General features: G+C 35.0%; 45 protein-coding genes and 4 pseudogenes (2 of these 49 running past the window's edge). 29 read left to right on the top strand and 20 right to left on the bottom strand.

The genetic code is table 11. From position 1 onward, the window contains the following. Together ABWU69_RS03510 and ABWU69_RS03505 are read left to right on the top strand one after the other, a co-directional pair. A protein-coding gene (locus tag ABWU69_RS03510) for an alanine:cation symporter family protein (protein ID WP_265035577.1) crosses the window boundary here: on the top strand, positions 1–887 show its 3' portion. The gene continues 448 nt to the left of window position 1, outside the view; 887 of the gene's 1,335 nt are visible here — the last part of the coding sequence; its start codon lies off the left edge, out of view; the stop codon is at positions 885–887. 119 nt (positions 888–1,006) lie between these two features. Continuing rightward, positions 1,007–4,336: a hypothetical protein gene (locus ABWU69_RS03505; protein ID WP_353285397.1), complete on the top strand. Its 3,330-nt coding sequence runs from the start codon at positions 1,007–1,009 to the stop codon at positions 4,334–4,336. Here ABWU69_RS03505 and ABWU69_RS03500 read toward each other — a convergent pair. The 4 genes from ABWU69_RS03500 to ABWU69_RS03485 all read right to left on the bottom strand — a co-directional run bounded on the left by ABWU69_RS03500 (position 4,328) and on the right by ABWU69_RS03485 (position 9,773). Further along, positions 4,328–4,924, bottom strand: coding sequence for a Maf family nucleotide pyrophosphatase (locus tag ABWU69_RS03500; protein WP_265035573.1), 597 nt, complete (start codon positions 4,922–4,924; stop codon positions 4,328–4,330). The genes ABWU69_RS03505 and ABWU69_RS03500 overlap by 9 nt on opposite strands. Next, a complete protein-coding gene (gene infA, locus ABWU69_RS03495; protein ID WP_164224845.1) occupies positions 4,902–5,165 on the bottom strand; it encodes a translation initiation factor IF-1 in 264 nt (87 codons plus the stop codon). Before infA ends, ABWU69_RS03500 begins: the two co-directional genes overlap by 23 nt. Before the next feature lie 163 nt (positions 5,166–5,328). Then, positions 5,329–8,244 carry a hypothetical protein gene (locus ABWU69_RS03490; RefSeq protein WP_265035571.1) on the bottom strand — a complete coding sequence of 972 codons (2,916 nt, stop codon included), beginning with the start codon at positions 8,242–8,244 and terminating at the stop codon, positions 5,329–5,331. A 251-nt stretch (positions 8,245–8,495) separates the two neighbouring features. Continuing rightward, positions 8,496–9,773, bottom strand: coding sequence for an adenylosuccinate synthase (locus ABWU69_RS03485; protein ID WP_353285422.1), 1,278 nt, complete (start codon positions 9,771–9,773; stop codon positions 8,496–8,498). Between the two features lie 180 nt (positions 9,774–9,953). On the opposite strand from ABWU69_RS03485, the gene ABWU69_RS03480 reads away from it, so the two are divergent. Next, entirely contained in the window at positions 9,954–11,600 is a 1,647-nt protein-coding gene (locus ABWU69_RS03480; RefSeq protein WP_353285396.1) for a hypothetical protein, read from the top strand. A gap of 306 nt (positions 11,601–11,906) precedes the next feature. Here ABWU69_RS03480 and ccmC read toward each other — a convergent pair whose 3' ends face one another. After that, entirely contained in the window at positions 11,907–12,617 is a 711-nt protein-coding gene (gene ccmC, locus ABWU69_RS03475; RefSeq protein WP_265025583.1) for a heme ABC transporter permease CcmC, read from the bottom strand. A 135-nt stretch (positions 12,618–12,752) separates the two neighbouring features. Here ccmC and ABWU69_RS03470 point away from each other — a divergent pair, with 135 nt between their 5' ends. The 3 genes from ABWU69_RS03470 to ABWU69_RS03460 all read left to right on the top strand — a co-directional run bounded on the left by ABWU69_RS03470 (position 12,753) and on the right by ABWU69_RS03460 (position 14,133). Beyond that, positions 12,753–13,571, top strand: coding sequence for a pyruvate, water dikinase regulatory protein (locus tag ABWU69_RS03470; protein ID WP_265025584.1), 819 nt, complete (start codon positions 12,753–12,755; stop codon positions 13,569–13,571). A gap of 69 nt (positions 13,572–13,640) precedes the next feature. Next, a complete protein-coding gene (gene ykgO / locus ABWU69_RS03465; protein ID WP_250296744.1) occupies positions 13,641–13,769 on the top strand; it encodes a type B 50S ribosomal protein L36 in 129 nt (42 codons plus the stop codon). A 157-nt stretch (positions 13,770–13,926) separates the two neighbouring features. After that, positions 13,927–14,133 (top strand): hypothetical protein, encoded by a 207-nt coding sequence (locus tag ABWU69_RS03460; RefSeq protein WP_353285395.1) that lies wholly within the window; start codon positions 13,927–13,929, stop codon positions 14,131–14,133. Positions 14,134–14,251: 118 nt separating this feature from the next. On the opposite strand, the gene ABWU69_RS03455 is transcribed toward ABWU69_RS03460, so the two are convergent. Then, complete coding sequence (locus ABWU69_RS03455) at positions 14,252–15,157, bottom strand: Rpn family recombination-promoting nuclease/putative transposase (protein WP_265035564.1); 906 nt, start codon at positions 15,155–15,157, stop codon at positions 14,252–14,254. Positions 15,158–15,374: 217 nt separating this feature from the next. Next, positions 15,375–16,304 (bottom strand): AEC family transporter, encoded by a 930-nt coding sequence (locus ABWU69_RS03450; RefSeq protein ID WP_353285394.1) that lies wholly within the window; start codon positions 16,302–16,304, stop codon positions 15,375–15,377. A gap of 332 nt (positions 16,305–16,636) precedes the next feature. Here ABWU69_RS03450 and ABWU69_RS03445 point away from each other — a divergent pair, with 332 nt between their 5' ends. Further along, the gene (locus tag ABWU69_RS03445; RefSeq protein ID WP_265035561.1) at positions 16,637–17,836 is read left to right on the top strand and encodes a multidrug effflux MFS transporter; all 1,200 of its coding nucleotides are present in this window, start codon (positions 16,637–16,639) and stop codon (positions 17,834–17,836) included. On the opposite strand, the pseudogene ABWU69_RS03440 reads toward ABWU69_RS03445, so the two are convergent. Both ABWU69_RS03440 and ABWU69_RS03435 read right to left on the bottom strand, forming a co-directional pair. Further along, positions 17,833–18,387, bottom strand: a pseudogene (locus tag ABWU69_RS03440) (integrase core domain-containing protein); the annotation flags it as partial. The gene ABWU69_RS03445 and the pseudogene ABWU69_RS03440 sit on opposite strands and share 4 nt — an antisense overlap. A gap of 22 nt (positions 18,388–18,409) precedes the next feature. Next, positions 18,410–19,196: pseudogene (locus ABWU69_RS03435) on the bottom strand (IS5 family transposase). A gap of 417 nt (positions 19,197–19,613) precedes the next feature. Between ABWU69_RS03435 and ABWU69_RS03430 the strand changes: the two are divergent. From ABWU69_RS03430 to guaA, 5 genes are all read left to right on the top strand, one after another. Continuing rightward, complete coding sequence (locus tag ABWU69_RS03430; protein ID WP_265035560.1) at positions 19,614–20,480, top strand: ankyrin repeat domain-containing protein; 867 nt, start codon at positions 19,614–19,616, stop codon at positions 20,478–20,480. A 116-nt stretch (positions 20,481–20,596) separates the two neighbouring features. Further along, positions 20,597–21,829, top strand: coding sequence for a hypothetical protein (locus tag ABWU69_RS03425; RefSeq protein WP_353285393.1), 1,233 nt, complete (start codon positions 20,597–20,599; stop codon positions 21,827–21,829). A gap of 211 nt (positions 21,830–22,040) precedes the next feature. Next, positions 22,041–22,967: a ribose-phosphate diphosphokinase gene (locus ABWU69_RS03420; protein WP_265035558.1), complete on the top strand. Its 927-nt coding sequence runs from the start codon at positions 22,041–22,043 to the stop codon at positions 22,965–22,967. Next, on the top strand, positions 22,957–23,310 hold the full coding sequence (gatC, locus tag ABWU69_RS03415) for an Asp-tRNA(Asn)/Glu-tRNA(Gln) amidotransferase subunit GatC (protein ID WP_265025593.1): 354 nt from the start codon (positions 22,957–22,959) through the stop codon (positions 23,308–23,310). Before ABWU69_RS03420 ends, gatC begins: the two co-directional genes overlap by 11 nt. Before the next feature lie 255 nt (positions 23,311–23,565). Beyond that, positions 23,566–25,128, top strand: coding sequence for a glutamine-hydrolyzing GMP synthase (gene guaA, locus ABWU69_RS03410; protein WP_353285392.1), 1,563 nt, complete (start codon positions 23,566–23,568; stop codon positions 25,126–25,128). A 257-nt stretch (positions 25,129–25,385) separates the two neighbouring features. Here guaA and ABWU69_RS03405 read toward each other — a convergent pair whose 3' ends face one another. Then, positions 25,386–26,111: a TerC family protein gene (locus ABWU69_RS03405; RefSeq protein WP_265025597.1), complete on the bottom strand. Its 726-nt coding sequence runs from the start codon at positions 26,109–26,111 to the stop codon at positions 25,386–25,388. 245 nt (positions 26,112–26,356) lie between these two features. On the opposite strand from ABWU69_RS03405, the gene ABWU69_RS03400 reads away from it, so the two are divergent. The 9 genes and pseudogenes from ABWU69_RS03400 (at position 26,357) to ABWU69_RS03360 (ending at position 37,114) form a co-directional block, all read left to right on the top strand. Beyond that, positions 26,357–27,514, top strand: coding sequence for a Fic family protein (locus tag ABWU69_RS03400; RefSeq protein WP_265025598.1), 1,158 nt, complete (start codon positions 26,357–26,359; stop codon positions 27,512–27,514). A 185-nt stretch (positions 27,515–27,699) separates the two neighbouring features. Then, positions 27,700–28,527, top strand: coding sequence for an ankyrin repeat domain-containing protein (locus tag ABWU69_RS03395; RefSeq protein WP_265035553.1), 828 nt, complete (start codon positions 27,700–27,702; stop codon positions 28,525–28,527). Between the two features lie 233 nt (positions 28,528–28,760). Next, complete coding sequence (locus ABWU69_RS03390; RefSeq protein WP_265035551.1) at positions 28,761–28,913, top strand: hypothetical protein; 153 nt, start codon at positions 28,761–28,763, stop codon at positions 28,911–28,913. A gap of 465 nt (positions 28,914–29,378) precedes the next feature. Next, on the top strand, positions 29,379–31,889 hold the full coding sequence (gene mutS / locus ABWU69_RS03385; protein ID WP_265035547.1) for a DNA mismatch repair protein MutS: 2,511 nt from the start codon (positions 29,379–29,381) through the stop codon (positions 31,887–31,889). Between the two features lie 363 nt (positions 31,890–32,252). Then, positions 32,253–32,381, top strand: coding sequence for a hypothetical protein (locus ABWU69_RS03380; RefSeq protein ID WP_353284966.1), 129 nt, complete (start codon positions 32,253–32,255; stop codon positions 32,379–32,381). Between the two features lie 120 nt (positions 32,382–32,501). Then, positions 32,502–33,752, top strand: a complete 1,251-nt coding sequence (gene ltrA, locus ABWU69_RS03375; RefSeq protein WP_353284965.1) for a group II intron reverse transcriptase/maturase — start codon at positions 32,502–32,504, stop codon at positions 33,750–33,752. Between the two features lie 557 nt (positions 33,753–34,309). Next, positions 34,310–36,103 carry a reverse transcriptase/maturase family protein gene (locus ABWU69_RS03370; protein WP_265034303.1) on the top strand — a complete coding sequence of 598 codons (1,794 nt, stop codon included), beginning with the start codon at positions 34,310–34,312 and terminating at the stop codon, positions 36,101–36,103. Positions 36,104–36,271: 168 nt separating this feature from the next. Then, positions 36,272–36,466, top strand: a pseudogene (locus tag ABWU69_RS03365) (PD-(D/E)XK nuclease family transposase); the annotation flags it as partial. Between the two features lie 402 nt (positions 36,467–36,868). Then, a complete protein-coding gene (locus ABWU69_RS03360; RefSeq protein ID WP_353285391.1) occupies positions 36,869–37,114 on the top strand; it encodes a hypothetical protein in 246 nt (81 codons plus the stop codon). Here ABWU69_RS03360 and ABWU69_RS03355 read toward each other — a convergent pair. Next, positions 37,074–37,895 (bottom strand): annotated as a pseudogene (locus tag ABWU69_RS03355) (IS982 family transposase). The gene ABWU69_RS03360 and the pseudogene ABWU69_RS03355 overlap by 41 nt on opposite strands. Positions 37,896–38,102: 207 nt before the next feature. On the opposite strand from ABWU69_RS03355, the gene ABWU69_RS03350 reads away from it, so the two are divergent. Continuing rightward, a complete protein-coding gene (locus ABWU69_RS03350; RefSeq protein ID WP_353285390.1) occupies positions 38,103–40,358 on the top strand; it encodes a hypothetical protein in 2,256 nt (751 codons plus the stop codon). 270 nt (positions 40,359–40,628) lie between these two features. On the opposite strand, the gene ABWU69_RS03345 is transcribed toward ABWU69_RS03350, so the two are convergent. From ABWU69_RS03345 to prfA, 3 genes are all read right to left on the bottom strand, one after another. Further along, a complete protein-coding gene (locus ABWU69_RS03345) occupies positions 40,629–40,850 on the bottom strand; it encodes a hypothetical protein (RefSeq protein WP_265035521.1) in 222 nt (73 codons plus the stop codon). A gap of 734 nt (positions 40,851–41,584) precedes the next feature. Continuing rightward, complete coding sequence (locus tag ABWU69_RS03340) at positions 41,585–42,358, bottom strand: hypothetical protein (RefSeq protein ID WP_265035523.1); 774 nt, start codon at positions 42,356–42,358, stop codon at positions 41,585–41,587. Between the two features lie 200 nt (positions 42,359–42,558). Next, positions 42,559–43,638, bottom strand: a complete 1,080-nt coding sequence (prfA, locus tag ABWU69_RS03335) for a peptide chain release factor 1 (RefSeq protein WP_265025604.1) — start codon at positions 43,636–43,638, stop codon at positions 42,559–42,561. 98 nt (positions 43,639–43,736) lie between these two features. On the opposite strand from prfA, the gene yihA reads away from it, so the two are divergent. From yihA to ABWU69_RS03315, 4 genes are all read left to right on the top strand, one after another. Then, entirely contained in the window at positions 43,737–44,330 is a 594-nt protein-coding gene (gene yihA / locus ABWU69_RS03330) for a ribosome biogenesis GTP-binding protein YihA/YsxC (RefSeq protein ID WP_265035525.1), read from the top strand. Between the two features lie 4 nt (positions 44,331–44,334). After that, complete coding sequence (argB, locus tag ABWU69_RS03325) at positions 44,335–45,246, top strand: acetylglutamate kinase (RefSeq protein WP_320157475.1); 912 nt, start codon at positions 44,335–44,337, stop codon at positions 45,244–45,246. Positions 45,247–45,975: 729 nt separating this feature from the next. Continuing rightward, positions 45,976–46,437 carry a dUTP diphosphatase gene (dut, locus tag ABWU69_RS03320; protein ID WP_353285389.1) on the top strand — a complete coding sequence of 154 codons (462 nt, stop codon included), beginning with the start codon at positions 45,976–45,978 and terminating at the stop codon, positions 46,435–46,437. Positions 46,438–46,515: 78 nt separating this feature from the next. Next, positions 46,516–47,172, top strand: coding sequence for a hypothetical protein (locus tag ABWU69_RS03315; protein ID WP_353285388.1), 657 nt, complete (start codon positions 46,516–46,518; stop codon positions 47,170–47,172). 105 nt (positions 47,173–47,277) lie between these two features. Here ABWU69_RS03315 and nusB read toward each other — a convergent pair whose 3' ends face one another. From nusB to yidC, 3 genes are read right to left on the bottom strand one after another with little or no spacing between them, the layout of a single operon-like run. Beyond that, the gene (nusB, locus tag ABWU69_RS03310; protein WP_265040023.1) at positions 47,278–47,760 is read right to left on the bottom strand and encodes a transcription antitermination factor NusB; all 483 of its coding nucleotides are present in this window, start codon (positions 47,758–47,760) and stop codon (positions 47,278–47,280) included. Further along, positions 47,760–48,188 carry a 6,7-dimethyl-8-ribityllumazine synthase gene (locus ABWU69_RS03305; protein ID WP_265035539.1) on the bottom strand — a complete coding sequence of 143 codons (429 nt, stop codon included), beginning with the start codon at positions 48,186–48,188 and terminating at the stop codon, positions 47,760–47,762. The genes nusB and ABWU69_RS03305 overlap by 1 nt, the downstream gene beginning before the upstream one ends. Beyond that, positions 48,166–49,875: a membrane protein insertase YidC gene (gene yidC / locus ABWU69_RS03300; protein WP_265035541.1), complete on the bottom strand. Its 1,710-nt coding sequence runs from the start codon at positions 49,873–49,875 to the stop codon at positions 48,166–48,168. Before yidC ends, ABWU69_RS03305 begins: the two co-directional genes overlap by 23 nt. Before the next feature lie 134 nt (positions 49,876–50,009). Between yidC and ABWU69_RS03295 the strand changes: the two genes are divergently transcribed. Beyond that, positions 50,010–50,525, top strand: a complete 516-nt coding sequence (locus tag ABWU69_RS03295; protein WP_265035543.1) for a TIGR02281 family clan AA aspartic protease — start codon at positions 50,010–50,012, stop codon at positions 50,523–50,525. A 6-nt stretch (positions 50,526–50,531) separates the two neighbouring features. Here the strand turns inward: ABWU69_RS03295 and secF are convergent, their stop codons facing one another. From secF to ABWU69_RS03280, 3 genes are all read right to left on the bottom strand, one after another. Beyond that, positions 50,532–51,407: a protein translocase subunit SecF gene (gene secF, locus ABWU69_RS03290; protein WP_353285387.1), complete on the bottom strand. Its 876-nt coding sequence runs from the start codon at positions 51,405–51,407 to the stop codon at positions 50,532–50,534. A 208-nt stretch (positions 51,408–51,615) separates the two neighbouring features. Further along, positions 51,616–53,655 (bottom strand): hypothetical protein, encoded by a 2,040-nt coding sequence (locus tag ABWU69_RS03285; RefSeq protein WP_353285386.1) that lies wholly within the window; start codon positions 53,653–53,655, stop codon positions 51,616–51,618. 174 nt (positions 53,656–53,829) lie between these two features. Next, positions 53,830–55,875 carry a heme lyase CcmF/NrfE family subunit gene (locus ABWU69_RS03280; protein WP_265035512.1) on the bottom strand — a complete coding sequence of 682 codons (2,046 nt, stop codon included), beginning with the start codon at positions 55,873–55,875 and terminating at the stop codon, positions 53,830–53,832. Between the two features lie 311 nt (positions 55,876–56,186). Here ABWU69_RS03280 and ABWU69_RS03275 point away from each other — a divergent pair, with 311 nt between their 5' ends. Together ABWU69_RS03275 and ABWU69_RS03270 are read left to right on the top strand one after the other, a co-directional pair. After that, positions 56,187–57,428 carry a hypothetical protein gene (locus ABWU69_RS03275; RefSeq protein ID WP_265035510.1) on the top strand — a complete coding sequence of 414 codons (1,242 nt, stop codon included), beginning with the start codon at positions 56,187–56,189 and terminating at the stop codon, positions 57,426–57,428. Between the two features lie 114 nt (positions 57,429–57,542). After that, positions 57,543–57,671, top strand: the start of a protein-coding gene (locus ABWU69_RS03270) for a dihydroorotase (protein ID WP_265035508.1). The gene runs 1,197 nt beyond the window's last position; 129 of the gene's 1,326 nt are visible here — the first part of the coding sequence; the start codon lies at positions 57,543–57,545; the stop codon falls past the right edge of the window.

Raw genomic sequence — 57,671 nt, 5'->3', positions numbered from 1 at the left:
GTAACCTTGTTCAGGTAAATTCTCTATCAATACCACTTAACATGATAGATGTGCCTGCAGTTGTTGGTGGCATTGTAATGGCCATAATATTTTTTGTTGTTGCAGCTCTCAGCTTAAAAAAAATTAAAATTTTTATATCGGCTATGATACCGATAATGACGGTAAGTTACCTCATACTTTGCGGTATCATATTATTTAAGTTTAGTGAAAATATCCTTCCTTCTCTAAAATTAATAACAAGCAGTTTTTTTACAACTAGTAGCTTTAATTCTGGTTTATCTCTAGGTTTGATTTTAGAAATGTTGACTATTATTCAAGTCGGAACTTTGCGAGGTATTTTTGCAACAGATATAGGGCTTGGCCTCGAAGGAATCGTGCACTCTTCAATTGTTCCTAAGAAAAATAACAATAAATTTATTATTGAACAGAGCCTAATCACAATAATATCGCCTTTTATAGTTGCATTCATAGTGTTTATTACAACAATGGTACTGCTTGTCACAGATTCTTGGGTCACTGATTTAGAGAGTACTAACATGTGCATATTTGCTTTTAGAAAAGCTATGAATTGGCCCTATATTGACTATTTAATTATGGCCATAATGTTTTGTTTTGCTTTCACTACTATTTTTACTTGGTTTTTTTGCTCAAAACAGACAATACGTTATGTGTCTATGGATAATAAATACACTAAAATCTGGATTGTAATTTTTACCATGATCATTCCGCTTGGTGCGATAGGTAAAGTCCGGTTGCTATGGGATGTCGCTGATATCTCGATTGCTGCTTTGTTGTTTATCAACATACTTGCTATACTCAAGCTAACTTCTAAAGATCCAGAAGTATTCACTATGAGCAACAGATATTTAAAATTAGGCGCCAACTAAAAGTTGCCATCTGAGTAACAACACAACCTTCCTTAATAAAAATTCAACCAATGCTCGTGATAATTATATTAGCTAGTATTAGCTAGAACTAAAGGCAGAGGGTTATTAGTGAGGGGTATATGAGCACTAACGATACACAACAAGAACACATTTATAATGAGCGCATTCAAGAATTTTTTCCTTTATTTGATAAAAAGGACGACCCAATTTATAATGCTAGAGTTGATTTTAACACAGTAAAGTTTTTAACAGAACGCGCCGATTGGGATTGGAACGAAGATAAAGACAAAAATAAAGCATGTGGAGTTATTCTTCAGGAATGCGACAAGACAGCTAGACAAGAGCTTGAAGATAAAGCTAAAGAAGAGTTGAATAAATATATTACTAGTGCTAATAACATTAATGATGATGTTGAAGATAAAAAAGTTTCAATATATGGTAATCATGCAAGTATTACACTGGAGGATAACAAGAAAGAGTTCAAAATCAGCGAATTTTTAAACAGTGATTTTTGTCAGAAGAATGGAATCTCGGGATTTTCAACGTTGCATAGTGATGGAAAGAGCGGAATGCATGGTTTTGTTGCCGAGGAAGGAGGGAAAAAAATAAGACATTATGTCGTAACCGATGGTTCATATGAGATGACGCTAAATTGGTATGTGAATGGGGAAAAGTGTACTATCAAAATCAATATTGATAAAGATGGTATAGAACTTATTGAAGGTAATGGCGTTACTGAAGATCAGCTAAAAGCAAATAAAGACGTAAAAATAGGTGGTTTATTCTTGCATGAAATAGAATTCAGGGAAAAGGGACAAGGAAAAGCGAATGAGATGCAAACGTCATTTGAAAGTACTATAAGAAATGACGATATCGTAAAAGACAAAGCTACCCACATGAATCGAGGAGTTGGGTCTCAGACCCCTCCGCTGCCACCACTTAGAACTAGTTCACTACCACCTGAAAAAGATGTTTTCAATAAGCAAAGGAGGAATACCTCTGCCAAGCCTGTAAGCCAAGATGGTGGGCAAAGAGATAAACAGAATAATCCAACACCTAATAATCAGCAAAAAGGTGCAACCACTGTATCACGGTCTGATAGTGGAAACGATTTAGGCTACGGAAGTCAAGGGAAAAATCCTCAGAACAAAAAAACTCCTCCACAAGTACCAACTAGAACTAATTCACTCAAAAAAGATGTTTTCGATGAGCAAGGGAGTGGAAGCCAAAAACCAGATGGCTTGCGCGGAAATGAGCAAACACCTAATAATCAGCAAAAAGGTGCAACCACTGTATTACGGTCTGATAGTGGAAACGATTTAGGCTACGGAAGTCAAGGGAAAAATCCTCAGAACAAAAAAACTCCTCCACAAGTACCAACTAGAACTAATTCACTCAAAAAAGATGTTTTCGATGAGCAAGGGAGTGGAAGCCAAAAACCAGATGACTTGCGCGGAAATGAGCAAACACCTAATAATCAGCAAAAAGGTGCAACCACTGTATCACGGTCTGATAGTAGAGATAACTATGATTTTCCATCTTCTGATCCTTCAGATAGTTCTACTTTCACCAAGTCTGTAAGCCACAATCAAGATAATAGGCAAGAAGATGAACGGTATGACAATCCTACATTTGGACATGCTGTACCTGGAAGCCGAAAACCAGATAGAAGTGAGCAAACACCTAATGATCAGCAAAAAGGTGCAACTTCTGATCCTTCAGATAGTTCTACTTTCACCAAGTCTGTAAGCCACAATCAAGATAATAGGCAAGAAGATGGACGTTATGACAATCCTACATTTGGACATGCTGTACCTGGAAGCCAAAAACCAGATAGAAGTGAGCAAACACCTAATGATCAGCAACAACCTGAAATCCCGCAACAAGAAGGAAATAGCAAAAGCGATCTATTACAAGAGATCAGGAATTTCAAGAAAAACAACTTACGGCACACTGATGTTGATGATAGAGAAGCATCAATTGCAGGAAGTAGAAAAAATAACCCATCACCGTTAGAGACATTAAAGGACAGAATTCCTTATTCACCTTCTCCAGATCCAGATATATATAACAGTGATAACCAAAGTGCTAGTGGTGCTGAGTGGAAAGAAAGTGAACAGTCATTTTCTGTTCCAAAACCCAATAGCAAAAGTGAATCGGGCTCTTCATCTCAAATTCATGCTCAACCTCAAGTAGATCCTGAGCAGCCAAAGAGGAGCTTAGAGAACATTGAACAAAGTGATCAAACTCCGCCTGAAAATCTTCTTAAAGAAATTAGAGATAGATCACAGCAAGATAATAGAGGATTAAGGCAAGTTGATCCTACTGATAAACTGTCACAAGATAAAGAAGATGGGTTGCAAAAAGACAATTTAGCAGATGTAAAAACAGTGGAAGGTCCAACTGTTAGTGTCTCTGCTTCAACATCAAATAGTATAAGTGATTCAGGCTATATATCTCCAACTAATAATGATAGTAAATCTCAAACAGATTTAAAACAGGTAGGAAGGAAATTAGAAGAACATATTAATCTAACTCTATTTGAAGAACTTAAAAATACATTAGGTCAAGAAAATCTCGGGTTAAAACCGGCTGATCAGAGTCAGATTAGTGAAGAAACTAAAAAACGCTTGAGAGAAGATGGATTGCTAAAAGACAGTTCAACAGATGTAAAAACAAATGATTCGGGCTATTCATCTCCAACTCATGCCAATCATGAACAATCTCAAGTAAATCCTGGACAGTTAAAAGCGAGCCTAATGAATGTTGAACAAAGAGATGATACTCTACTTACGGAATTTACCAGTAAGTTGGATAAAGAAACTCAGAAGTTTCCACTAAAACCAGTGGATCAAAGAGGAATTAGTGAAGAAACTAAAAAACGCTTGAGAGAAGATGGATTGCTAAAAGACAGTTCAACAGATGTAAAAACAAATGATTCGGGCTATTCATCTCCAATTCATGCCAATCATGAACAATCTCAAGTAAATCCTGAACAGTTAAAAGCGAGCCTAATGAATGTTGAACAAAAAGATGACACTCTACTTACGGAATTTACCAGTAAGTTGGATAAAGAAACTCAGAAGTTCCCACTAAAACCAGTGGATCAAAGAGGAATTAGTGAACAAACTAAAGAACATTTATTGGCAGCCGGGTTGCTAAAAGATAGTTCAACAGATGTAAAAACAGTGGCAGAACGAGAAAATGCTGACACTAGTCCAACCGTAGATAAAAATAGCGAACTATATAAATTGCTAGAAAAAGATAAGATACAACTGGAAGTTGGAGTAATAAAAGAAGAAAGAGAAGATACTTTAACAGAACACACTGATAGTTGTGATCGCGATAGAATCGCATTAGGTAACAGAAATAAAAGACCACTGGATTGGACTAAACGTATTGCTGAGTCACAAAAAGAAAAAGATACCAATAAAGGTATTTCAATATAAATTGAGGTTAAAATAATTGCTTAGCAAACAATAGGTTTCATGCAACGGTAACCCTATAACAGAAGAGTAGGAGCCGCGTAAGAACAATACGAACATTCCAGCTAGGCCTTGTATATTGCATCCCCCTGCCCTATTTTTCCACTCTTCTGATGCTAAATAATACTTAATTTCTTGTTCACTGAGACGTTTAAATTTCACTATTGTAACCACAGTCCTGATATGTTGTTTAGATTGATCGGGAGTTAATAAACATACACTGGTGTATACTCTATGCCTTCTTCCTGATAACAAGCGGATACATTTTTCTGCTTGTTCAACGTTTTCAGCTTTAAGCAATATCCTTCTACCACAAGCAACAACTGTATCAACACCAAGCACAAAGTAATTTGGATTTGAGCTTTGTATTTTCTCCGCTTTACTTTTTGCCATACGGATTGAGTAATCCTTCGGAAGTTCCTTTTTTAAAGGGGCTTCATCTATGTCTGCTGGCAAAATTAAACCTGGCTCAATATTTATTTGTTTTAGTAAAGCTATACGCCTTTTCGATGATGAAGCAAGAATAAGACTATTTAGAGATCGTTCTGTCACTTGTACCTTTAAGCCTTCTAATGATCCGACCTTTTTTCGCATTCCTATCGTAAATGCTCATCTCAACTAACACCCTATCCCCTATAATGATGCGTATTTTACTTCTTCTCACTTTCCCTGATACATGACAGATAATCTCATGTTCATTGTCCAGTTTCACTCTAAATTCTGCTGCAGGTAGTAAAGCAGTTACTGCCCCTTCCACTTCAAAAATTGTTTTCGATTTCTCGTCTTTTATCATATGTTATATTATAATTTAATAATCTTTTTCAGTCTACTATAGATTTTAAATTATTATCAACACAAAAGACTTTTTGCACTCCACTTAAGTATTTCTCTTGCAACTCAACCCCAACCATCTTCACAATAATGCTTTCGAACCTGCATTTTTCACTTTCTCCAACCTAACCGAGAAAAGGCGAGCTACCTACGTTTCTACTCTCTGCCACCTTCTCAATAGAACTTGTAGTTATGTTGGAAGATAAATCATTATCACAATTTTCCTCATCGCTACCATATCCGCCATCAATGCTTAAAGATCTGAGTGATCTTCTCTCCCCTTCTAGTGGAACATAAGACTCATTATCAAGGCTTAAAGATCTGGATAACTCTATCTTCTTTCGTGGAGCATTGTCAGGCTCACTAGAAATGTCTCCTGTTAGAGTATAAAATTGATCGTTGAGGCTCCTTTGTCCATCAGCACGAATTTTTTCTTCCAGTCCATTAAGCATTTCTACAACTTTATCATCCCATTCATTCTCACGCTCTAGCTCGCTTCTTAACTCTTCAACTCTCCATGCTAGGTTGCATATCTCTTGTTTAGAAGATTCCTGTTGTGCTTTATACTCATCTTCCAACTCTTGCATTTGACGTTTTAAATTGCTTATAAACCGCTCCTTTTCCTTCATTATGTGTGCTGCTTGGTCTATCTCTTTTTCAAATTCTTTTAATTTGTCTTCTAATTCCTTCTTTTCTGTATTAACACCTTTCAGCTTGTCCTCTAGCTTTCTTTTTTCTTCATATACACTTTTAAGTTTTTGTGCCTTCTCCTCCAGGTTTTCTTTGAGCTGCGTTAACTCCTTGCGCATTGCATCTATTTCTGCCTTTGATCCTCGCTCCTTTTTTTCAAGTTTATCTTTTAAATCACTAGTCTGTTTTTTTAATGCTTCAATTCTTTGCTCAGCTTCTGCAAGTTTCTGATTCACTCTTTTCTTTTCTGTTTGAGCACTTTCTAGCTCATTGCTTAATGCTTGGTTTACCTCTTTCAAGCATGATAATTCTTTTTGCAGATCTAATACTTGTTTTGAAAACCGTTCTTTATCTTCCTCTATATCCTTATTAGAGCGTTCTAACTGATCAAACTTGTCCTCTAAATCAGACTTTCCTTCCTGCACATGATATAGTTCTTCTTGCGATTTCTTTAATTTACTTTTTAACTCCTCCTTTTTTGCATTAGCAACTTCCAGCTCTTGCCTTAGCTTTCCTTTTTCTTCACATACACTTTCAAGTTCTTGTGCTTTCCCTTGTAGCTCTGCTAACGCACTTGCTAACTTTTTATCTTTTTGTGCCAGTTCAGTTTGCAATTCTGTGTTTTTTTGCTCTTGCTCAATTTCTACAGGTCTCTGATCCGATACATAATGCTCATCACCAAGTCCACTATCAACGCTTGAAAATCTGCGTAATTTTTTCTTCTCTGGTGTAACATTAACGTTATCTTCATCTTCAGTGAGTTTAAGTATAAGCATTGTATCTCCTGGAAATTCCTCGTACTCGTTTTCTGGAATGTCGAATTCTGGTCTCTCTTCTCCAAGTTTATCTTGTAAATCGCTATTCTGCCTCTCTTTTACAATTGTTTGATTATCTTCTGCTTGGGTTGTTTCTAGTTTCTCCTGTAGTTGCTGATTTTCTTGTGTTAATTCATGGTGCTTTTTATTTATCACTTGCAACTCTGCTTCTTCTTGCTTCAATTCAACGTTTTCTTCGGACAGCATCTGATTATTTAAAATCAATTCATCCATTTGTTGTGAAGCAACTTCTGGTTGAGTTTCAGTGTGCTGTAAATTGACTTCTGTTTGAATTAATGCATTGCTATTAATAGAAGGAGGAGGAGGAAGGCTATTGTCAGCATCAACTTTAGGATCTAATTTCTCCTCTGGTTCTTTGTCTTGATAGGCCACTATAGATTCATTTTGAAAATTATTATTAGCAGTAGGTACAACATCAGCAGCCTCACCCTTTTTTAGTGATTTTATTACAGCATTATGTAAGGAGAGACCTTGAATATATAATTCATCGTTTTGCTTTATCAATTCTCGGATCTCCTCCGATAGCACAAAATCTTTACCATTAAATTTTAATACTTCAGTTATGCCACCACTACTCACATTCATAATCATGGTACAAATTGAAACATTCCCGAACTCATCCTTTACAGGCCAAGTGCTTGTCATTTCATAACATGCGCCTTCTTCAAATTTATAATGTCTTTCCTTACCTTCTCGATGAGCGCATATTTCACGTTTTTTATTGCAATAGATATTCAGTTCTTTCTCTTGCTGCAAAATGTCACTAATCTTTGTTGGCTCACTTCTATTGTAATTAATAAGATTGATATTCAAAACTCTATGAGCGTTATCAGTTTCTGTGTAATAAGCTCGAAGCTCTACGCCTTTTCCCTCAAAATATTTACTTGCAGCTTTTTTTCCCTGCTCTGCCAACTCTATGCATTTATCTATATCTTCCTTAAAGCTCTTATTAGCAGACTCTGTTACTGCTTTATCTATGTACGTTTTTTTAAAATCTCTATCATTTATTAGGTCATAAAAACTCCACTTATCCCCAAAAGCCCTCTGCACGTAAGTGAAATTCTTTTTTTCCTTTAGTTTTCCTAAGAACCACACCTTTTCTTTCAGATTTTTCAGTTGAAAGCTTACCCTTGCCTTTACACTAGAGTTTTTGGCAGGAATACTAACTTCTTCTAATTCTTTAAGTAATTTATTATTTTTTATAATTGAGGAGCAAAACTTTACAATAGCAGAATTTGCAAACGAAGGATCTTTTTTTATACCTTCATCAATAATTTCTTTAAAACGTGCAAATTGAGGTAGAACATAAAAATTGATTATTTCTTTTTCTGATCTTGTTTTATTAGCATAAGAGATATCACCTAATTGTGAATATAACTCTTTTAATGTATAGTAGATAAGCGTGGAGTAATAAACCTCCCTATTCAGTAAAGTTGGTCCAATACACTTTTCAAGTTGATTACTTGTTTTTCCTGCCTCTGCTGTTTTTTCTTTCTTAGCCAAACTTCCAGTCATAATACGCCTCCTTAACTATATTTATATTATACCAATTAACATATATTAAAAAAAATCAAACTGTATAATCTCGTTCTACACTAACTTTTATGATTACTTAATTGTGTAAAAATAACTGCAAGTGTTAACCTTGAGCTTTTATCTTTCATTATACACTGCTCACTATACGTTTACACTACTACCTTGCATAATAGACTATTCGAAGTTACGCAAGTATTTTTTTTTATTGGATAAAAGTTAACAAGACGTTTTCAGAAATCTTTAAGCTCAATAACATCCTCTCTTTTTGGACTAGTTGAAATTAGATGAATTGGTACACCTATTAATTTTTCTAACTTGTCTATATATTTTATTAAATTGATAGGCAATGCTTCAATCGACCTTTTACCTTGAGTATTTTCTTTCCAGCCAGGAAACTCTTCATATATTGGCTCTAATTCCTCCTGTATTGAATGCGATGCGGGTAAATAATCATACATTTTCCCGCTATACTTGTAACCAGTGCATATTTTAATTGTATCAAAAGAATCAAGCACATCTAATTTGGTTAATACAATGCTTGAAACTCCAGAAAGTTGCACAGCCTGGCGCACTAAAACTGCGTCAAACCATCCGCAGCGCCTTCTTCTATTGCTCACTGTTCCAAGCTCCTTGCCTATAGTAAATAAGCTATCTCCAATCTCGTTCTTTTGCTCAGTAGGGAATGGACCATTGCCCACTCTTGTTATATAAGCTTTTACCACACCAATAATGTAAGCATTGGAGGCTAATCCTGAGCCTGTTATTGCTTGCGACGCTACAGTATTACTTGAAGTAACAAAAGGGTAAGTTCCGTGGTCGATATCTAAAAATGTGCCTTGGGCGCCTTCAAATATTATTTTCTTACCTTCTTTCACAAAGTCATTTAATATCCTCCACACAGGTTTTTTATATGAAAGAATTTTTTTTGAAATCCCTTGAATTTCTTTTAATATTTCTTCTTTTTTAACCACCTGGTAGTTAAGGCCTTTTCTGATAGCATTGTGGTAATTCAGAAGAGTATCCACTCTTTTATTGAGCTCATCTGCGTTTTCTAAATCACAAAGGCGTATAGCTCTCCTTCCAACTTTATCTTCATAACATGGCCCTATTCCTTTGTTTGTTGTACCAATTTTGCGATTTCCGTTTAAATCTTCAAATAGCTTTTCCTTGTCCTTATGTACGCTAAGTATTAATGGACAGCTTTCAGATACTATCAAATTATTGGGATTGATATCCATCCCTTTAACTTTCAATAACTCTATTTCTGAGATTAGAGCATGTGAATCAAGAGCAACACCGTTTCCTATGATAGATATTTTGCCCGTTCTCAAAACAGCAGAGGGCAGTAAATTTAATTTATAAACCTCATCATCTACTACTATAGTGTGCCCTGCATTATTTCCTCCCTGAAATCTCACAACTACATCTGCATTCTCAGAAAGATAATCTACTATTTTACCCTTGCCTTCGTCACCCCATTGCAGACCAACAATTACAATATTATTCATCATTATTTTCTAGATTAATACATAAATGTTAATATAGTACGCTACAAATGAAAAGAGAAATCTACGCCTTTCCTGCACCTCTTAAATAAAGAAATATACTGTCGATTTTCTTAATATATTACCAAATTATTCATCATTATATGATACAACTTACAGCATATTTACAGTAAGGTGTTATTTATGAAAGAGGCAAAGGGGAAAAATAATAAGAGTCCAGTAGTTAGATTAAAGGCCACAGCTAAAGAGTTCAATTTTAGTAAATTAAGAGCAGATCAAGATAATAAATTAGCGAATTCTGGTGAAACAATGTTCTTAGATTTTCAAAGGATGAATTTTATTATTAACGGAAAAGAAATAGATAAAAATCTTATTATTGCATTTAAGGAAGGAGCTAAGCACCGCAAAAGCGAACTTTTTAATAGTGATGATATATATAATGACGAAATATTTAACAAAAAAGGAACAAGAGAAATAGATACGGATCATGGCAAAGCATTTGTTGCTTCAGTACTTGAAGATATTGAGAAAGAGCTTGTAAGTGATACATTGGATGAGCTATACTGCAAAGATCCCAAAACTGCCAATCATCAAAAAACCGATTCATATAAGAAAGAATTTGAAGAATTTTACAATGCTGGCCACGGGTATATCCATCTATTACCTACAGAGAGAGATGAAAACAAGGATTACCGTTCCTTTGCAAAAGAAGTTTTCAAAAAAATGTTTAGATACGCTGGAGCAGAAGTTCCAAGTGATGCTATTTTAGAAGAGCTAGTCACCAATTGTAATCAAGCAGGGTATGAGGCTGCTCCATTTATACAAACCCAACTTGCACTTGGACAGTCGTTCATAGTAGAAAATCCTAAAAAAGTAATAAACATTGATTGTGCTAACCAAAATAATGTGAGAATTAGATCTGATATGAGGCTACCAATACTCTCTGTTGAAAATCAAGTTATGCATGGCGATAAGATATGTAATCTGCCCAGTTCATTGGAATTTACAATTGAATCTCACAATGGTGAAGACTTTGTAACATACAGAGATGGTAAATTGTCACTTACTATTCCTAAAGAGTTAAAAAATTATAAAGATAATGGCAAGAGCTTGTTTGACATTATTAAAGAATATTTTCAGAAATTCTGTGCAAAATTAGGATTTAAACCTGAGACAAAAATACAAATAGAGCATGGCTTCGGTGCTCAAAGTAACTATTTAGATGGTACAATATCAACCACAGGATCAGATGCAAATGAAGAGTTTATCAATCTTTTAAGCGAAAATCTCAGAGAGAGGTTCTTGGGGTTAGGACTTGCTCTAGAAGATGTTAATGATCTTGTTGAAGTCAGAGTATCTACAGTTATGGATCTATTGAGTGATTATGCTAAATTGGAAGATAATAAAGAAAACAGAGAGTTATTAATAAGTGAAGTAGCAGATAATTTAGGGCTTTCCTTTCAAGGTAAAATAACATCAGAAGTATTGAAAGAGTTTGATGATGAAATGTTAATGCATACAGAAGGTATAGATAATAACATAGGTCAACATATAATGGAATTAGGCTCTTTACCTTCTTTGATAAGAGGCCATATTAATCATAATCAAGTGCAGTCTGTTGTAAATACTTTTATTAAGTTAATTATTGAAGGGAAAAGCGAAGTATACAAAGAAAAAAATGCAATTAATGCAATTTATCAGAAGGTAGATAAGGCAATTGTTGAGCAAGAAAAAAGAGCAACCAACAAACAAGATATAGAAAATGATAAATGGACAGATAAAATAAAAAAACAGAGATTATCTGTGGAATCACATGAACACTTACATTAAAGATACTAGTAGGCTCTTTAAATATTTTAGAGTTCATGGTTACAACGGTTGCTATTTTACAGTGCACCTCATCGTAAAAACTACGTGCCGTTGCATCATATGTTTCAAGAACGTTGGTAAAATGTTCAAGTTGATCTCGATTCAATACCTGATCTATTCTAGTTAGTTGGTCATTGCTGCTTTTAAAATTAGTTAGATCACATAACATAGCACGTTCTTCAGTTTCAGCAGGCAAGTATTTAAAGTGACCAAAGATATTTTGCCTAATTTTCTCTAGCATATTTACCTGTATACTTACAAAGCTACCTAATACCGCATACTGATTTCTCTCTTTATTTTGTACGAATTAATCAAATGCAGTGAATACAGTATCCACACTACTAAAAAAAATGTGGCACAAAACATAAACATTACAATGAGTGGCAACAGCAAAGAACCTTCTATTGCTACTCCACCTCTTCTCAAAATGCTTGCAGGCTGGTGGAGAGTAGACCATAAATTCACGGAAAATTTTACTATAGGAATATTTATAGCACTAAAAATGGCAAATACTGCTGCTGATTTTTCTGCCCTCGCTTCATTGTCAAAAGCGCTCCACAATGAAAGGTAGCCAACATATAGGAAAAATAAGATCAACATTGAAGTAAGCCTTGCATCCCATACCCACCAGGTGCCCCAGGTTCCTTTTCCCCAGATGCTGCCTGTGATTAAGCATATTGCAGAAAAGATTGTCCCTGCAGGAGCAGCAGCATGTGCCAAGACACTAGCAATGCTATTGTTCCACACTAATGAAATGAAACTGAGTGAAGCAATTAATCCATATATTCCAAGAGCAAGCCATGCAGAAGGCACATGAAGATACATAATTCGTACAATTTCTCCTTGTTTATAATCTTCTGGGGAGAAGAATAACGCCAAAAACATTCCAATCAAAAAACATGCGAAACAAATAACCCCAAGCCAAGGTAGAGCTTTCTTAGAAAAATAAGAGAAATTTGTAGGCTTTAATAAAAACATTCGTTTTGAGAATAATTGTGTTAAGAATTTACCAATTAGTTTGAGTTTTATCAACAGGATAGTTTTTCTATATTTACGTAGGTCAACAAATTAGCATAATTTCAGTAGCAGATTGCTAGCTATTATTTTTAGTATATGACCCTTAAAAAGCTTAATCTACATTTAGTATCAGATTCAAGTGGTGAAACTGTTATATCAGTTGCAAAATCAGCCCTGAAACACTTTCGTTCTATAGAAACGATCGAATATGTTTGGTCTTTTGTAAAAGGAGAAGAGCAGATTGACAAAATTCTGGAGGAAATTAATAGGAAAAGTGATGAGCATAATTTTGTTATATGCACTATTACTGATGATGAGCTAAGAAAATATCTAAAAGATAACTGTATAAAGTTGAAAATTCCCTATAGAGCAATATTATCACATATTATTAGAGAAATTTCGTCTTATCTTGAAATTGAAAAAGACGAAAAGCTTGACTTGCATACTGAGATAAATAACGAATATTTTCAGCGCATTGAGGCAATAAACTACACTATTAATCATGATGATGGACAAAATATTCAAGATATTGATAAAGCAGATATAATTTTGGTTGGAGTTTCACGCACATCAAAATCTCCCACCAGTACGTATTTAGCTTACCGAGGCTATAAGGTTGCAAATATTCCTTTTGTTAGTGGAGTACCCTTTTATGTCGACTTGGCAAAATTAAAAAATAAACTAACGATAGGGGTAACAATAGACGTAAGTAGGCTAATAGAAATACGCAAAAATAGACTTACTTCAATTAACAACGAAGATAATAATATATATGCTAACCCTGAGAAAGTAGAAAAGGAAATTAAAGAAGCAGAGGAACTATTTAAGCAGAATAACTGGCCAATTATTGATGTCACGCAAAAGTCAATCGAAGAAGTATCAGCAACAATTATACAATATTTTAATAAAATGTGAAAAATTTATCAATTGACTAACTCTCTGTAAGTGATCATAATATAAGGTAATTTAGTTCTTACTATAGATATGAAAGTCAAGAGTTCGCTAAAATCTCATCGTAACAGAGATAAAAATTGTAAAGTTGTGAAAAGGGGTGGTAAGATTTACATTATAAATAAGGTAAAGCCAAGGTGTAAAGCGCGTCAAGGTTCTTAGCTTTTTGTTCACCTTTTCATGTTATATATTTCTTGTATGTGAAAGTACGGTGCTTATATCTAAAAAGAAGCAAAAGTTGCTGTGTTTAAGCGCAGCCTTACTCATTTCTTCTCTTACATTATATTTCAGCATTAGCACAATTACAGGCAAACGTGGCTTGTTGACGTTAATCGATTTAAAAAAAGAAATTGAGTACAATGAACTTTTGCTGAAGGATATCTCTTTTGAAAAGGAAAAGTTGGGTAACAAAGTATTCGGCTTATATGAAAAAAGCTTGGATTTAGATCTGCTTGATGAGCAAGCAAAAAATGCTTTAGGTTATGTGAACCCTAATGAACTTATGGTTGTTCTTGACGTGGAATAGCAGTATAGAACAGATCAGATCTCCCTACGTCATACCGCCGCGGTATCTCGTTGTAGATTTCACTAACAAGCAGCGGAATGACGGGTTACCAAATTGTAGGTAAATCTAAGGTAACCGTTCACAGATTTCCACTTAATTCTTCAATCTCACTAATAGAAAGGCCAGTAAACTTGACAATAGTGTTGACATCAACATTATTAGCCAACATTGTTTTTGCAACTTCAATTTTTCCTTCAATTTTTCCTTCAGTTTTTCCTTCCTCTTTACCAATTTTGTTGCCTTTTTCAGTAGCAAGATCAAGTCTGTATTCAAGAATGGCTTCTTCTTTCCGTAGATCCATTATCCTTTCTTCGTAAGCTACTAAATCTTTTTCGTTCCAACGAAACTTGTCTAACTCATCATATGCTAGCTTTATTATTGGTGCTTTTTCTGCTATCTCTTTTAAGTCCTCTTCTGTTGTTTCTTCTGCGTATTTAAAAAAGAAACACCACCTTTCTACTATACTTTCTAACTGCTCTACTTTACTTTTTGAAAATTTGGGCAATTCTATAAAGATAAATTGAAAATCTTTTAAGTAATGTCCATTAGTTTTTATATCACGTATATTATGAGTAGAGATATAACCAACTTCTTCAGGAAGTAAGCTACAATTTGATATAGCAATAAAGAAGACTTTCTTTAAATCAATGTAGTTGCCAGATTTATCTAATTGTCTTGAATAAGCCTTAGCAGCATACAGTTGGGCACGTTTCTCAAAGCCCTTGTCTCTAGCGAGCTGCATTTCTGCTATATATCTATTTCCGTGAGAATCCTTGCAGAGAACATCAACAATACTTTGTTTATCAGAGGCAACTTCGGGATCCATAATAGTGCTAAGAAACTCAACTTCTTGTATTGCATTTATCTCAGTAAACCCTAAAATATCGTTCAAAAAGTGGATCAGGATATTCTTATTTTTTTCCGTTCCAAAGATTTTTTTGAAACACAAATCATTGCGAGGATCGAGAAATTTTGAAAGAGCCATAGCAAAAGTGCTTAAAAATATTAATAATTATACACTATTATTAATAATTATTCAATCATATTTTTGAAGATAGCTATAGCTATACCGCCGCGGCACTAACTAGTAGCGGAATGACGGGTTACCAAATTGTAGAAGTTGCTTTAGCTATAAATTCAAGTTTTATCAATGTCTTGTGTTGTTACCCAAATAATGGTTGTGCAAGCGCTTGAATTTTTGATCAAAAAAGAACAAGTTTGGTAAAAAATAATGATATTATTAGTGGAACATAAAACAGTCCCACTGCAGTACTGATTAGAAGCAATAGAGTAGCTTTATCTGGTTGATAATTCAAAATATTAGCAAGTATTATACTGGACCCAGAAACTGGAATAATAGCCAGCAACATCAGTGCTTTATATATGCTCTCATCGTATATACCTATAACATGCTTGTCTAAAAGGACAATTCCTAGAACAAACAGTGGCCAGAATACGTACTTTGCTGTAATAGTGATCAAAGCAAGCTTCCAATCTACTTTAAAGCTTGCAATATTTGCAATGCTCACTCCAAGTAGCACCATTCCTAGTGTAACAAATGTACTTCTAATGTTCATCATAACATCTGTTAAAAAAGTAGGTATTTGTATATCGTATATACTTAAAAAGAAGCCCAGAATCATCGCATAAAGCGAAGGAAGTTTGAACAACTTTAATATGCATTCTTTTGCGGTATAAATACCATTTGCGGCTATGTAAAATCCTAAGCTATTTTCAAACAATGCCATCCCTATATAACAAACAACATATACAGATACTGAATCTTCATCAAATAAAGCCATGGCAATCGGCAGGCCAAAATAACCCATACTTGTGCTGCCCGAGCTAAATGCTAATATGTTTCTTGTGTTATCCTTAAATAAAAAAGAAGAAAGATAATACACTGATAAGGACATAGTGCTACCTATAAACCATATCAAAATCGGCAGAGAAATTACTTTTAAATTAACTTCTGTATGAGAGACTCCATATAAAATCACTATTGGATTAGCTATATAAAAGAGTATTTGAGATAGAGTGTTTCTATCAATTTTAAGACATTTTCCTGCTAAATAACCAATAAACATCGTAATATAAACAGGTAATATTTTTAGAAAAAGAGTAAAGAACATACTAGCCTATTGTGATACTTTTGACTGATAAAGTGATATTAGATCTTAAGGTATTGTAAAAGTAAACAAAATTTATTTTCCAATTTATCCAGCTCATAGTTAATTAAAAAAGATTCACTTAGTGCCAAAATTTGTTTTTATATAGGACTTAAGAATGATATTTTTATGATAAAATTATGTTAAGTTTCTGTAAAGCTTCTTGCATATTTTTAAATAATGATGAAAAATTAAACTGCTTGTGGTAATTTAGACGGACTGTTGAAAAAGTAAGAAAATGTTCTTCTTTTAACGCTTTAAATGTGATATTTTTATTCATTAATTAAAAATTTCAAATGTTACTACCATTTCTGTTAATCCTGTCTCTAATTGCCAAGTTCATTGAAATTGATATTTCCGTGCCTAGCTTTCCGGATATAGTGCGCTATTTTAACGTATCGGAAGGAACAATTCAATTAACTATTGCTTATAATTTTTTAGGCTTTTGCATAGGAGGGTTGTTTTTCGGTCCATTGTCTGAATGCTATGGCAGAAGGAGAATTATGATCATAGGTAACACTTTGTTATTAATCGGTGCTGTTGGTTGCGTTTTTGCACCTTCGGTTTTTTGGCTTTTTATCTCTCGCTTTGTTCAGGGCATTGGTGTTAGCACATCTGTAGTTGTGTTTGCAATTGTTGCAGACAGTTATCAGGGTGACAAAGCAATAAAATTTATTGGAATCATGAATTCTGTTCTAACAGTTGTCATGGCAATTGCACCTATTTTAGGAAGCTTTATTAACGAAGCTGTAGGGTGGCGTGGTAATTATGCAACTGTTGCAGTAATTTGTTTGATCTCTTGGATTTTACTACTTTTAGCGTTACCAGAAACAAAAAAGGACCGCGATATTTTCAGTTTGAAAAAAACGGTGAAAGATTACGGAAAATTATTATCGAGTTCAAAATTCGTTGCATTGTCTTTAATACCAAGTCTCTTTACTTCTGCATATATGTCATTCATTACTTGTGGGCCATTTCTATACATGGAAACTTTTGGATTACCAAGCAAAGTTTATGCACTACATCAAGGTTTGATTGTAGGTTCCTTTTCTCTAACCAGCTTATTTTCCGGTAAAATCCTACAAAAATTTGGAGCAAGATGGTGTGTAATTTCTGGTACGAGCGTAGGTGCTATTGGGTCTCTATTGCTTGTAATATTCAGTGTAATCATGCCCCATTCTTCCTACTTAGTAACACTGTCTATGATTATTTTTTCTATCGGTTGTGCAATGTGCCAGCCAGTGGTTTTGAACGCATCAATAAATGTTTTCCCTGAAATTAAAGGTACGGCTTCTTCTGCACTCTCGGTCATTAGAGCTTTTATCATGGCTATTTTTATCGGCTTAACAAGCTACGTTTACAATGGTCAAGCAATTAGTGTAGCTGTTCTTGTTCTATCCGCGATAGTACTAGAACTTGTTTTTACTGCATATTTATTACTAACTACACCCTTAAGATCTGGTATGATTAATAATTTTGTAAAAGACAAGAATTAACTGACAGAAGAATTAAAACTAATATCATGCTCTTGTTTAATGCTACTAATATTTTTCTGAAAAGCAATATGTTTACTATCCAAAAACGTTTGCATAGGCATAGCAATATTTGCCTGAGTGAGGCCTTGTCTCATTGTAAGAACGCAACCAGTGATCAACATCAATCTGTCAAAGAATTGTAGATTTTTTTTCTAAAGATAATATTGTAACACTCATCTTGCATAGTTCTGTGAAACCTTTCACATATGTCACTAGTTTGTAGAGAGTTGGCTTTGGTTCTAGAATGATCAACGTTTTCTATTCCCAAATATAGCTGATAAGCGTGATTTTCGGGCTTGCCACAATACTCCGTACCCCTATCAGTTAGAATGCGTAATAATGGAATTTTCTGCTCATCCAAAAATGGAATAACTCTACCGTTGAGAAGATCTGCAAGCTGTAATAGCTGTTCTACCCGTGTAAAGTTTAACCATTGCAACTCTGGAATAAGTATCAACAAAAGTCTGCTGATCTATACCTTTGATATTGCCCACATAATAGGTATCCTGAGAGCTTGTCCGGAAACTGGTAAACTCAAGCATATTCCCTCCTTAACATAACCCTACTCATAGCCAGGTGTATGAAATTTTCAGTGGATGTTGTAAATATTCCTTTGATAGCCTTCTATTCCTCAAGCAAAAGTCCTTTCTACAACCCATCTTCTTGACTGTACTTTAAACCCCTGTTCCCTCATTGGTAGTAGTTCAGGTGGTGTGTCTTTGTGTACCCAAAACCTACATGGAGGCCTTTTAACAATTTCAATGTCTATTCCGTACTCTTTTTCTATGTACTCCTTTAAATTTCTTCCTTGATACCCCATATCAGACCACATTTTCTTAACGTTAGTATATTTTTTCCTCATATTATCCAATGCTACCATCTCTGTCATTTTCACTAGCAGCACCCACATAACAGCCTAATATAAAACCCTGAGATTATGTGCCTTTTTCTACCTTTTACTTTTTTACTCCCATCATAACCTTTGACCCCCCTTTTTCTGTCGTTTTTACAGATTACTATGCAAGCACTTGGCTCCTCGTTTCTTCCCATTTTTGACCTACTATATTTAGTGATATCGTAGTTCATTTTTTCGAAAATTCCTTGCTTTTTCCACCTCCTAAATTGTTCATATACTGTATTCCATGGCGTGCGGTAAATAGCGCCATTGACATCCTGTACGTAGTACATAAAAAATTGCTGATAATACTTATCTTTTGCTATGTTTTAGCGGCCTTCCTCCTTTCTTGTATGATACTCTAAAGTGTTTCTCTATTAGCGACCACTCTCTTTCACTAAGATCTGTAGGATACTTTTTTCTCATTTCTAACCCCATTTTTAAAACTCATATACTATACTTTTTTTCGTTTGCGGATAAGCTCTAACCAACTCAGTATCCAATCTGGATCCAAGTAGTCAGCTACTCGGATGACACCTTTTTGGATGGAAACCAGTGTCAGCTACTTGGATGACAGGAGAATGATGTCATTCCAGTGCTTGGCACTTGAATCCAGCTTCTATGCAACCTCATCAAAAACATTCATTTAGTATAAGATCAGCTAGGGTCATACCGCCGCGGCGCTAACAAGCAGCAGAATGACGGGTTTGCTGTTTACAAAATTGTCGATAAACATAAATTTCTCTAACTGCGGTTAAAATCTTAATTATTATTAATATTGTATTAATAAAAACTTAATAATAATCCTTAATAATATATGAACTAACATGTTCGCAATTTCGTATGACAGAGGAAACAAAAGATGGATATGCTTCCTTATATGTTGCAATTCAGGAAGGTAATATTGAAGCTGCAGAACTACTAATAAAGTGTGGCACAAACGTCAATGATCATTATGAACGCAATCGTACGCCACTGCATATTGCCATCGGACGCAAACAATTAGAAATAGCAAAATTGCTAATAAAAAATGGAGCAAACGTTAATGCAAAAACTCAAAATCACGGTAAAGATGATCTAACACCAATGCACTTTGCAGTGTTTGCAGATACGCCAGAATTTATAGAATTACTAGCTAGCCATGGTGCGCTGATTAATGAAAGAGAAAGCACCGAAGGGTATACTCCTCTTCACTTTGCTGCTTTGTATGGTAATAAAAATATAATACAAGCCTTAATTGATAAGGGGCAAAATATCGAAGATGTGGACAATAATGGGCGAACAGCTCTGTTTTTAGCTGCTAGGCAGTGCACTGAAGCAGAAGATGATAGCAGAATAGAAATTATCAAGTATTTGATAGACAAGCTCAAAGCAGATGTAACAAAAAAAGACAATAATAACAATACAGTACTTTTTCCTGCTGCCAATAATTGCTCTGGAGAAGTAGTGAAACTCGTTATTGAACAGTATATAAAAAGCTTTGAGCTAGAAAATTTTATCAACCACAAAAATAATGATGGAATGGATGCTTTAGATATTGCGCTGAATAGTGGAAACGAGAAAGCTATTGAAGTATTAAGATCATATGGAGCAGGTATCGAGAATAAGGTAGATGTTAGCACTCAAAAAATTACTGCAGAAAAACCAAGTAGTACCCTAGACAGAGCAGAAAGTGCAGAGGTAGCATCTCCAATTAAGCAAAGAGTATAAAGCTTTTTATAAAGCGATCAGTAAATCACAGAGAGCTATAGTAGTTCACAAATTTTTTATTGATATAATTTTAATATTCTAATATATTAGATCGAGTGCTTTAGAGGAAATATAATATGTTAGCAGGTGCAGATAATAATCAACAGCAAAATAGAGCAAACACTATAATAGAGAGAGTACGAAACGCTTATAACAATACTGGTAGAATCAAAAAATTCATTAACATACTTTTACTGATAAGCACAATTCCTCCACTTTTTCTTCTTATACAGTTCTTTTTGTATTCATGGTTAGTAGATTATTTTTTAAAACCAAAAGAAAATGAAACAAGATTATTGGCCTGGCCAAAAAATATCATTAGGGGAATATTAAAGGTTGTTTTAACCATATGCATTATTATTTCCTGTATACTTTTAGTGCTGCCTATGTTGTTCTTAAGTTTGCTAAACCAAGCACTCATTGGAGAAATACAGCAGATTTTTAATTTTATACAAGAAGTTCCAGAAGAAGAAAGGCAGTTTCTCATGCACGATTTAGTTAATGTTCTTCCTTTTGTTGCACAAACTACTCACGATCCAAGTGCAGTTTCTAGTATAAATTTAAGTGTTGATAGACTCATAGAAAAATATAAGGAGAACCTAAGTAAGGAGGAGTTTTATACACAGCTAAGTAGAGGAAATACAACTGATGTTGAAGAGTACATTAAACAGTCAAATGAATTTACAGAAGACGAAAAATCTCATGCACTTAAATGCTTGGAGTTTATTAATAAAACAACAGAAGATAGTTTTGAAGATAGTTATAGCAAATTAACACTAAAACAAACAGCTGTTTTGTGTTGGAAAGCTTGCAACGATAGAAACACAGGAACGATAGACCAAAAAATTCCTTTAAGTGATGAGGACATAAAAAACAGAAAGGATATGTTTATTAAAGGTCTTATAGATGCAGCAACAACTTATGGTAATCACGGTCAAAGTTGTGCTGGTGGAACATATAATAAAATGGTTGAGTCTTTATCTGGCTTGCATCCATCGGTAGTTATTACACTAAATAAACAGGAAGTTGGTGGAATGATAAAAGAAACGATTACTCAAAAATTTCCTGAAATGGCCAGGGAAAACCTCAGTAATTTTTCTGAAGAAGAACAAGAAAAAGTCCGAAATGAATTACCAAAGGTCTCACCTGAAACAGTAATGTATATCATAGCTACACGCTTAGCTCTTGAGAAAAAGTGTCAGGGGTTTAGCAGTGAACTAGGTAATGATAAAAAGGAGGAAATACTAGAAGAATGTATGAGTAATTTATCCTATGTTGAACTGAAGAATCAAAACGAAGTGGTAAGGTAAATTATATTTCATTAAAGTCATTTATCTTGAAACATAAGCAGGATTTTGTGTAATTGTTTCAATTTAGACCTATTTATTGAAATAATGCGTGAAAATGACAGGTCATTGTACAAGAGGTACCTAATTCGCCGACAAGAATGCTAGATAAAGAAACTTACATTTCAATTATTTCATAATTTCTGTATAATCTTAAAAACTCAATTAGTGCGTTATGAAGATAATAATAGGTAATGCTAGTAAGGAATTAGGGGAATCAGTAGTTAACCGGCTAGATGTTCAACCATCCTCTGCTTGGATATCAAAGTTTACCGATGGCGAGGTAAATGTAGAAGTAGCAAATGATCTATATAATCAAGAAGTATATATAGTACAATCTCTTTCTCCCCCTGTGAATGATAACCTTATGGAGCTTCTGCTTATAATTGATGCAGTAAATAGATTAGGAGCCAAAAGAATAGTAGTAATTATTCCTTATTATGGATATAGCAGGCAAGATAGAGTTATCAAGAACAATAATATGCAATCTGCTTTAAGTGCCAAATTAGTTGCAAATCTTATTCAAACTGCAGGTGCAAGTAGTGTTGCAGTTATTGATTTGCACTCAAGTCAAATTGAAGGATTCTTTGATGTACCGATAACTAATTTGAACTGCTTTGAAGCATTTGTTGACTGTATATACACGGAAAATTTGGCAATTGTTGCACCTGATGTTGGAGCAATTGGCAGAGCACGTGCTTTTGCAAAGACTTTAGAGGAAAAGTGCAAGATAGGGTTAAGTGATAAGATTATTGTAGTAGATAAACATAGGGAGAAAGCAGGCACATCTCAAGTAATGAACATAATAGGAGAAGTTGCGAATAAAAATTGTGTCATTGTTGATGATATAGTTGACTCTGGTGGAACATTGTGTAATGCAGCTCTTGCTTTAAAAGGCCGTGGAGCAAAGTCCGTAATTTCATGCATCACACATGGCGTGCTTTCAGGAAGTGCAGTTGAGAGAATTTCCTCCTCTTCTCTAGATAAATTAGTGATTACGGATACCATACTTCACAAACTTGAAAAAACTGGTAAAATAGAAGTTGTTTCGGTCGTAAATATTTTAACTCACTTCATCCAAGGAGGTAAAGATGCCAACTAGATCAACAGAAGATGTTATTACTTCACTAATAGAATTTGCAAATAAGAGAAAAATAACAATTACCAAAGAAGAAATGCTTAAAATTGCACAGCTTGTAAGGATTAAGTTATCAAATGATGAGATTGATCACTACTCCAAAGAACTGACAATGCTGGATTGGATACATGATACTTTATTGCAAGTTAATACTGAAGGTGTTTCTCCTATGCATTATGGCAGTATAGACAAGGACATTCATGTACGCGATGATGTTATAAATTCTCAAAACATTAAAGAAGAGATATTGTCCAATACAAAACCTGAGCATGGGTATTTCGTAGTGCCAAAGGTTATAAACGATTAAGGTATAGCTAACCCAAGAAAGGTTTCCCTACGTCATACCGCAATTCATTCGCGGTATAGATTCCGCTAACGAGTAGCGGAATGACGAATTTATTGTTTTTCAAATTGTAGGTAAACCTAAGCCACTTTAGCTATAAAAAGTAGATCATAGCTAACGTTTAAGCCACACATTAAAGCTTTTAAGAGGTCTTAGTTTACTTACTCCATTATTTTCTTTATTATCAGATATCACTTTTAAATAATATGGAGGAGTAAGTTGTCAGCAATTGCCATTATTGATTTTGGTTCACAGTTTACACAGCTTATCGCAAGACAAGTAAGAGGCATGGGCGTTTATTGTGAAATATTTCCAAGCAACGTCAGTTTTGAAACAATATCAAAATTCAATGGGTTTATTCTCTCTGGAGGACCGCAATCTGTAAATGATGATTGTTCTGAAACAAGTAGAGTAGTACATGAAATTATAAAACTCAATGAGGCAACAAACGTTCCTATACTTGGAATATGCTATGGACAGCAACTCATTTGTCATTATTTTGGAGCAAAAGTAAAAGAGAGTTTCAAACAGGAGTTTGGCAGAACTAAGATCAAGGTACTAAAAGAATCTCCCATTATAAAGGATACGTGGGATGTTAATTCTGAAGTGGATGTATTAATGAATCATGCAGACAGTGTTGATACTATACCACAGGGATTTACTGTTATCGCATCAGGTGTGATAAATCAAACAATTGCAATGATTGTCAACGAACAGCGGAAGATTTACTGTACTCAATTCCATCCTGAAGTGAGGCCCACAACAAATGGCAGTAAATTGCTCTCTAACTTCTTGGATATTGCAAATTGCGAAAGAGAATGGACAATGAAGTCGTTTATTGAGGAGCAGAAGGAAAAAATCAAAAATGTAGTAGGAGAGAAAAAAGTAATCGCTGCAGTAAGTGGTGGGGTTGATTCAAGTGTTGCAGCGGCTCTCACACATAAAGCTATAGGAAAACAATTGAACTGTATTTTTATCGATACTGGGTTGTTACGCAAGAACCAGACCATTACTATGTTGAAAGAGATTCCGATAAACTATGTTGATAAATCAAATTTATTTTTGAGTAGGTTGAAGGGAATAACTGATCCAGAAGAAAAGCGAAAAATTATCGGTAACACTTTTATTGAAGTGTTTGAAGAAGAAGCAAAAAAAATAGGTGATGTGGATTTTTTGATGCAAGGTACCATCTACTCTGATGTAGTTGAGTCAGGGCATGCCTCAGACAACACTAGTACAATTAAGTCTCACCATAATGTTGGTGGGTTGCCAGAAAAGATGAACCTGAAGCTAGTGGAGCCTTTACGTTACCTCTTTAAAGATGAGGTAAGGCTACTTGGAAAGGAAATTGGGCTTTCAGATGAGATAATATTTCAACATCCATTTCCTGGACCCGGACTTGCAGTGAGGATTATAAGTGAAGTCGATGAAGAAAAGGTGCGAATATTGCAAGAAGTAGATGAAATATATATTAATACGATGAAAAATTACGATCTATACGATAAGATATGGCAAGCTTTTGCTGTATTATTACCAATAAAAACTGTAGGCGTCATGGGAGATGGTCGTACGTACGGATATGTTTGTGCTTTGAGGGCTGTAACATCATCTGATGGTATGACAGCCGATGCATTTCCATTTGAAGATAAGGATCAACACTTGTTAGTATTTTGGGATTTTTTACGCAATGTCGGCAGTATCATTGTTAATAATGTTCCCGGAGTGAATAGAGTTGTTTATGATATAACTTCCAAGCCACCAGCAACTATTGAGTGGGAGTAAATCAAAAAGATCCCGCTGCTTGTTAGCGGCTAAGAGATACCTCATCATCCCGCTACTTGTTAGCGGGATCTAGAGATACCGTGGCGGTGTAGTAATTCGTCATTCCCCTACGTGCTAGCGGATGAGATACCGCGAATGAATCGCGGTATGACGGTGTAGATGACGGTTAAGTAATTCGTCATCCCGCTACGTGTTAGCGGGATCTATGTGAGATACCGCGGCAGTATGACGTAGGACTGCTGTCATCCCGCTGCGTGTTAGCGGCTGAGATACCGCGAATGAATCGCGGTATGACGGTTAATTTTCTTTATTTTGCTTATAACTTCCACAAGCAGTGCAAACATAAATGAAGAATACAAATATTCTTTTGGTAATTCTACATGAAATCCATGAAGTATGAGGTACACACCGACAAGTAAAATAAATAAGATAGCAATTACTTTTAAGCCTGGGTTAGATTTGATTAACTGGGCGGTATAACTTGATAAAAACAGCATTGCTAGCATGGAAAATGTAAATGCTGTAGCAATTATTACCATGTTATAAGTTAATGCTATAGCAGTTAATATCGAATCAACTGAAAAAACTAAATCTATTAATATAATTTGTAGCACAACTAAAAAAAATTTTGATTTAACGTTTGCTTTCTTTTTATTTTTCTTACATACAAAGATGTCATCCCATAACTCCATAGAGCTTTTAACAATAAGGAATAATCCCCCTGCGATCATAAGTAAATCCCTTGCTGAAATATTTAGCGATGCAGTGTGAAATATGGGTTTTTGCATTGACAATATAGATGATGTAAAAAATAGTATTACAAAACGCATTAATAGTGCTAATCCAAGGCCCATAAGGCGCACTCTTTCTCTCAGCGCATTTGGTACCTTATCTATTGCTAGAGAAATAAAAATTAAATTGTCTACACTAAGTATAGTTTCAAGTAGTGTAAGTGTCAGTAAAGTCCAAGCATCAGCTAGCATTTTTGTCCCAAATTCGGCTCCTCTTACTCTACAATAGATGTGTAAAAATTAAGTGACTTCACTCAGAAGTTTTATAGCAGCTCTCCAGAAAAACAGGATGACTGAAGCAAACGTAATATAAAGTTCAGCAGCTTCTTCTATTTTCGTTTTTGAGCAAAATCAATAATAAGAGAGTTTCTTATTTTCATTTTTGACTTTATTTGAAAATAATATATACTATAAAAATAGTGTGCTAGGTTGAATGAATGTATATTAAAGGATCACCATCAGGCAAAGTATTCGCTGGTTATCAGGCATTTATACCTAACCCCTTGCCACCAAAATTTGAATGGGACAATGATTTAGTTAATAGTCTTTCCAGAGCAGATCATATTTTGGGTATGTTATCCAGGGAAGGAGCTAAATTGCCTAACCCTCATCTTCTCATACGACCCTTTATAACACGTGAAGCAGTTCTTTCAAGTAGAATCGAGGGAACTCAAGCAACTCTTGGTGAAATTTTGGCTCAAGAAGCAGGTGCTAACGTAGATCGCAATCCCGATGATTTACAAGAAGTACGCAATTATATATCAGCGCTCGATTATGGACTAAAACGTTTACAATCTTTTCCACTGTCGCTTCAGTTGGTTAAAGAAATTCACGGAAAACTTATGCAAGGTGTAAGAGGTTCTCACGCAATTCCAGGAGAATTTCGCCGAGTGCAAAATTGGATTGGAAGCTCAGGATGTACAATAGACACAGCAAAATATGTGCCACCAATGCCAGGTGAATTGATGGGTTGCTTGGACTCTTTTGAAAAGTTTCTACATGATAGAACATTACCCCCACTTATACATATAGCTCTATGTCATTATCAATTTGAAGCGATTCACCCATTCTTGGACGGCAATGGACGTATTGGACGTTTATTAATAACATTACTTCTGATCGAAAGAAAATTATTACCATTACCTCTGTTATACTTAAGTGCATTTTTTGAAGCTACAAAAAGTGAGTATTATGACCAACTTTACAATATAAGCAACAGAGGCACGTGGCATGATTGGTTCTCTTATTTCTTAAATGGTGTAGTACTGCAATCATTGGATGCATTGTCAAGAGCAGAACGAATTAACATTTTGATTGCAAATTGGCAAACTGAAGTTAGTTCTAAAACTGAGGGAGTTGCGAGTGGTATTGTAAGGTATCTCGCTGTAAACCCTTACTTTACTATAAGGAAAGTGGTTGAAAACTTAGGTGTCGTATTTACAACAGCCCAAAGAGCAATCGTAAAGCTTGAAGATTTAGGCATCGTTTCACAAACTTCTCAAGGAAAGAGAGATCGGGTTTATTGTGCAACTGATATTTTGAATATTCTAGAAGAACCAACTAAGATTACAGAGAACTTCGATAGCACATTATAGCTATTATGATGAATAAATTCAGCAAACAGCAAGCTTAAAGAGTCTGATCCAATGGACATGCTGAACAAAAAGTAAGGAGCTCCTTTTGGAGAATTATATTAACTTATTAATCAATTGCTTGACTTTTAGCAGGATTTATTATATTATTTATTAATGAGTAATGCAATCAAATCAAGGAGGATAGCATGACTGGTGACGATAACAGAAAAGCTTTACAATCGATAATTACTAGCGAAAATAACAGTATAAGTAGAATTGAGAAGTTAAGAGATTTTCTTGGAAAAGAAAAAGAAATAACTATTAATAAAGACACATTTGCATGTGCTTTACGCTGCCCACAAACTACAAAGGAAGCGATAGTACACGAAATTCTGCTTCATTTTATACAAAATCCTGGCGAGCAATCACTAGAACAAGTAATACAATACTTAGATGGAGCAATACAATCTAGGATATATGCAAAAAACAACCCAACAAGAAATCTAGATGAGGAACTTCGTACTCATATAAACTTTAAAGATGAAAAGGGAAATACATTACTACATCATGCAGTTATAGGTAATAAAACTGAAGAAATAACCACCCTTCTTGTTGCATATAGTGCAAATCCTTTGATACAAAACGCGGATAATAAAATTCCTTTAGATTTAGCTCAAGGAAAAACAAAAGAAGTGCTTATTAAAAGTATGAAAAAACAAGCTAATACGAAAAAAGAAAGCGCTATGATAGGCAGTTTGGTGCCTGGCATAATGATTGGTGGTTTTCTTGGTGTTGTACTTGGAGCTGGTGTATGTGTTGCAGTAAATCTTTCTGGTGGTATGATACTAGGTGTAATGATAGCACCTGTTCTTGTTGCTAGTATAGCTGTTGGGCTGGCCATGTATTTTTTGAGTCAAGACTATGAACAGGCTAAAGCGATAGAAAAAACTATTAGCACTGTTAGCTCTGAAATATCCGTTGGTGATGCAACTGCCGCAAATGATAAAGAAGGGCCACAACCTACATATAGCTGACCCAAGTATACCGCGATTCATTCTACAACTGTACGAACATTGTCTAGCAGGAGGGTGTCATCCCAGCGCCCCATAAGTGTTGAAAGTGCAATCACACAAGGTGATTAATGGTATGTAAATCTCCTCTTGATATCAACCTTCGTTGTTGGGAAAGCAGATAAACCACGTCGAAAATTCGCTTAAACCTTCTAACCACAGGCAAAAAGGCGCTTTTTTAATTTATTTTATTACCATTGAAATTTATGCCGTTAACCACCTTATATAATGCCACTTATAGCACTTTCAACACTTATGCCCAGCGCCCCTATGATGTCATCCCAGTGCTTGACACTGGGATCCAGAAAAGTTTGCTTGTTCACAAGCAAACTAGCATGGAAAGTAGCTGATCTTACACTAAATGAATGTTTTTGATGAGGTTGCATAGAAGCTGGATTCCAGTGTCAAGCACTGGAATGACACCATTTGCTGTGCAATTTACCTTCAAAAATGAATGTTCGTACAGCTATGGATTCATTCGCGGTATAGATTCCGCTAACTAGTAGCGGAATGACGGTTTTTCAAATTGTCGGTAAATCTAAGTCAGCTTAGCTATAGAAAAAGCTATAGTATTTTTCAAACTAAATAATAAACCTTGTAATTAGGATACTCTGGATTCCAGCGTCACGCGCTGGAATGACAACTGATACTCCTACTCTTTATGTCATCCAAGTAGCTAACACCGTGATCCAGGAAATTTAATTGTTTTAAATTTTCCCCTCTATACACCTATTTAAAATTTATGTTATTCACATGTGCAATATAATCTATAATAACATTGAATTTATTACCAATACAATATATTAAAAAATATTATGAGCTTTGTGAAAGAAAGAAACACTCCTGTGATGGAGCAATATTTGAACCTGAAAGCTCAATACAAGGATCATCTGCTATTTTATAGGCTAGGAGATTTTTATGAGTTGTTTTTCGATGATGCTATTAAAGCTGCGAAATTGCTGAATATAGTGCTCACTAAGAGAGGTAATTCGTGTGGGCAAGAAATACCAATGTGTGGAGTGCCAGCACACAGTAGCGAATCTTACCTACACAAGCTAATAGATTTAGGATTCAAAGTAGCAATCTGTGACCAATTAGAAACTGCTGATGAAGCAAAAAAGAGGGGCTATAAATCCATAGTAAAACGTGATGTAGTGCGAGTTGTAACTCCAGGTACAATTATAGAAGATTCACTATTAGAGGATAAAAGCAATAATTATCTCGCGTCCATAGTTGAACAAAATGACGAATATGCTATTAGTTGGCTTGAATTATCAACGGGAAAATTTTTTCACACTTTAACGAGTTTGAAAGCTCTAGATAGTGATTTGTTGCGTATATCACCAAGAGAATTATTAATTTCTGAAAAATTCACTGAGGACGAAAAAATTAGATCGGTTTTAAAAAATTATAAAATATCAATTACGCAACACGCACAGAGCTTTTTTGAGTATAGTAAATCTCACAGAACATTATGCGAGTTTTATAAAATCAGGGAACTTGGGAGTATAGGAAATTTCAGCAAAGTAGAAATCATGGCGTGTGGTGCACTACTTGAATATGTCAGAGTAACACAAAGGGGCTCTATTCCAAGGCTTGAATTCCCAAAAACCTATAAGCAACAAAATTTCATGCTTATTGATGCTTCAGCAAGGAGAAATCTTGAGTTGTTTTCAACTCAATTTGGTGAAAAGAAAGGTTCACTAATTTCAGTTATTGATCACACAGTTACAGCCTCTGGTGGACGCCTGTTAAAACAAATGCTTGCTTCACCACTTGCTTGCTCCAAGGCAATCAATTTGAGGCTCAGCACCGCTCAATTTTTTGTAAATAATCATGAGCCACGCAGAAAAATACGAGAAATATTATCTAACATTCCAGATATTGAGAGGTCTTTATCGCGCTTAATACTAGGGCGTGGTTCACCAAAGGATATGAACCTATTAAAAATAGGCCTCGGAAAAACTTTAGAGTTGTCTGAGTTTCTGTCTACCTTGCATAATTATTGTTTAAGTGAAAAACCAGCAATTAACTCTCAGATGTCATTCCAGTGCTTGACCAGAGAAAAGGAACCAGTGTCTACTACTCAGGTGATAAGTAGTGACGAGAGTGAACTAAACACAATACATAAAAGCCTTGGCAATCATAAAGATCTATTTGAACTGCTAAATAGTGCTATACTTGATAATAACCTCAGTTCCATGAAAGAAGGAGGGTTTATTCACTCAAAATACAACTCAGAATTATCTGAGTTATCCTACATATTAAATAACAGTAACAAGTTGATAACCAAACTCCGTGAATCTTATCGCAACCTAACTGGCATTGCCGCACTCAAAATATTACACAACAACATACTCGGTTATTACGTTGAAGTGTCGGCAAATCACAAAATAACTTTGGATATATTTATTCATAGGCAAAGCTTAGCAAATAGCATGCGCTACACTACTAATGAATTGAAAGAACTAGAAAATAAAATTCTTACGGCACGTGATGCTGCAATCGGCTTAGAAATGAAAATTTTTAGTGAACTGTGTAGTGAAGTCGCTAAAGAATCTGAAAAAATTGCTCTTGCTGCAAATGCTTTGGCAAAACTTGATATTAGAACCGCGTTTGCAGAGCTTGCAGTGCAAAATAATTACGTAAAACCCATTATTGATGACAGCAAAGAGTTCAATATCTGTAGCGGAAGACATCCAGTGGTTGAAATTAACGATAAATTCATTGCAAATAGCATCAATTTAGCTGGTATACATCTAATTACTGGTCCTAATATGGCTGGAAAAAGCACTTTCTTGAGGCAAAACGCTCTCATTGCAGTTTTAGCTCACATGGGGTCATTTGTGCCAGCAGAGAGTGCGCATATTGGAGTGATTGACAAGATATTCAGCAGGGTTGGTGCAACAGATAATATAACAGCTGGTTATTCTACCTTCATGGTAGAGATGATCGAAACAGCAACGATAGTAAATCAGGCAACGGACCGTTCCTTGGTGATACTTGATGAAATTGGTAGGGGCACAGGGGTGTATGATGGATTATCTATTGCACAGGCGGTGATTGAACATATTCACAATGTAAATAAGTGCCGCGCCATTTTTGCAACTCATTATCATGAATTAACTAAAGTAAGCAAATACTTGAAGAACGTGAAATGTTTTTGTGTAAAAATAAGAGAGTGGAACGGAGAGGTTATCTTTCTACATGAAGTAATTGAAGGCATTGCAGATGAGTCATATGGAATACATGTGGCAAAACTTGCTGGTTTTCCTGATTCTGTTTTAAATAGAGCAAGTGAGGTGTTTGAGGAGCTAAAGGCTTGAGAGGAAATTCTTACATAACTATTGTTTAAGTGAAGAGTTGCCCACACAGTCCACCATATGTGTCAAATTAAGCTCAAAATTGTAAGCTTAAAATATGGTTGAATAATTGTGTGTATAATTATTAATCTTTTCTCAGTATTTTTACTATGGCTCTTTCTAAATTTCTTGATCCCAAGAATGATGGTGTGCTGCAGTAACAAACAAAGTAATGTTTGTGAGAAGCTTTATTGAAGATGAAGGAAGGTCCTTCGAAATCGGTTTTCAGGAGCAGCCACCTTAAGTGGCTCTATTTAAGAGATAGGGTCATAAGCGTTAAGGAAAAATCAGCATATAAGCTGGAAGGTGTGGATCAGAAAGACGAACGTGAGTGAACCACTGATGAACGTGTCGAAAAGGGAAGTGAACATCGAAAGGGGGAGTGAGTCGTTAGGAACCAGTCGATTTGATGCAAAGCGAGATAAGCAAGAGGCTAATCCTCAAGTTTTAGAGTAGCGATACAAATCACTGGGGCGGATTAACTCGTAGTAGTGAAGAAGTGGTTGTAATGACCATGGAGCGAAGGGGTTAAGCTAGTCGACTTTAGTAAATCATTCAACTTGTAGGAGGATGAAAGTGATTGAACGAACAAAGCCTTTTGACATACCAAAATCTCTAGTGTTTTTGGCTTATAAAAGAGTTAAAGAAAACAGAGGAGGAGCAGGTATTGATGATCTAACAATTGAAAAGTTTGATCAAGACTTAAGCAAGAACCTTTACAAGCTATGGAATAGGCTATCATCTGGTAGTTATTTTCCACCCGCAGTGAAGGCTTGTGATATAACTAAGACAGATGGAGGGACAAGGACACTTGGAATACCAACTGTCTCCGATCGTATAGCACAGGAAGTTGTAAGAAGTGTTTTAGAACCAGAGCTTGAGAAGGTATTTGATGAAGATTCATATGGTTATAGGCCAAATAAATCGGCATTAGATGCCATAGGACAAACCAGGAAGCGATGCTTCGACCAAAATTGGTTAATAGAGTTTGATATCAAGGGAATGTTTGATAACATAGACCACAATCTACTGATGAAAGCAGTCAGAAAACACACTGCAAACAAATGGGTTCTCTTATACATACAAAGATGGCTAGATGCAGATATACAGCTTGAAGATGGAACAAAGATAAAGCGTCTCAGCGGAGTACCGCAGGGAGGTGTAGTGAGTCCTATCTTAAGCAACCTATTTATGCACTATAGTTTTGATGTATGGATGAGGAGAGAATATCCAAGTATAAAGTGGGCAAGATATGCTGATGATGGTGTTATACATTGTGTAAGCAAGAACCAAGCACAACTAATTTTGAGTCAACTTGAACAGAGACTGAAGATTTGTAAATTGGAAATAAAACATACAAAGACCAAAATTATCTATTGTCAAGATGGAAAGCGGAAGGAGAATCATGAGAATGTATCATTCACATTCCTTGGGTACGAATTTCGAAAAAGACTTGTACGAAATAGAAAAGATGGTAGTTTATTTGTAAGTTTTACTCCGACTGTAAGTAAAGAAAGTTTGAAAAAGATGAGAAAAGAAATTAGAGGCTGGAAATTTGCTAGAAGAACAAACTTGGAAATAGAAGATATATCACGAATATGTAATCCAATTCTAAGGGGTTGGTTTAACTATTACGGGAAGTATCACATAACTGCGCTAGAGGACATAATAAGAATGTTTAATAGAAAACTCAGGAAGTGGTTTCAGACAAAGTATAAGAAGCTGAGTGGGCATAAAACCAAAGCAGCTAAGTTACTAGAAAGAATCGCAAAGAGTAGACCAAATCTTTTTGTACACTGGAAATTAAGTATAGGACTAGGGCAATGATTAGTGGGAGCTTTATGAGATGCGAGTGTGCGCCGTGGTACGCATTAAGAAATACTTAGCGGAGCTAAGCGGGGTTCAGAATAAATGGCCTCGAGGTGAACAACTAACTTTAACCCGAAAGGGAAGGAGGACAAGAGCATGTATGTAAAGCGAGAGTTATCTGAAGATGTATAAGATAACGGCTTGCAACACCTGATCAATATGGTTAAAGCTAAACTGCTTGAATTCTAATCTTCAGGGGTGGGACTTCACATCCATGGGTATCGCATTTAAAACCCCATGTCTACGGTAAGCACAGATTAAACTTTCGTTTGTGTGACATTCTGGCTGTAGAACGATAAGTAGTGAACTTATTTAAGAGGATGAATGGAAAACCTAAGTTGATCTAGAACAGTTCTTAGTGACGGAACATGGGATGACCTAAGGAACGCGAGTTCTATGGTTACGGAGTCATCGTAGTAGTCGTGAAAGTAACGAATCACCGGGGAGTGTGGGAAAGCCACATACAGGGCAAAGGGTGACAGATAATTGAATGTTGAAATTGGGAGGTACGCAAGATGCGGAAAGCTGAAACAATACTTAACATTATACGTGAACGTGGACAAAGAAATTTGCCGGTTAAAAACGTATATCGCCTACTTTATCAGAGTGATCTTTACCTTCGAGCGTATGGCAAACTTTGTCGTAATAAAGGTGCTATGACAGAAGGTGTGACAACTGAAACAGTTGATGGTATGTCTTTGGAGAAAATCGATAAAATCATAGAGGATTTACGCTATGAGCGATATCGGTGGACACCAGTAAAACGTATCTATATTTTAAAGAAGAGTGGTAAACGCAGGCCGTTAGGGTTGCCAACATGGTCAAATAAGTTACTTCAAGAAGTAATCCGATTAATATTGGAAGCCTACTATGAGCCTAAATTTAGTGAATGTTCACATGGATTTCGACCAAAGCGTGGATGCCACACTGCATTAAGAGCAGTAATGCAAAAAGGCAGAGGTACAAAATGGTTTATAGAGGGAGATCTCAGTGCATGTTATGACTCAATTGATCATACTATGTTGTTGAAAATACTGAGTGAAAGCTTCCAAGATAACCGTTTTATTCAGCTAATCAATCGACTGCTAAAAGCAGGATATATGGAAAATTGGAAGTACAATAAGAGTCATAGTGGGGTACCACAAGGTTCTATTATTGGTCCAATTCTGAGTAACATATTACTCGATCGGTTAGATAAACATGTGGAGCATATACTAATACCAGCAAATAACCGAGGTAAGCGAAGAAGGACAAATCCAAAATATTTAAGGTTAACCATGCAAGTATCGATGATGAGAAAACAAGGGAACTGGGATCAAGCAAAACAACTGCGTCAATTAGTGCAGGGTATGCCATCTAAGGATTCTTGCGATCTAAATTATCGACGTCTTTGGTATGTTAGGTATGCTGATGATTTTCTGGTAGGGTTTGCAGGACCAAAGAATGAAGCTGAACAAATTAAGAATGAGATTGCTGGGTTTCTCAATGAGGAGCTCAAACTTATGCTTAATGAAGATAAAACGTTTATTACACATGCGTGTGATAGCAAAGCCAATTTTTTGGGTTATGAAATACATGTTTTGCATGCAGATGACAAACATGATCATCGGACACAACGATGTATTAACGGTAGTATTGGGTTACGTGTACCACATCATATAAAGCAGAAAAAGTGTTCTGAATATATGCGTTGTGGTAAACCGATACATTTACCTCAACGTACAATTGATACAGCTTACAGTATTGTTGCTCAGTATCAAACTGAATATCGAGGAATTGTACAATACTATAAAATGGCCTACAACCTTCACACACTAAGTTATCTGAAATATGTGATGGAAGTATCATTAGTAAAGACTTTAGCATCTAAATACAAAACAACTTGCAGGAAAATTTATAGAAAATTTGGTGCGACGATTGAAAACGATGAAGGTGAAAAACGAAAAGTCATCCAAATCAGAGTAGATCGTTTACCATCAAAGATACCATTAATTACACACTTTGGTGCTGTGTCGCTAAAATGGAATAAATGGGTAAGCATAAGTGATAACCTTATACCAATATGGAATAAGCGTAGTGAAATAGAGCAAAGACTATTGGCACAAACTTGTGAATTATGTAAATCACAAGAGCAGATTGAAGTACATCACGTACGTAAACTTGCTGATTTGCTAGGTAAACGTAATACTGAACTACCGGAATGGAAAAAGAGAATGATTGAACGACAGAGGAAAACTCTTGTTGTTTGTCATGAATGCCATAAGAAAATCCAATATGGAAAATATGATGGTGACTCCTTAAAACGTTAGATTATTGGAGAGCCACGTGATACGGAAACGATCATGCGTGGTTCGGAGAGGGGTTGTTGGAAAAGTACTTAACAAGTAACTCGCTGGCTGCCCACTCTACCTCACGTAGGGTTCTGCGAGGGGCCAGGAAGGAAGTTTTCCTGGTCTACTCTCCTTGCGTTCCGGCGTATCTTTGGCACTGAAAAAAATAAAGACATCCTCATTCACTTTCTCAATGATATTTTGGGGTTCACTGGCAAAGATGAAATAAAAGAAATAGAATTCCTCAGCACTATTCAAGATGCTGAAATTGCCTCTAAAAAACAAAGTATCGTTGATGTACTCTGCAGGGATGAAAATGGGGTGCAAGTAATAGTCGAAATGGTGCGACCTGAAAGTCTTCGGTCATATTGTTTAAAAGGAGAGGAATTCATTCAGAAAGAAACTGAAAGGATTTTAAAACTTATTGAACCAGATGTTTTGCCATCTGAGTCTACGCATCAGTGCGAATCGGGCAACCGATTGGTGCCGAGCGATGCGGACAATGAACCTCCTCTTGAAAAAGAAGATGCTAAATCGTGAGAATAGCATAAACTACAAGCATCATGTGGTTGGAGGGCTAGGCTAAGTGGTATGGTGAACGTAAGTAAAGCTTCATAAGTATCGTAAAGATTAAAGAGCTAAAGATGCTGATAAGCTCTGACCAAAAGGTAATGTGGATAAGTTGCATTCTTCATTTCTGGATGTACGCAAATCACCGGTATAGAGAAGCCACCTAACCCACTGTTGTATGACAGAAGGAACAGGGTAAGCCTGTATTTTCGCCTATATGGCAAGCAAACCGCAAGGAATGCTGATGGTAGTGTAGGTAAAGGAAAATGGAGAAAGCGAATGCCGTTTTGTAATGAAATGGATAGAATTTGTAACATTAATTCGTGTGAAAACGAGCAGACTTCAAACCCCAGTTGCGGATTAGCCAACGAAGTAAAGCTTAGAAATGCAGCGGCTGCATGGAATATGAAACAAGCGTAGAAAAAATGTGTACCAAAAAATTTATCGGTGATCTGTGGCGAGTATGCTCAATCTCAAATTTGTTTTTCAGAGAGCCAAAAACTGTCTCAATAATCGATCTTTTTCTTAACAAAATCTTCTCATTTAGCTCCATTAATGAGTTTTTCATACCCTTTTTTATACTGGTTACAAGCTTTAACCCTCTATCGAATAATTCGTGAAAAAGATCTTTTTTGATATATCCTTTATCTCCAAACAATAATCCAGTCAATTTCTGAGTTAAATTTGGCACAGGTATCAACGTTGCCTTTTGTCACCGTAACCCCTTGAATTTTGCCAGTTTCGTTGATTACTAGATGTACCGAAAAACCACCCATAGGTAGTCTTTCCAATCTTTGCCAACCCTTTGAAAACTTTGTTTCTCGAGGTCCTTTTTGGATGGCAAACAGCGATAGATGTTGCATCTATGTACGAAATCCCTGTCACTTTTGACTGTTCGCAAAACCATTGCATTAAGAGCGCTAAATACCATAAAACCCGCGATTTTAGCCTAATAAACCTACTATAGGATGGCAATTTTGGAAACGCTGTTTCGTATAATAATTTCAAATAATGCACATAGAAAATTTTAAAATTGTCGCACTTGATATAGCAATATTATGGTAAAAATCTCTGAATGCGTAATCTCTGGCGTCCTGGTTGGTTTTTTGCCACTTGGTAGAAGTTTTTCTGCAAAATTTTTGTCAACTGAATTGCAAAAATCGTCGATCAGGCAAAATAATTCTGTTATATTTTTATTCATGGGTAACCTCTCTATTTTGTGAATAATTTACGGAGGTTACCCTATTTTCCTGGCTTTTTCACTGCTTTCTAATTCGCAACTGGGGTTTGTAAGGTGATCTACTGAAATTTTACTTTATAAAACAGTGTTTTAACTATGCAATTAATACATTATCAACACAACTGATTCATAAAAGCAAATATTATAACCACGAAGAGAGGAAATGTTATGTTTAGTGCAATAAGAAAGATCTTGAGAAAAAAAACGACTTATCAGGTAAATGATTCGAAATTGAAAGAGAAAGATGAAAAAAGTATTTTAAAATTAGCATCAAAAATAAAAGGCAAAAAAAGTAGCATTGCTGAAGAACTAGAAAAAATATCTGAAGAGAAAAAACAAAGGATTCTTACTACGGAAGTAAGCAAACATCGGGGCAAAGAATCAACTGTTACACCACTTGCTTATGCTATACTACGTAAAGATAGTATAGCTGTTGAGAAAATGTTAAGAGTAGCTAAAGAAACCGATACTCTGAAAGACATTCTTGACGCAACAACAATTATAAAATGTCCAGATGGTCAGGAAGAAATTTACACACCACTTACTTATACCATATTATGTAAAAATAGCAAAGCTATTGAAGAAATTTTAGAAGTCTCTAAGGAGAACGGTATTCTGAAAGATATTCTTGACGCAACAACAACTATAAAATATCTAGATGGTCAGGAAGAAACTTGCACACCACTTACTTATGCCATATTATATAAAAATAGCAAAGCTATTGAAGAAATTTTAAAAGTCTCTAAAGAAAACGATATTCTGAAAGATATTCTTGACGCAACAACAACTATAAAATATCCAGATAGTCAGGAAGTGACTTACACACTACTTGCTTATGCTATACTACGTGAAAATAGTATAGCTATTGAAGAATTTTTAAAAATCTCTAAAGAAAACGATATTCTGAAAGATATTCTTGACGCAACAACAACTATAAAATATCCAAATGGTCGGAGAGCAGCTGTTACACCACTTGCTTATGCTATATTTTGTGAGAATAGTCAAGCTGTGAAGGATATTTTGCAACAAGCCGAATTGAGCAACCTTTTAAAAGGTGTTCTTAGTGCAAAAATAATTAGTGATGATTCATTAATTTACACACCACTTACTTATGCCATATTATGTAAAAATAGCAAAGCTATTGAAGAAATTTTAAAAGTCTCTAAAGAAAACAATATTCTGAAAGATATTCTTGACGCAACAACAACTATAAAATGTCCAGATGGTCAGGAAAAACCTTGCACACCACTTACTTATGCCATATTATGTAAAAATAGCAAAGCTATTGAAGAAATTTTAAAATCCTCTAAAGAAAACGATATTCTGAAAGATATTCTTGACGCAACAACAACTATAAAATATCCAGATAGCCAGAAAGTGACTTACACACTACTTGCTTATGCTATACTACGTGGAAATAGTATAGCTATTGAAGAAATTTTAAAAGTCTCTAAAGAAAACAATATTCTGAAAGATATTCTTGACGCAACAACAACTATAAAATATCCAAATGGTCGGAGAGTAACTGTTACACCACTTGCTTATGCTATACTACGTAAAGATAGTATAGCTGTTGAGAAAATGTTAAGAGTAGCTAAAGAAAACGGTATTCTGAAAGACATTCTTGACGCAACAACAACTATAAAATATCCAGATGGTCAGGAAAAACCTTGCACACCACTTACTTATGCCATATTATATAAAAATAGCAAGGCTATTGAAGAAATTTTAAAAGTCTCTAAAGAAAACGGTATTCTGAAAGATATTCTTGACGCAACAACAACTATAAAATATCCAAATGGTCGGAGAGCAGCTGTTACACCACTTGCTTATGCTATATTTTGCGAGAATAGTCAAGCTGCAAAGGATATTTTGCAACAAGCCGAATTGAGCAACCTTTTAAAGAGTGTTCTTAGTGTAAAAATAATTAATGATGATTCATTAATTTACACACCACTTACTTATGCTATACTACGTAAAGATAATATAGTTGTTAAGAAAATATTAAGAGTAGCTAAAGAAAACGATATTCTGGAAGACATTCGTAATGCAGCAATAACCATAAAATATCAAGATAGTGAAGAAAAAATCTGCACACCACTTACTTATACAATATCATGTCAAAGCAACGAAGTTGTCAATACAACAAGAGCTATAAATCAAGATGGTCAGGAAAAAACTCACATCCCATTTCCTACCCTTGATAAAAGAGAAACTGAATTAAAATTAAAAGAAAAAAGACAAAAAAGACAAAGTAAAAGAGATGAGGGATTAAATTTTAACAATGGTAGTAGTGACAAAAATGTTGAAATAAAAGTTAATGGGGATATCTTGTTGCAGCATAGTAGTGGAATTGAAAATGAAATAAATCATACTGCTGTACGTAATGATGTAGGGGGGGGTAAAGCCTCTAATAGAAAGTAGAGTAGATGTTAAAGCACAGAATATAGATGCAATAATTGTAACTTCTGTGACACTTGAGTTGATAGCTGGTAAAATAGCATGTGTACTGCCAAAACCCACCACTAAATTGGAAGAAGTAGCTATAACATATTTTCAAGGTTTTACACTATATTTGTGAAACTTAATTTATATGTGCTAAACAAGATGCTGATTAGTTTTATAGCTAACCCAAGAAAGGTTTCCCTACGTCATACCGCCGCGGCGCTAACACGTAGCAACTGTTCTTCCTCGTCATACCGTCACGGTATCTCTAGATCCCGCTAACAAGCAGCGGGATGACGAGCTTATCGTCATGCCACCACGAACCGTCATACCGTCACGGTATCTCTTAGCCGCTAACAAGCAGCGGGATGACGAGCTTATCATCATGCCGCCACGAACCGTCATACCGCCGCGGTATCTCTTAGCCGCTAACACGTAGCGGGATGACGGTTGTCGTTTAGCTATAAACATTAAGAAATTTACCAAACGAAAAAAAAGGCAAAAGAAACCCCGTTGGTGGTTGGCTATTTACTATGTACTAAAATATCGGCGTTTTTTTATTCTAAAACGCTTGATTAAGAGCGATTTAGCTGCTTTTAACTTGCAACTAACCTACACCGCAAGTGTTTAAGAAATTTACTAAGCAGGAAAAAAGGCAAAGAAACCCCGTAGTAGCTAGCATTCAAATTCTCCCTTGTCAATTTGACGTTTTTTGCTGTCTTAAACGCTTTGTAAGCGCGTTTCGGCTTATATAGGTAAAAACCCAGAAATTTTTAAAGACATGCGATGCACGTAGTGCGAAAAATTAAACATGAGACGCCAAATACCCTAAGTTTTTTGTCATTAACCTGCACAGATTGCGAAGATAAATAAATAGCTTCAGTCTCATGATAAGGGGGCTGGCGGAGTTTGTCAAGGAAGTTTTTCGTTTCATCCAATGCGCTGCCAAAAGCTATGCAAAAAGTCTAATGAGTTAACTCCCATATATCCTGAGTAGCTCTTGTGCATTAGCCTTTATTAGAGCTTTTATCATGGCTATTTTTATCGGCTTAACAAGCTACGTTTACAATGGTCAAACAATCAGTGTAGCTATTCTTGTTTTATCCGCGATAGTACTAGAACTTATTTTTACTGTCTACTTATTGTTTTCAAGGTCTGGAGAAGATCTATAATCACCATATAGATTTTCTCATTTTCAGTTATTATTATAATATGCGTTGGCGCTTTGCTGCTGGTTCTATACGTATTTCTTCCAACTTATCTAGTCTATCAAACTTTTCTAACATTGGGAGTTGAAGACTATTTGATGGCTGTTCTCCAGTCACCCAGGAGATCAATTCATCGCATGATTGATCCCCTAACTTTGAAAGTATACCATCCAAATCGACGACGCAATTGCCCGCAAGAGTAGATTTTGGAACGATGCCTCTGGGATTCAACCCATATTGATCAGTTGTCTCCTCTAACGGAGCAGAATTTGGAAGGAAATTTATTGAATTATTTAACGTTGAAGATTCATTATCTAAACTGTCTGTATTGGAGTTTTCGGTTCTTGGCTTGCTTGAACCCTCTTTATTGTTTAAGTAAAATTTCCTTGAGGTAGACCGAATTCTGGCCGATGCCTTGTCTAAATATGCACGATAGCCTTCTTTTTGCCGATAATTTAATTTATTAAATAGAGTTTTATATGAAGCACGTTGAAAACGATAGGTAGCTTTCAATGTACTGAACGCAAAATCTTGATTCTTTTCGAGTAGATCAAAAAATACCTCAACAGCTTGATCTTTTGCCACTACTATCAGTATAAGAGACATAGCGTAATTACGAAGCCCCAGTGTTGCTACGTCAAGGTAGCACTGTTTATGGTAGTTACTGAGGCTATTAAATGTCTCTCTAAATTTGTTTATTCGCCCGCGTCTCGCTGAATCGTTCAATTCTTGAATTACTTCACCGCTTATATCATTAGGACTATTATGCATTTCTTTACTACTATTATTAGTTAGTACATTAATACCATATTAGTATTTATCAAGAAATCAATAGAAATATTTAAAAAAAATAGATTAGTCTTAGCATTAAGTATTAGGGGGTTTGAAATCTCTGTGAAAAGAACTACAAGCAGAGTACGTGTATAAGCCTGTTTTGATTAAAAAACAATTGCAGAATTGTTTAATCAATTTTAACTCTCTCCGGCCAATCTTTCTGCTTCATTACGTGAAATTAATGCCTCAATAAATTCATCTAGTTCACCTTCTTTTATAATCTGCTCTAGCCGATGTGAAGTTAGATTAATTCTATGATCTGTTATTCTTGATTGTGGAAAGTTATATGTTCTTATGCGCTCGGAGCGATCCCCAGAGCCAATCTGACTTTTTCTCATTGTTGACCTTTCCATTTCTTTTTTTTGTCTTTCAATTTCGTATAGCCTTGCCCTCAATACTTTGAGCGCTTTAGCTTTATTTTTGTGCTGCGATTTTTCATCTTGCTGTATCACAACTATCCCTGTTGGCAAGTGGGTGACCCTTACTGCGCTGTCAGTTGTATTCACTGATTGCCCTCCAGGACCACTGGATCTATAAACATCTATTCGTAAGTCTTTTTCTTCTATTTTAAAGTCAACTTCTTCTACTTCAGGTAATATCGCAACAGTAGCGGCAGAGGTATGCAACCTTCCTGAGGATTCAGTTTCTGGCACTCTCTGTACTCTGTGCACCCCTGATTCAAATTTCAACCTTGCAAAAACTTCTGTTCCATTAATGAGTGCAGAAGCTTCCTTATAGCCACCTATACCTGTATTAGAAATGCTTATTGGCTCGAACTTCCAATTTCTTCTTTCTGCATATTTTTGATACATACGAAATAACATTGCTGCAAATAATGCTGCTTCTCCTCCTCCTGTACCTGCTCTGATTTCCAATATTGCATTTCTTGAGTCATCTTCATCTTTGGGCAATAATGCTAACTTTAGTTTTGCTTTTACTTTTGGCAATAATACCTTGTGCTTTTCGAAAAATTCTTCTTTTGCTAACTCTTTTATATCACCTTCGCTGTTTTCATCTTTCATTATTTCTTCTAAGTCTGAAATTTCCTCTTTCAGCGTGTTATATTCATCAATTATCTTGATTATTGGCCTGAGCTCAGAGTATTCCTTTGAAAGGGTAATGAATTCTTTTTGACTTAAATTGGTAGGATTTTCCAAATTCCTCTCTATATCATTAAATTTTTTCTTTAAGTCTTGTAAATTATTTTCCATATCCATATAGCACAGATCTAGCTAAGTAATATATACTGAAATAAAAAATTTCTTATATCAAGCAATAACACTATAATATACCTACTACCTTCTAGTTGAATATAATGGCAAAACAGATAACATCAAACTGCAATTTCATATTTGGAGCTTCGGACATAAAATCATTACCAGATGAATCAGCTCCAGAGATTGCGTTTGCTGGTAGATCAAATGTAGGAAAATCCAGTCTGATTAACTTACTGATAAACAGCAAAAAAGCTGCCAGAGTTTCCTCTAAACCTGGATGCACTAGACAAATAAATTTTTACTCTATGTACAATGATAAGTTCAGGCTTGTTGATCTACCAGGGTATGGTTATTCTCATGCAGGTAAGGAGGAAATTATACAATATTTAAACTTAATTGAGTATTATCTAATTCAAAGAAGAAATCTAAGAAGAGTGTTTGTGTTGATAGATAGCAAGGTAGGATTAAAAGAAATAGACAAAGACTTCATTTATTGGTTAATATATAATAATATTAACTTTAACGTTGTGCTAACAAAAATAGATAAAGTAAGTCAAAAAAGCTTAGGTGCTGTTATAGAAGATATTCAAAAATGGATTAATAATGAGAATGTGTCAATTCATCAAATAAGCATCCGTGTTAAGCATAAAATAACCAAGGTAAGAGATGAGTTTTTCAAGTTTACAAGATAAAAAAATGAAAAGTAGTGAATTTTTAAAGGGTGAGGTATCATTTGAACAAAAAGCAGAAATATTACTTGAAGTGTTATCTAACATACCTAGCTTTGTGGGCGAAACTTTTGTCATTAAATGCAGCGGAATAACGATCTCAGATGAAATACTATTCTATACTTTTGTGCATAATGTTGTCTTATTAAAGCAGCTTGGTATAAATCCGGTGATAGTTCATGACGGAGAATATGAAATTAACTCAGTGTTAAAAATGCTGGGTATGGACAGTAAGTTTGTGAATGGTATCAGACTTACAGACAAAGACACTATGAAAATCATTGAAATGGCACTGTGTGGTTCAGTTAATAAAAAAATTGTTCAGCATATAAATTCTGCTGGTGGTTCAGCTATTGGATTATGTGGAAAAGACGGCAACTTAATTAAAGCCGAAAAAATAACCGCTACGCTTAGAGAAGATAGATCAAATAATATCGAAAAGATATTAGACATGGGGTTCATCGGTAGACCCACTGAAATCAATCCTGATATATTATTTTTTATTGAAGAATCAGATTTTATACCAGTTATTGCACCAATTGGTCATGGAAAAGATGGGGAAACATATCATATTGATGCCGATAGTACTGCAAGCGCAATCGCAATTGCAGTTTCTGCATCTAAAATGATAATCTTGAGTGACACAGATGAAGAAATAGATAAAATTGGTGGCAGGAAGATATCTGTTAAAAATTTAAATGCATCGATTGATTGTGGCAAAATTCAAGGAGAAAAATTTATTGGAAGGCTCATGGCATATACTAAAGTGGTAGAGGAATGTGCTGGAGTTGTTCACATAGTTGATGGTAGAATACCTAACATTATGCTTGATTTATTTACTGAAAATAATTCGAGTATATCAATTGTGAGTGATTTATAACTACACGAATGTTGTCTACCAGGGATGCCAGTGCCTTGACTACTTGGATCCAGCTAAGTTGGTGAGCATAAAATAACGCCGTCATACCGTCACGGTATCTCTTAGCATAGATCCCGCTAACGCGTAGCGGGATACTTGACCTTTACAGGGATGACGGTTGTCGTTTAGCTATAAATATTTAAGAAATTTACCAAATGAAAAAAAAGGCAAAAGAAGCCCCATGGTTAACTAGTTATTTATATGTACTTCAAAATATTGGCGTTTTTTATTCTAAACGCTGCAATTTAGCTGCTTTTAAATGCGACTAACCTAAATTATAAACGTTAAGAAATTTACTAAGTGGAAAAAAAGGCAAAGAAAACCTAGGGTAGCTAGTATTCAAATTCTCCCTTGTCTATTTGACGTCTTTTACTGTCTTAAACGCTTTATAAGCGCGTTTCGGCTTGTATAGGTAGAAACCTAAAAGTTTTATAAAGACATGAGGTGCACATAGTGCAAAAAATTAAGCATGATTTACGCCAAATACATTAAGTTTTTTTGTCATTAATCCACTGCAGAGATTGCGAAGATAAATAAATAGCTTCAGTTTCATGATAAGGGGGCTGGCGAAATGTGTCAAGGAATTTTATGGCCTAGCGTCACACGCTGGAATGACATCATTTACATTTATCACTTTTGCAGATACAATTTACATGCTATAATTGAGTCTTCATAAGCTGGTAAATTGGAGTGCAAAGAAGTAAAATTAAAGTAGAAATAAAAAGATTATCACACGGAGAAGACTTGTCTCTTCCATGTTATGCAACTGTGCAGAGTGCTGGTATGGATCTTTATGCTGCATTGAATGACTCTGCTGTTTTAAATCCACTTGAAAGATTACTTGTTCCAACTGGAATTGTGATTGCAATACCAAACGGTTTTGAGGGGCAAATCCGCCCACGTTCTGGTCTTGCTGCAAAACATGGAATCACTGTCTTAAATTCTCCGGGCACTATAGACTCTGATTATCGAGGTGAGGTTAAAATTTGCCTAATTAATCTAAGTAATCAACCATACGAAATAAAAAGGGGAGATAGAATTGCACAAATCCTTATTTCTCCTGTATCTCAGGTAATTTGGGATGACAGAGAAGAGTTCTGCACAGAAGAAACCGGTCGCAATGCAGGGGGCTTTGGCTCAAGTGGTAGGTAACTTACGAAAAAGCTTGACTATGACAATTTTTTTATACACAATTTAAGCATATTAATATTTTATTAAACGAGGTCGTTTATGCTAACTTTCAAAAATCACTGTCGTCAATTCCACAAAACAAATACTGCACTTGTTGCACTTACTTCTTTGTATGTCATAGGCGCAGCAGTAGCACTTTCAGCACCATATTGGGTGTCTTCAACTTCCATGCTAGCTCCACTTGCAGCTTTTGCAGCTACACCACTTGGAATCGGTATATTAGCAATTGTTGCTATTGCACTGGTTAGTTCAGCAATATACGCTATCCTAAAAAATAACGAAATATCTGAGTTGAAAGCTCCGAAGATTGTTGTTAATAACGATAGAAAAAACAGTAAAGAAACAGCATTGCTAGTAACAGAAGACATATTGATGGAAATGGCAAGGAATAACCAAGTTAAAGATGAAGAAGGTAAGGTGGAAAAGAATAAATATTATATAGACTTCAGCTTAGAAGGCAAGAACTACCGTATTATTGTTAGTATTAGTCAGTTTATCAATCGGCTAGGCAATACTTTACTCTTCAAGATAGATTCACTAGAAGTGAAAAACAAAGAAGGTAAGTTCGAGACAGTAGATGAAACAGAGTGGAATAAAACATTAGGTTTAGACAAAAAGGGTGCTGAAGAGGTTAACACTTATTTAGGCTCACCTATTGTTAAACAAGTTGCTTCTGAAGAAAAAGCAAAAAGCTAGACAGCTAAAAGAGGTAGATCAAGTCTGCCTCTTTATTTTTTTAGTGTCAGTTACTCAAATTCACTATGGGAATTGCCTTAACTTTTATATAGTTGTGAGAAGCTGCTAAGGATTTTTATTTAATTTAACTGCATCTTTTGCCTTATCCAATAACCCATTAATAAAACCAATTTCGCTTGGTTTATCAAGTAAATCAGATGCAATGTTAGTGTATTCATTAATAACAACTGGAACTGGCGTATCACAATTAGCTAACTCACATATTGCAACACGCAAAATAGATAAGCTTATAAGATTTAACCGTGAGAGGGACCAGCTTGGGTGTAAGTAAGACTCTATTATTTTATCATATTCTTCACTGCTTTTTATAACCTTATATAACAAGTTTTCTAAGAACTGATGTTCAAATTCTTCACATTCAAATATATCTTTCAACTTACTTATGTAGTCCTTAAGCTCACAATTTTCCAATTTAAAAGTGCTTTTGTTGTAACCTACGAAAATATTTGAATAAGCAATTTGTACAGCAAGAAACCTTGCCGTACTTCTTTTTATACGCCACTTTTTATCTACCGGTTTTTCCTCCATTACTTTAATTTGTTGTATAAATCTATCATATGCAAAACAGTTGAGGCTGCATGGCCACCAAAGTTTTTTTTGTTTTTGTCAGCTCTAACTAGTGCTTTATCTTTGCTGTCAGCGGTAATTACGCCCATACCAAGGGGCATTACATAATGCATAATAACTTCATTTAAGCCTTCGATTACTCCTTTACAAACATATTGATAATGATCAGTTTCACCGCGAATCACGCACCCAAGAGCTAAATAACCATCATAATTAGCATTCTTGTTTTTGACCGCAAAAAGAATTGTAGCTGGTATCTCAAATGCACCAGGGACTTCAATTATCTCATAATCAACATTATTTCCTTTGAATTTATCAATTGCCCCCTCAAGCAAAAGGTTCGCTATTTCAGCATAATAAATTGAATTAACTATTAGTATTTTCGACATTCACTACCACTTTTTTCGTTAAAAACAACTTTATTAATGATTGTTGAATTGAAGTTGTAATATTATTAAATATCCAATATATTACCAAGCCGGCAGGAAAAGAAGAAAAAATAAAGACAGAAATGTAAGGTAAAAACTTCATAGCATTTACTTGAATGTCATCTTTGCTGGTTTCACTTAGCTTCTGCTGAATTATCACAGTAATACCAAAAATTATAGGCAAAATTCCTATAGAAATAGGGAAATTGTAATTAAACAACCCAAATAATGTAAAGATGTTCGTTGGGTCAGGAGCTGAAAGATCCTTAATCCATAGATAAAAAGGGGCGTGTCTCATCTCTATAGTAACAAATAATACTTTATATAAAGCAAGAAATACCGGCATTTGTATTAGCGTAGGAAAAATGCTTGATATTGTATTTACATTATTTTTCTTGTATAACGCCATTCTTTCCTTATTCTGCTTTAAACTATCATTTTTATACAACTCTTTTATACGAGCTACTTCAGGCTGCAGGCTTTTCATCTTAAGTGTCAAAATATGTGATCTAGTAGATAAGGGAAGCATCAAAAGTTTGATTGCTAAAGTCAGCAATAATATTGCTAAGCCAAAATTTTTTAAAACGAAGTTAAAATATTCAAGCAGTAAAAACACTGGCTTGGTTATAAAATAAAGAACACCAAAATCTACAGCTTTATCAAATAAAGGTATATTGAGAGTATCCTTGTAAGAATCCAGTAAATTCAACTTTTTTGCTCCAGCAAAAAAATAATTCACATTAGAAACGCTTGCACCAGGAAGTATGCTCTTGTAAGGTTTGACAAAATCTACTTGGAATTTATCAGTATTATTAACGTTCGTGTGTTTAATGCTTACATTTATTTTATCGGATTTCTCAGGTATGATAGCTGTAAACCAATATTTATCAGCAAAACCAAACCAATTTTTTTCACTCGTGCTTGCTTTTATTAAATGTTTCTTAGAGACATCCTTATATGTCCACTCCTCTAGTTTATTATCAAATGCACCCAGTACTCCTTCATGGGACATCCAATAAGATTCGTTGATATTGTCACGTTTACGGTTAATTTTACCATAAGGAACCAAAACTACATTATCTTTTGTGTTATTTTCAACAATCTGCTCAATTTTAAACATGTAGTTATCGTCAAGGCTAATTTTCATTTTAAACACAATGCCATTCTCATTGTCCCAAAATAAATTAACTACTTTTTGATTAGTCAGTTCAGCCCCATCAGCTTGCCAGACTGTCTTAGAATCTGGAACTTTAATCTTTTTATTCGGATCGAGCCACCCAAATTCTGCGAAATATACATCTTTTGATTCTGCAGGTGACAGTAACACCACTTGTGGAGAAGAAGAATTCGGTTCTAAGTGGTAATTAGTTAAAATTAAGTCATCAAACCTTGCACCTTTCAGAGAAATTGATCCTTTAATCATGTTATTGGTTAAACTAACCCTCTGTTCTCGAGTAGAATTAATAATTTCAGAACGATTTTGGTATATTATAGGAGCAAGGTCGTTAAAAGATTCGATATGTTCAATATTTTCAATCAATGGCTGGTTTTGGTTTGTACTAAAAAAATTATCATAAATAATACGCCAAGATACCATGATCAACATGGAAAGGATAGCTGCTAAAATTAAACTTTTTGCTTCTGACATGAAATTAAATCAAACATATCTTCTTAAAGTGTATATTAAATATTGTACTAAAACAATGAAATTTACTTATTTTTAATAATAACTTTTAACGCTAATCTTTAAAATTTATTTTAATAGCTTCGAATTTTAATAATATGAACGCGGTAAAAAATCTAGTTATTTGGTTACTAATAATAGCCGCTACTGCAATGCTTATTGATTCACAAAGGGACAAATTAAGCGACAGATTTCTCAGTACTTTTTTACCATATAAAGGAAGAATTCAAAATAGTGGTCAGAATAGTGGAAGTATCGAATTTACGAAGTCATATGATGGACACTTTTATATTCAGGCTCAAGTCAATGATCGCAATATAACGTTTTTGCTTGATACCGGAGCAACCGATATTGTTCTATCACAAAAAGACGCATTACATGTTGGTATTAACTTACAAAATGTTCAGGATTTTAAAATATATGAAACTGCGAAAGGTCAAATAAAAGCTGGAGTGGTTCAAATACCTCAAGTTAAAATAGGAAACTTTTTGATTAATGATGTACAGGCAAGCGTTAACACTCATTCTATGTCTCATTCACTACTTGGAATGAGCTTTTTAAGGTATTTTCATTTCACTATAAGAGATAATAAGTTGATATTATACCGCGACTAAACACTTCTACAATCTACTTATCAAAGCTCTGTAGGTTAATATAGGAGCAGAAATAAATATTGCAGAACAAGTGCCAATCAAAATACCAAAAAAAATGATCAAGCTGAAGTCTCTCACTGCATCTGTGCAGATTAATGCCAAAGGAAGAGCAGCAAGAAGGGTTGTACCCGAGGTTAATATAGTGCGAAATAATGTAGCGTTGATACTTGCATCTACTATCTCACTCATCCGCCCACTTTTACCACTCTTGCAATACTCTCGAATCCGATCGTATATAATTACTGAGTTATTGATTGAATAACCAATGATAGTGAGGAGAGCTGCAACTGATGAAATATTAAACTCAATGCCAGTTAGGCTAATAAAACCAACAGTTAAAATCACGTCATGAATCAGTGCTGTTATTCCACTGAATCCACATTGCCAATTAAATCTAAACCAAACGTAAAAAAATATTCCAACAATCGCGATCAACATGGATAACATTCCTTCAAATATTTGTGTTGAGCTTATTTGTGGGCCAACATAGTCTATTTTACGATAGCTTATTGAGCTCCCCAGCTTTTCTTCTAGTATGCTTTTTATCTTTTTGATTTTATCTTCATCTCCTTCATCTTTAAAACGCATGACTAAATTATCACCTGCTTTTGAACTCTGCACTGTAAAACCATTTCCTTTTAATGCATCGAGAATAGAGTGATTCTCATCTGAAGATTTTATCTCTATCAAAATTCCGCCTGCAAAGTCTATGCCTAAGTTCACTCCACGCAGCACAACAATGAGCATTGAAAAGATGATAAGAATAATGCTAATTAATGCAGTCAAATCCCTATATTTACTAAACTTGATATTGAGGTTATCTGGAATGAGTCTAAGTGCCATGCTATTTACTTAAAGTAATCACTTGAATTTTATATACTTTTCAAAAAATTCACTAGTTTATTCTGTGGTTGTTTGACTATGTAAATTTTTCTGTCAGTTGATTCTTGTCTGTCAATTAAGTTCTATCTAGTGCAAACTTTGCAATTTTGAAGTACATTACAAGAGCAAAATACCGCCAATTTGGCCCATCTATTTTATCTCTGCAAGCTTATCCCCCCCTTGCTATGTTAGCAACGCAACCTAAGCTAGGTTCCTTCATAGCAGTGTTAGGTACACTGCCATACCTTTCAAAACTTTCATGCTCTATAGCTTCCTCAACACTTTTTCCCCCAAAAAGACAGTTTTCCCCTAAACTTTTTCCCTTATTTTTTAACTTGTTAAGCCTTGCTCTATTTTCCTCATCAATCTCTACTTTTATTTTATTGCTGCCTTTCTCACTAGGACTTAGATAAATACTTATCTCTCCTACCTCAGTGGTAAAAGACATTTCAATACCACCTTTTGAGACATCCATGTAATTTCTTTTTCCCCCTATTTCTTCTACATTTTCAACTCTTACTATACTTTCTCCAATTTTGAGTATGCCAACTCTTAAATTTAAGCCTTTGGCTTTTTCATTGTTTAGGATTTCTGCAACTTCAACAATACTATCTTGCGAGTATTCTATACAAAAATATCCATTATCCTTGTCTACTCCTAATACATTTTGAGTCTGCTTGCTTTTGTTTACAATACTTTCATATGCTAAATTATTAAGTCCTAAAATATTTTTATTCCTTTGACTTAAAATCTCTTTTTCTCTGTAAATACAATTTACATAATCATCGTACCTCTCTTTAGTAAATTTATTTAAAGTTGCACCCTCCGATATTACTTGTAATATCTTTTTCTCCTCTAGAAGTCTAGAATTCTCAGTAGAATCGACCCAATATAGTTCTTGTGTTGTATTAATTATACGGTCTACAAAGGACTCGCCATCTTTATATGGAAAAGTGAACATAATTCCTTGTTCCAGTGCTTGGCTTATAACTTCATCAAGTCTCCCTTTCAACTTCCCAATATCATCTTCTTCACATTCACCAGCTTCATCTGAATTACTAAGGATTTTATCCATTTCTTGCCAAATACTTTCATACTTTTCCTTTTCTGCTTTATTCAGTTCTATTTGGGCTAAAGAAAAAGAATCTTTTTTTCTTATCATGCTTGTGTTTTCATCATGAAAACACAGATGACTGTAGCGTTTACCACAATCTGTATCATAATGACCAACATCATTATCACCACAGTCCGAACTATCTTCTGAGTTCTCATCACTATCTGACCAATTGTCAACTTTCGGAAATTCTGAGCTTTTCTGTTCACCTTCAAAAGTCTGATTACTACCGCCAGCGCCCTTTGTCAAATTTTCTTTACTTTCACAAGAATCACCTAAAGAATAGCCTTGACCCTCTTCTTGATCTGAAGCACTTAATTTGCTACAAGTCGCTTGACTATAATCATTGAAGTTATAACCTAAACCATTACTACCATGCTGTAAAGGATCGCTTTTAAAAATTTGTGGATTATTACTTCCGTCTGGCAAATCACCTGATAAACCAGTCTGATGATTATTTTCACCTACCCAACCATCAGTTGTTGTTGGAGTACATACATTTCCTGTATATTTTTGGTTATTTTGTGCTTCTATTTTCCTCTTCTTGTACAACAGTTCAAACTGATCAATTTCAATCGATCGTACTCGTTTCCTTGAAGGAAAGTCCTCTGGAATCTGATCCTCATCGTCAGAATTGTGACCTGAATCACAAATTACATGATCATTGTAGGTAGAATTATGCTCTACTGAATCAGTACTTTCAAAAATTTGTGGATTATTACTTCCGTCTGGCAAATCACCTGATAAACCAGTCTGATGATTATTTTCACCTACCCAACCATCAATTGTTGTTGGAATGCATATTCCTGTATATCTTTGGCTATCAAGAGAATCATTAGTTAATTGTACTGCTGTATAAGTTGTACGGTCATCCTCATCATCGGAACTAATACCTGAATCATGGCCATCACCTTCTTCTGAATCTGAATCACCTGACCTATGATTATTACTGTTATCACTTGTACAAGAATCATCGGAGTACTGTAGAGGAGTTTGTGCATTACTTTCAAAAGTTTGACGCCACTCGCTGCAAGGATCCTTAAAATCGAAAGCAGTGCGTATAGCTTTTTCCTTGCCTGATACCCCACCATTCATATTGTATAACCATCACTCACTAATCCCTTAGTGAATATCGTAATATATAGGTCTGTCAATAAAAAAATATAACTTTCTTTGGTTCTAACCTTTGTAAATCAGTATCTATAGCCCGGTAATTTCTCATACGTTGCACTCTGGACCTAGGAGCGTTGTTAATAAAATCCACGACAGCTAGATAACCCTTGCTCGTCCACTAAAAGAAAAAGCGGCAAGGAGCGAACCAAAAGCGATAAGGAAGGATCCTAGCCAGATTATAGGCATTCCAGGTTTATAGTGCACTTTAGCTGCGATTTTGCTCTTACTCTTATCAATCTCTCCAATTACAACATAAATATCAGAAAATAAATTGTGGTAGATACTGCTTTCAACATTTTTCTGACCTTCCGCAAGGTAAAATCTATATTCAGGAGTTACTTCACCTAATATCTTATTATTCAGCAAATTCCTGATATCCATTGTACCCCTCACTGCATGGAAATTTTTTTCTTTTATTAGCTCAATATTTCGTAAAGTAACTTTAAATTTATTGACTGTTATGCTATCCCCTATTTTTAAGTAATTTTCTTTTTTCTCCTGCCAACCAACCGAATAAGCTATACCAAGCACTAGAATTGCCACTCCAGCATGAGCAAGCATCATTGCATAGTAGGATTTAGAAACTCTTCTTGCTAATAAAATTGATTCACCAAATGCTACCTTAAATAAACGAATTCTTTTACTGTATGCTTCTAAAACAAAGATTAATAATGCTATGGAGATGGTAATTGATAGCACAATCATTAGCTCCATGTGAAAGATAAACGGCAAAATAGCTGCAGCACTGCAGAATGAGAATCTGTATTCACGGAATATTGGCAATAGACTATTTCCCTGCCAACTGCAGTATTGCCCGATCATGGTGAGCACTAGAATAGCTAGTGCAATAGAGTTAAATAAAGAATTGTAATATGGTGCTCCAACTGAAATTAATTCACCGGTTAAATATTCGAGCACTGTAGGATATAAAGTGCCAACGAACACAATGAAAAAGGCAGTGATGAATAATAAATTGTTCATTAACATCATTGTAAAGCGGGAGAAAACAGAGAAGTTTTGCTTTGGTGTGTAATTAGGTCCCTCTATATTTTTTTCCTGGATCCCAGTGCCAAGCACTGGGATGACAGGTGGTGGTGTAAGAGATCTATTCTTTTTTGCAAATGCGATAAATACTACAAGGCTACTGACTGTAATTACACCAAGTAGAGCTAATATATATAGTCCATATCTTGGGTCATCTGCAAACGTGTGCACTGAGGTGAGTATTCCTGAGCGGACTAGAAATGTTCCAGTCACACTCAATATAAAAGTTGTAAGCGTAAGTAAAATAGCAAAGTTTCTTAAAACATTGAAATTTCGTACCACAAGCAACAAATGTGTCAGCGCTACTGCAATTAGCCACGGCATCAAAGAAACGTTTTCCACTGGATCCCAAAACCAAAATCCACCCCACCCAAGTTCGCGATATGCCCACCAGCTACCCAAGCTGATGCCCAAAGTGAGCAGCGACCAAGAAATAAGTATCCAAGGCCTGACAATTTTAGCCCAAACATTTCCTTCAACTTTTGCAATTAATCCAGCTATAGAGAGCGAAAAAGGAACACTAAATCCAAGGTACCCCAAATATAATATCGGTGGATGAATAGCAAGGCCTATATCTTGCAATATCGGATTAAAACCCAGTCCATCTGTTTCAATGCCTGGCATTTTAGTAAAAGGATTCGACTCAAGTAAAGTGAACAGTAAAAAACAAAAGCAAATCAGCCCATGAGTGATTAGAGAGATTTTTTTTAAAGCTAGTTCTGCAGCGCGTGACGCTGGAATCTGTGTATTTTTTTCTGGATCCCAGTGTCTGGGCACTGGGATGACAGAAGGTATATAAATATCCATTAGTAATAAATACATGGTGAGCACTAAGGTCCAAAGCAACATGGACCCTTCTTTATTTCCCCAAACTCCACAAATCTTATAGATCAAAGGTTTTGTTGTGTGTGAGTGGTAATATACGTTTTCAAGTGAAAAATCATTTGTAATGTGGCAGTAGATCAAAATAGCCATTGATGTTGATACACAAAAAAATATGGCAGTGGTAATAAACCGATAAGAACTGAGCGGTAAAAACAAATATGTCAAAGACAATAAGCAGGCTATGAGTAGCAATATATTCCCAAGTTCAGGCATAAAAAATTATAGTTTTTATATAAACAATATTACTGATGACAAGTAAGAAGTTAAAGTGTTAATTGACACTTGCTATTGATGCTATAGCTAAAGTGGCTTAGGTTGACCTACAATTTGAAAAACAACAAATTCGTCATTCCGCTACTCGTTAGCGGAATCTATACCGCGAATGAATCGCGTTATGACGTAGGGAAATCTTTCTTGGGTCAGCTATAGCATAATGCTCCCATAGTTAGCTGTCTGGCATTAATTAAAAATTAAATATTAAATCTTTATACTTTTATAGATAGCGTTAATATTGAGGTAACATTGTGGGTACAACTAAGATTAGTAAATTTCCATTTAATATAAAAGGTAAAGTGGCAAAACAACATGCCGAATCAATAGTCGCAAAAAATCTCTATACTATTTTGGGATTCAAAGATATAGAAGATTTTGAAAATAAGACAAGTAAGCTTGTTAATAAAAAAGTTTGGCAATCATTTGTTGACTGCTTTGCAAAAGAAATAGATTATGCAGCAACCGAAAAAGTTGTAAAAAACATCGTTTGTAACATTGCAAAAAGTGATCAAGGTAATGCTTTTACCAAAACTGAACATCTGATATTAAATGAAAAGCAAGATAATAAAAAGAGAGAAAAAGCGATTAGAAAAGCTATTAGTATTTTGAGGAAAATCAATCCAGAAAAAGCCTTTAATGAACTTTCAGTAATAAAAAAACAAGCTGAAGATTTTTTACAAACCGATTTTTATAAAGCACAGAGTAAACCACTTCAAGGATTTGCTCCCTCTGGTGGACAGCTCTTTGCGGAAACTCTGAAATATATAGAAACACTAGAAAAATTATCCGAAGTAAAAAAAGAAGGGCTAGTTAAAGATTTTTTGTTAAATCATGTTAGTTTATTGAATAAAAAGTATCCTAAATCACAGAGTAAAAGGGAAGATGCTATAACAATACTATCAAATGATGAGTTGAAGAATTTTTACAATAAAGGTGTAAAAGAAGGAATATTACAACCAATGGCATCTTACAAAGAATGCAGAAACCTGTATGACAAAATGAACCAGATAAAAAATGAATCCAAAAGTATAATTAAAAGAGAAGAACGGGAAGAAAATTTGAAGAAAATAGATAAGTCGATAATCAGCGCAATTAATGACATAAAAAAACATAGAGAAGCAATCCTTAACTGTAAAGACTTTCAAAGTTCTTACATAAAAGAGAAAAAAGAACATCCATTTAGAGGCAACGCATGTCAAAAAATAATTGATATATATCAAGAGAGAATTGTTGGATATCAGGAGAAAATTCGTCAAAACTTAAACCAAATAAAAGCGATATTAAAAAGTGCGCCGCAAGAAATGGATGATGTGGAAGAATTAGAGGAAATAATCGATGGTATACATGAAGCAAAACAGTTCGATGAAGATTTTGATTCAGCTTTAATTTGTTTATCGAACATGCAGAATGAGCTAGATATTCAACTGGAAAATCCTCCAACAGAGCTAAGAGTTTCACACATTAACGTTAAAACTGAGCTAACTAGGTTATAAGGGCGGGATTTTTGGGACAATTTCAATTCAAAACAGCTCTTAGTCTGTGTTTTAATTTGGTTGTGTTTTATTAAAAAAACTTTAGATTTATTGCATAATCGATACTCAAATATAATGACACAGACTTGGAATTTGTTACAAACAGGGCAAAAGGAAGGCTATAAAATTGCGTATACTAATGCTCGTATTATCGACCCGGAAACTAAACTTGATATAAAAGGTTCGCTATTGACTGAAGGGGAT

This window comes from Wolbachia endosymbiont (group A) of Beris morrisii (assembly GCF_964028185.1).
Lineage (GTDB): Bacteria > Pseudomonadota > Alphaproteobacteria > Rickettsiales > Anaplasmataceae > Wolbachia.
This window is presented reverse-complemented; position numbering and strand designations above follow the sequence as displayed.

What these genes read in the sequence shown, in the direction of transcription:
- yidC (WP_265035541.1), bottom strand. Translation starts at nt 49,875, where the DNA reads ATGTCAGAAGCAAAAAGTTTAATTTTAGCAGCTATCCTTTCCATGTTG.
- prfA (WP_265025604.1), bottom strand. Translation starts at nt 43,638, where the DNA reads ATGGATATGGAAAATAATTTACAAGACTTAAAGAAAAAATTTAATGAT.
- argB (WP_320157475.1), top strand. Translation starts at nt 44,335, where the DNA reads ATGAAAAGTAGTGAATTTTTAAAGGGTGAGGTATCATTTGAACAAAAA.
- ABWU69_RS03490 (WP_265035571.1), bottom strand. Translation starts at nt 8,244, where the DNA reads ATGACTGGAAGTTTGGCTAAGAAAGAAAAAACAGCAGAGGCAGGAAAA.
- ABWU69_RS03425 (WP_353285393.1), top strand. Translation starts at nt 20,597, where the DNA reads ATGTTAGCAGGTGCAGATAATAATCAACAGCAAAATAGAGCAAACACT.
- ABWU69_RS03280 (WP_265035512.1), bottom strand. Translation starts at nt 55,875, where the DNA reads ATGCCTGAACTTGGGAATATATTGCTACTCATAGCCTGCTTATTGTCT.
- ABWU69_RS03405 (WP_265025597.1), bottom strand. Translation starts at nt 26,111, where the DNA reads ATGCTAGCTGATGCTTGGACTTTACTGACACTTACACTACTTGAAACT.
- ABWU69_RS03455 (WP_265035564.1), bottom strand. Translation starts at nt 15,157, where the DNA reads ATGGCTCTTTCAAAATTTCTCGATCCTCGCAATGATTTGTGTTTCAAA.
- ABWU69_RS03485 (WP_353285422.1), bottom strand. Translation starts at nt 9,773, where the DNA reads ATGAATAATATTGTAATTGTTGGTCTGCAATGGGGTGACGAAGGCAAG.
- ABWU69_RS03420 (WP_265035558.1), top strand. Translation starts at nt 22,041, where the DNA reads ATGAAGATAATAATAGGTAATGCTAGTAAGGAATTAGGGGAATCAGTA.
- ABWU69_RS03345 (WP_265035521.1), bottom strand. Translation starts at nt 40,850, where the DNA reads ATGTTTATAGCTAAACGACAACCGTCATCCCGCTACGTGTTAGCGGCT.
- ABWU69_RS03395 (WP_265035553.1), top strand. Translation starts at nt 27,700, where the DNA reads ATGACTGGTGACGATAACAGAAAAGCTTTACAATCGATAATTACTAGC.
- ABWU69_RS03445 (WP_265035561.1), top strand. Translation starts at nt 16,637, where the DNA reads ATGTTACTACCATTTCTGTTAATCCTGTCTCTAATTGCCAAGTTCATT.
- ABWU69_RS03430 (WP_265035560.1), top strand. Translation starts at nt 19,614, where the DNA reads ATGACAGAGGAAACAAAAGATGGATATGCTTCCTTATATGTTGCAATT.
- gatC (WP_265025593.1), top strand. Translation starts at nt 22,957, where the DNA reads ATGCCAACTAGATCAACAGAAGATGTTATTACTTCACTAATAGAATTT.
- nusB (WP_265040023.1), bottom strand. Translation starts at nt 47,760, where the DNA reads ATGGAGGAAAAACCGGTAGATAAAAAGTGGCGTATAAAAAGAAGTACG.
- ABWU69_RS03315 (WP_353285388.1), top strand. Translation starts at nt 46,516, where the DNA reads ATGCTAACTTTCAAAAATCACTGTCGTCAATTCCACAAAACAAATACT.
- ykgO (WP_250296744.1), top strand. Translation starts at nt 13,641, where the DNA reads ATGAAAGTCAAGAGTTCGCTAAAATCTCATCGTAACAGAGATAAAAAT.
- ABWU69_RS03400 (WP_265025598.1), top strand. Translation starts at nt 26,357, where the DNA reads ATGTATATTAAAGGATCACCATCAGGCAAAGTATTCGCTGGTTATCAG.
- ABWU69_RS03470 (WP_265025584.1), top strand. Translation starts at nt 12,753, where the DNA reads ATGACCCTTAAAAAGCTTAATCTACATTTAGTATCAGATTCAAGTGGT.
- ABWU69_RS03370 (WP_265034303.1), top strand. Translation starts at nt 34,310, where the DNA reads ATGCGGAAAGCTGAAACAATACTTAACATTATACGTGAACGTGGACAA.
- infA (WP_164224845.1), bottom strand. Translation starts at nt 5,165, where the DNA reads ATGATAAAAGACGAGAAATCGAAAACAATTTTTGAAGTGGAAGGGGCA.
- ABWU69_RS03305 (WP_265035539.1), bottom strand. Translation starts at nt 48,188, where the DNA reads ATGTCGAAAATACTAATAGTTAATTCAATTTATTATGCTGAAATAGCG.
- ABWU69_RS03450 (WP_353285394.1), bottom strand. Translation starts at nt 16,304, where the DNA reads ATGTTCTTTACTCTTTTTCTAAAAATATTACCTGTTTATATTACGATG.
- yihA (WP_265035525.1), top strand. Translation starts at nt 43,737, where the DNA reads ATGGCAAAACAGATAACATCAAACTGCAATTTCATATTTGGAGCTTCG.
- ABWU69_RS03285 (WP_353285386.1), bottom strand. Translation starts at nt 53,655, where the DNA reads ATGAATGGTGGGGTATCAGGCAAGGAAAAAGCTATACGCACTGCTTTC.
- secF (WP_353285387.1), bottom strand. Translation starts at nt 51,407, where the DNA reads ATGGCACTTAGACTCATTCCAGATAACCTCAATATCAAGTTTAGTAAA.
- mutS (WP_265035547.1), top strand. Translation starts at nt 29,379, where the DNA reads ATGAGCTTTGTGAAAGAAAGAAACACTCCTGTGATGGAGCAATATTTG.
- ABWU69_RS03295 (WP_265035543.1), top strand. Translation starts at nt 50,010, where the DNA reads ATGAACGCGGTAAAAAATCTAGTTATTTGGTTACTAATAATAGCCGCT.
- ABWU69_RS03480 (WP_353285396.1), top strand. Translation starts at nt 9,954, where the DNA reads ATGAAAGAGGCAAAGGGGAAAAATAATAAGAGTCCAGTAGTTAGATTA.
- ABWU69_RS03340 (WP_265035523.1), bottom strand. Translation starts at nt 42,358, where the DNA reads ATGCATAATAGTCCTAATGATATAAGCGGTGAAGTAATTCAAGAATTG.
- ccmC (WP_265025583.1), bottom strand. Translation starts at nt 12,617, where the DNA reads ATGTTTTTATTAAAGCCTACAAATTTCTCTTATTTTTCTAAGAAAGCT.
- ABWU69_RS03350 (WP_353285390.1), top strand. Translation starts at nt 38,103, where the DNA reads ATGTTTAGTGCAATAAGAAAGATCTTGAGAAAAAAAACGACTTATCAG.
- ABWU69_RS03505 (WP_353285397.1), top strand. Translation starts at nt 1,007, where the DNA reads ATGAGCACTAACGATACACAACAAGAACACATTTATAATGAGCGCATT.